We start from the raw sequence: 57,671 nt of genomic DNA, 5'->3' as shown, positions 1-57,671 counted from the left end.
AAGGGTCATGTAGGTCAGCGATTGCAGGCCGTCGTGAATCACGTCGGGCATCTCCGATGTAGGCCAGTCGAGAAAGCGCACGCCGGTCATCTGCTCCTCTCCGTTCGCATCCACACATTCGTCAAGCTGCTTGACAAGTCCGAGGATATAGTCACGGTTATCCTTCAGGTAGGCCATGTCGCCGTGATGGAGATAATAATCGCGGTGAATGAGCAACCACCACATTGAATATGAGCTGAAACCGTTCATCCACCCCGGCAGAGGTGTATCGGCCTTTGCGAAATCGAGCGTACGGCGCACCACATCATGCTTGCCCCACACATTGCTGACGGTCATCACTTCGGGATGGAGGTCACCGAGCCACACGAGACGGTCACGCTTGATACCGTCCCAGAGATAGTCCTGCATATTGAGTTTGACAGTGTAGGCTCCTGTTTCCCAGATTTTATTAAGACGCTCGTCGCTGCACTTGAACGAACCGATTTCAGGATCGTCAATCATGACACTGATGGCCTGGACATTGCGCAGCAGATAGTCCACATCCTTGTCAAGCAGGTCGATTCTTACGAAGCGGAAACCGCTGTTGCCACATTCGAGCGAACCCAACCAGGGCACCTGGATGTCGAAGTCGCGCATGGCATGTTCGTTGGTGGCGTTGTTGGGATTATGATAGGGGGCCACATCGCTCATGGCTTCCGAAACCGATTCGCCGAGACGCACTCTCAGCCGCAGCGGACGCGAGGAGTTGCGCATACCCGATGAAATCTTGATTCCGCCGTGAAGTTCCTTTCCGAAATCAAGGAGGACGGCTGCCTGATGACTTCCGTTGCTGCGTAGCACGGTGCAGTTGTTGTCGGCCACCGATACCTGACCCTTGAAATCATTCATCAGTATCTCCGGATTCTTGATGTATTCACCCGTCGTGTCTGACATCCATACTATGCGTGTCGGTGCCACCGGCGTTCGCTTGAGCTCGCCGTTGGCAATGTTAGGCAGAAGTGCCGCTCCCAGTAGAGCGAGCAGACATAGTTTTTTGCTGTTCATGAAAAAATGATGATAATGTGGTTGCTCGGTTTGAGATTGATTATTCATTTGCAAAGTTAGCTCCTGCACAAGCTTCCCCTTTGTGCATCTTATCCCATTTTTCTGTCCATACGCACACAAGCCTTTTGATATGTTCCAAATATTATCGTACTTGTTTAAACACCCGTGAAAACCACGGATTCAAGCTACCGGAAGCGCGAAAACAACCCTTCCAAGGGACTTATTGTACTAAATGGACATACTGTCCCCATTATGGCTACAACTTCTCTTGCTTTTAATAAAATTTATTGTCTATCTTTGTGGCGACATGGAAACACTTTCACCTAAATCATGAAAACACTATTGCCATTCTTCATTTCATTTCTGTGTCTTGCAGGTTGCCTCGACATGAGTGCTTACGTCCCTGTGAGACGCTCTGAGCTGTCGAATCTATGCGTGCGCGCGGTCTGCCAGGACTCCTACGGCTATATATGGATCGCGACTGCCAACGGCCTCTGCAAAAGTTTCGGTGATGAATATGAAATCTATTTCGGCGATGCGAACGATACGCAGACTGTCCCCTCCAATTCCGTCACCGGTCTGATGACAGATAAGGACGGATGGCTTCTGGTGGCTACCAACATGGGCATCTGCGCTCTTGAGAAGGATACCAAACTGTTTCACCGCTTCATCGTGGACGGAAACGAGAACTATGACTTCAACGGTTACGGTTTCGTTGAATACGCCGGTCGTCTGCTCTGCTACGGAGCCGAGGGACTCTATGAGATGGACAAAAGTTCTCGACGAATCGTATCAAGGCTGAGAATCAACGGGGATGCTATCACTTCCGCTGTCAAAGGTCCCGACGGACACCTTTGGTTCTCAAACGGGACTTGCATGATGGCAGTCGATTCCACGCTCAAACCGCTCCTGCGCCTCAACTTCGAATCCTCAGACCGCGTAAACACCATGGCCGCTGCCGGCGACCGCCTGCTCCTCGGAACTCCGAACGGAGTGATGAGCTTCAACCCATCCGACCAGACCCTCTCGCCGACCCCGATAGGCAGTGATACGGAGGTCAACCACATCCTGTCGCTGACGGACGGCATCCACCTTGTGGCAACCGGCAACCGTGGTGTGCTTGTCTATGACTCAAAAACCGGAACCGTCGGAAACAGATACAACAACATCGACTTCAAGGAACTACGGACAGCCGAAATCAACAATGTCTACCTTGACAGGGATAAAAATGTATGGGTCTCGACATTTGACCGTGGCGAGGTATTGCTGGTCGACCGTCCGAAACTCTTCAACGTGGACCGCAAACTCATCCGCGCCTTCCGCAATGAATTCGTGACGCGCACCACCACTGACTCCCACGGCAACCTCTGGGTCGGAACCCGCTACCAAGGCTTCGCCGTATTCAACCCTTCAACAAACAGCAAACAATACTTCAACAGCCGCACTGCCCCTGCGCTCAGCTCATTCACCCACGACTTCGTGCAGGAAATGACCTTCGATTCACGGGGTCGCCTGTGGGCCGGCTACAACAACAGCCTCATCGTCTGCAATCCCGGCGCATCATCCGACCCGGAAAAATATCATCTATCGGTCATAAAGAAGTTTCCTAACTTCGTGAACGCTGTCAGCATAGCCGAGGACAGCCGCGGACGTATGTGGGTCGGAACCGACAACTGCGGTCTCTTCATCATCGACAGCGACCTGAATATCGTGAAGACCATCTCCACTCCCCTCCTCCGCTCCAACAATATAACCAAAATCATTCCTTACGACGACAATCACCTCCTCATATCCGCCTACACTGACAATCTCTATCTGATTGACATCGACAACATGACTGTCCGCAACTTCGACGCAAGCGGCCAACGCGCATGGAACAGCGCAGTCGACATCATGCTCGACCGCGACAGAAATCTCTGGATAGGCACCTACCATCACGGTCTCCTGCGCCTTGATGCCAAAAGCCGTGAACTGAAATCCTGCCTCGGTGACCAGACGGAAGACATCGTGGGACTCTCGCAGGATACCAACGGCGACATCTGGGCGAGCAGCAGCTACGGAATCTACCGCTTCGACACTTCCGGCAAGCTCATCAGCTCCTATCTGCGTCCCGACGGACTCGGGGGCAACCAGTTCCATGAAAAGTGTGTCGCATCGGTGGCCGGAGGCAAAATACTTTTCGGAGGCAACGCCGGACTTGAAGAAATCGTCCCGACGACTAATCTGAAAAAATCACCCCCCCCCAATTACTATTCCTTTGATTTTAAGAGGATTATGGTCATTACCTGACTATAAGCCACTACTCACCGGGGATATGGACGATGTGGCGGAAGCCTCTGTCAGTCACCTGACACTCAACCATAAAAACAACTCCATCAACATCGAATACTTCGCCTCCTGCTATGACAGGCCGGGCGAAATCGAGTATGCCTACATGCTTAAAGGCCGTGACAAGGACTTCATCAACGTCGGCAACTATGACCGCGTATCCTACTCCGACCTCTCGGCAGGTGACTATGAATTCTATGTCCGCGCACGTCTTAAAGGGCGTGAATGGCAGGAGCCTGTGAAACTCCTCGACCTGAACGTGAAACCGAGTCCGTGGCTCGCAACACCGGCCCTCATCCTTTACCTGCTCTTCCTCATAACTGTCATCGTCACAATCAACCGCATCTACCTGCGCTTCCGCCTCATCAAACAGAAATATGCACTCTCCGAGGAACGCATCGAACAGGAAAAGCGCATCACTGCCAACCGCATCAACTTTTTCACCAATATATCCCACGAACTCCGCACCCCGCTCACACTCATCTGCGGTCCGGCGAAATATCTGCGTGACAACCACCAGTCGATGACCGACAAGCAGATAAAGGAATCATTTGACTTCATCGACAGCAACGTCGACCGTCTGATGACCCTCATCAACCAGCTCCTCAGCTTCCGCCGTGTCAACAACGAGACCCTTCCCCTCCAGGTGGCCAGAGGCGACATCTCAAAGCAACTTGAATCGCTTGCCAAACTTTACAATATATATGCCACCGAAAACCGTGTGACCATACATCTTGAAAAACCTGCTGCCGACAGCATCATGCTCACCTACGACAGCGATAAGGTCGAGAAAATCGTCAGCAACCTCATCGTCAACGCCATAAAATATTCAAACGACAACGGCTCCGTCACCCTCAAACTCGAACTTGTCCGTCATCCCGAGGAATTCGAGGCAACCGACGACTTCACCTACGCACAAATCTCAGTCACCGACAATGGACGGGGAATGAACGAGGAGGACATTCCCAAGATTTTCCAGCCCTTCAAGCGTCTTTTGGGTTTGAAGGAGGGTAAGAAAACCGAAGGATTCGGAATCGGTCTCAACTTTGTGGCGCATCTCGTCAAGGAACACAAAGGCATCATCCGGACCAAGAAGAACCCCGAAGGAGGCATGACATTCACAGTCGTCTTCCCGGCCTCCGACGAAGCCTTCTCCTCATCGGAATTCCGTCCCGCGCTTTCCGACATCAAACCTGACTCCCCGCTGCCGTCAGCAACGACTGAGGAGAACTGCAGTAATCAATCCCCAGAACAGACTCCGGAACTGCAAGCCGCCGATTCTTCGGAAAAAATCGTGGAGACAGAGGGCGAGACGACCGAAAAAGACGAATCGCATCCCAAGATTCTCGTCGTTGAGGACAATGTGTCGCTCAACACCTTTGTCGCCAACCTCTTCAGCGAAAATTTCACCGTCCTGCAGGCCTTCGACAGCACCGACGGACTTCTGAAGGCCACAATGGAGTGTCCCGACATCATCATCAGCGATGTGCTGATGCCGGGCGAGATGGACGGTCTCGGTCTCTGCCGACGCATAAAATCCGACAGCTCCACAAGCCATATACCCGTGATACTCCTCACCGCAAAGATTCTCGACGAGCACAAGATCGAGGGCTACCGTTGCGGCGCGGATGCCTACCTCTGCAAGCCTTTCAGTCCCGAAGTCCTTATCGCGCGCGTCAACAATCTCTATGCCAAACGCAAGCAGCAGGCTTCGATGATTCTCGCCTCGACAGGGCTGAGCGAACAGCCGATGGAACAGCCGCCGAGCACTGCCGAACTCTCACCGCTCGACAAGAAATTCCTCGAAAAGCTCTATGCCTACATTGACAACAGCCTCGACAATTGCGAACTGAACGTCAACATGCTCGGACGCGAACTCGGCTTCTCGCGCACCAACTTCTACCGCAAGGTGAAAGCACTCACAGGCATATCGCCCAACGACCTTCTGCGCGTCTACCGACTCAACCGCGCCGCCGAACTTCTCCTGACCCGCGAATACACCGTCGGCGAGGTCGGCGAACAGACCGGTTTCGGAAACCAGAGCCACTTCTCGTCACTGTTCAAGAAACATTTCGGAGTATCACCCCGCGCCTACGTCACAAACCGCTTCTCGCAATACACCGTGACGGCGGACTGATTCAATCTTGCCCCATGCAACTGTCTGAGGGGCTGTGATTGTTGCAACTTGATTTTATTTTAGGTCACTGAAACAAAACGCACAATAATTGAAACGTAGAGGGAAGCCCGTTAAAACCCCTTGCGCTAATTTTGCGACAAGTCTCAACAACCTATCATAATTATCATGAAGCACCAATTCCTTGCCGTTGACCTCGGCGCAACCAGTGGACGCACCGTACTTGGCACCGTCACCGACGATGTCGTCACGATGAAAGAACTCACCCGTTTCGGGCATGACATTGTCAGTATGGGCAACCATCGGTACTGGGATTTTCCTCATCTCTACAATGAGATTGAGAATGCCCTCTCGCTGCTCGCATCTCAAGGAATCACGCCGACTTCAATAGGTATAGACACATGGGGGGTAGACATCGTCTGCTTCGGCGACGACGGTTTGCCCCTCGCAAATCCCTTCAGCTACCGCGACCCGCACACCGCCGACGAACCGGCCCGCTTCTTCCGCGACTGCCTCCCGAGCGAGCATGTCTATGACCTCACCGGAATCCAGGTGATGAACTTCAACACCCTCTTCCAGCTCTCGGCCATGAAACGCGACGGCAATTCGGCCCTCAACGCCGCGCGCCGCATCATGTTTCTGCCCGATGCCCTCAGCTATCTGCTCTGTGGCATAGAGGTCACCGAATACACCATCGCCTCAACCTCCCAACTGCTCAATCCGACCACCCGCCGCATCGAACCGGCCCTCCTCAGCGCCCTCGGTCTGCAACCCGACATATTTCCGCCGCTCATCATGCCCGCGACCGTTATCGGACGGCTCACCCCCGCCGTCAGCCACCGCACAGGCATGGCACAGATACCCGTCATTTCTGTGGCCGGCCATGACACCGCCTCAGCCGTGGCAGCCATCCCTGCCACTGATGAGAGTTTCGCCTACCTCAGCAGCGGCACATGGAGCCTCATGGGCATCGAAGTCCCCCAACCTATCATCAACGATGACAGTTGTGTGGCCAACTTCACCAACGAAGGGGGTGTCGACGGCACTACCCGCTTCCTTAAAAACATCTGTGGCATGTGGCTGCTCGAATCCTGCCGCAACGAATGGGAGAAGGAGGGTTTGCCGACAGATTTCGACACACTCTTCACCCTCTCCGACCGGGTCACCGATCCGATGCGCTCGATAATCTTCCCCGACGCAGCCGAATTTGGAAGCCCCGTGTCAATGCTTGACGCAATCAGGACCTATTGCCGCGAATCCGGACAACCGGTGCCCGAGACTCAGGGCGAAATCACACGCTGCATCCTCGTCAGCCTTGCCCTGCGCTACCGTCAGGTCATGGAGATGCTCAAACGCTTCGCTCCCTTCCCCATCAAGCGCCTCCACATCATCGGCGGAGGTTCCCGCAACGAACGTCTCAACCGGATGACCGCCGATGTCCTCCGTATGCCGGTCGTAGCCGGTCCGGTGGAATGTACCGCACTCGGCAACGTAATGCTGCAGGCAAAAGCCGCCGGAGTGGTCAGCAATCTCGAACGGATGCGCGCCGTAATCCGCAAATCCGTGGAACTTAAGGAATTCCAGCCATCAGGGGAGAACAATGAATTGTGGGATGAAGCCTACGCTCGCTTCCTCACCCTCCCAAAATGACACAATACAATATAAATTAACCTCATAAAGACACCGATATTTCATGAAAACAGAGACTATCCGCCAAGCCTACGAACTTGCCCGCGAACGCTACGCAGAAATAGGCATCGACACCGACAAGGTGCTTGACAAGATGGACAACTTCCACCTGTCGCTCCACTGCTGGCAGGCTGACGATGTGGTCGGCTTCGAACCCAAAGCCGGCGCACTTTCCGGCGGTATCCAGACAACAGGCAACTATCCCGGACGCGCACGCAACATCAACGAACTCCGTGCCGACATCCTCAAAGCCCTCTCACTCATTCCCGGCACACACCGCCTCAATCTCCATGCCATCTACGGCGACTTCAAGGGTGAGGCCGTGGACCGCGACCAGATTACAATCGAACACTTCCAAAGCTGGATCGACTGGGCTCTCGCCAACAACATAAAACTCGACTTCAACTCCTCATCCTTCTCCCATCCCAAGAGCGGCGACCTCAGCCTCTCGAATCCCGACGATGAAATCCGCCGCTTCTGGATTGAACACACCAAGCGCTGCCGCGCCATCGCCGAGGAAATCGGCAAGGCTCAGGGCGATCCCTGCATCATGAATCTCTGGGTTCACGACGGTTCGAAGGACATCACCGTCAACCGCTATCTCTACCGCAAGCTCTTCAAAGAGAGCCTCGACGAGATTTTCGCCACCAAATACGAGAACATGAAGGACTGCCTCGAATCAAAGACCTTCGGCATAGGTCTTGAAAGCTTCACATCAGGCTCTCTTGAATTTGTGGTCGGCTACTGCGTGGAGAACAAGAAAATCTACACCATCGACACCGGTCACTACCATCCCCTCGAAGATGCCGCCGACAAGGTCTCGTCAATGCTCCTCTACGTTCCCGAGCTCATGCTCCACGTGACCCGCGGAGTGCGCTGGGACTCTGACCATGTGACCATCATGGAGGACCCGACAATGAATCTCTGCAAGGAAATTGTCCGTGCCGACGCTCTCGACCGCGTACACTTCGGCCTTGACTACTTCGACGCATCAATCAACCGCCTCGGTGCCTACGTCATCGGTGCCCGCGCCGCACAGCAGTCAATGCTCTGCGCTCTGCTCGAACCCATCGACACCCTGCGCACCCATGAGGACAACGGCCGTGGTTTCCAGCGTCTGGCAATGCTCGAAATCGAGAAGTCACTCCCCTGGTCTGCCGTATGGGACATGTATTGCCTCCGCTCGGGTGTTCCCGTCGGCGAAGCCTATATTCCCGTCATCGAGCAATACGAGACTGAGGTCACTTCAAAACGCTGATTTCAACCACCATGCATAGAAATTCCAATTATTCCATAGACACCGCTATTTCATAAAATTTAAGGATAAATCACTCTAAGGATAATAAAAGGTTAGGTTTCAAACGGATTGAAAAGAATTGCCTACATAAAAACAATCCAATCCTTTTACTGACTGAAATGCTGACAGGGCATTACACAATGTAAAAAGCAATAGCCGGAGATGATGTGAGTCAGCTCCGGCTATATGCTTGTTATATGAACAGATTACAAGTAATGGTTCTTATTTTACCATAATATCATTCCTTGAGATTATCCGTGCGGAAGGGCATGGCGGGCATTCCGTATGAATTCCTGAGTGTCCCGGGGCAGAAATTCTTGAAGCAGTAGCGGACATCCTTGATGTCGGCCACATCCGGACAACTGAGAATGACCTCGGCGGTATTCCAATCGACCTTTGCATCGGCCTTATGGAATTTTCCGTCGGCAGCGGCAACCTCGAAGCCCTCGACATTACCTACATTGGGAGTGAGACCGCAGGCAACATTGTCAAAGGCCACACGCACCGTTCCATCCTCCCCCTTGCTGAGAGACCTGAATTCGGGACAGCGCCACGGCATACCCTTGATTCCATATTGACGTTCGGCCACCTGCCAGGCCATACGCTCCCCAATCTCACGTTTACGCGTGCCGTGGATGACGTCAACCTCGTAGGGATAGGTCAGGTCGTTGGTGCATGTTATTCCACAGTTCGGTATCACCTTCGCTGCTTTCTGCTGCTGTTCCCTGACAAGTGCTGCCGGGATTGCATCCGGTTGCCACCATCCGAAGCCGGGATTCTCTGTCTGATAGAAGGGCAGACTGTTGTCACTGTCACCCCAGTCACTGCGCCAGCGGGCCACCATCTCGGTCAGCAACTCGCAATAGCGGTCAGGATTGATGACATTGGATTCTCCCTGATTCCAGAGGAAACCCTTGATACCGTAGCCAATCAGCGGACAGACCATTGAACTGTATTTGGTGCTGTAGCGAAAGGCAGGCAGACGATCCTTCTCGGCCATCATAGCCTCGAAGTCATAACCGAAACGGTCAAGGATGTCGCGTGGAAGCCAACCCTCAATCTGTGTACCTCCGTAGGAGACACAGAGAATACCTACCGGAACATCTATGATGTCGTTCAACTCACGGGCGAAATAGAAGCCCTGCGCACTGAACGCCGGTGTGTTCTCCGGCGAAGCCACTTTCCACTCACCTCCGATGCGCTCCTGCGGTTCATACTCATCACCCCTCACGATATATGCCATGCGCACGCGGTCACGCAGCCGGCCCGAACGTGCGATGTCCGGCCCTGCGCCCTCGACGGGCTGCGCATTGAACCCCATCATCGGCATCTCCATATTGGACTGTCCGGCGGCCAGCCACACTTCACCAATGAGGATGTCGGAGATTGTGATTTCCTCCCGACCCTCCTTGAAACTGATGCTGTAGGGCTGATAGGAGGCTGCGGGAGTCGCCACCTTGACACTCCACCGTCCTTCGCTGTCGGCCTTCGTGCTGACCTTCTTCTTGTTCCATGAAGGAGTGACCGTTACGGTCGCACCCGGGGCTGCCCATCCCCAAAGCTTTGCATCGCATTGCTGCTGCAGGACAGCATGGTCGCCGAGCTGTGCCGGCAGTTCCAATGCCGACAGCCCTTCCCCTGAAAGGGCAAGGACTGTCAGAAAGAATGATATACGTTTCAGATTTACTGTCATCATGTCGGATTGAGGAATTTATTCAAGTTTGAAAAGTCCTTCGAGGCAGGAGACGTGATGCTCCTTGATACCAATCTCATCCATCCATCGGCGCGTCTCGAAAGTTTCGAGATTACCGGTGTTGTAACCGCCCCCTTGGTCATTTGTCCAGATCCAGTAAGCTGTCGGCCACAGGCAAGCACGGAAATCAATTGACTTGTAGAAATCCTCCTTGCAACCGTGCTGACCGTGGTGGGCTACTTGCAGATAGTCACATGAAAGGTCATCACGGTAGGGACCGTTGAGAAGTTTGTCGCCTGATTCCGCCCCGGTATCGGCAAGGAAAAGTATTGACTTCTTGTCGTCCCATACTTTCATTACCATAGACGAGTTGTTGAATGGATTCGTATGAAATTCCTCGTTAACCACTCCGAGAATCTTGAAGTTGAAATCGTCTATCTTACCCGTGTAGCCCGGTTCGCGGAAATCAGTGACGGGTATGCTGACAGTGTCAAGCACAGCATAGAAATCTTTCGCATACTCTCCGTAAGGCTGCTCCAGCTCCACAAGTTCGGGAGAGAAACGCGAATGGTAGATATGGTTGATTTTCATGCCCTGGCGGTCTTTGAGAATCTGCCATAGTACACCCATGTGGTCATCGTGGGGATGGGAAATGAACCAGGCTTCAACTTCGTTTCCGAGACCGGCGATGAATCCGCGCAGATAAAGCTGTTCCGCAGGCCATCCGCCGTCAAACACGATAACCTTGCCCCCCGATGTACGGAAAACGTATGAATTACCGATATTACCCACCTGCATGGGGAGTTGCCACATCGTGAAGCCTGACTGCTTCTTACTTTTGTTTGATTTGGCCGAAACCATGACACCGGTGCTCATCAGAAGCACAAGTGCCAGCATAATTTTTTTAAGCATTGCTGTTTTTATGTTGTATTTTTAAGGTTAGAGGGTGTTTAATCAGAATGTTGCAAGCCATGCCGACAGATCGTCGAGCATCTGTGTGTGATGCTGGAACGACTGTAGGCATCCCCAGCCATGTTCTCCGGTTGGATAGACATGGAGTGCGGCCGGTACGCCCGCGGCTTTCAGTGCCGAATAGTAGGCCACGGAATTGTATGCGGCATTTATACCGTCGTCGTCCGAGGTGAGTATGATCGCGCGCGGAGTCTGCGGGGTGCATTGCCTCTCGTTCGAGTAGAGGTCAATCAGCTCCGGCGTGGCGTTCTTGCCGAGAAAGCTCTCGTGTGAAAGCTGATGGCCACGGGCAGAATCCATCGAGATTACCGGATAGAAAAGTATCTGGAAATCGGGGCGGACTTCCGGCGAGGAAAAATGGGTGGAGATGGTCGATGCAAGATGTCCACCCGCCGACGATCCCATTATACCGACCTCGGCAGGATTGATGTTCCACACCTTGGCACTGTCACGCACAAGTTTTATAGCCGCCTCAGCATCGCCGATAGGCTTCGTGCGGTCACCGGCCGGAAGAGTGTACTGAAGGACAATGAATGCAATGCCCTGACGGTTGAAGAAGGGTGCCCAGTCCCAACCCTCATGTCCCATCGCATGGCCTAAATATGACCCGCCGGGACAGGCTACGATCGCACGGCCGGTGTTGAGTTCATCTTTCGGCAGGAATACTTTCATCCGGGGATTTTCAATGTCAAACTGCGCTTTTGTCGGTGTCCACTGGGCCGAAAGACCAAGAGCCGACACCAGAGCAAGAAGAGCGGTGATTAAACGTAAGGTTTTCATGTCAGATATATTTTTTGATGATTTATTTTATCTTTTTCAGAGCAATGGAAGTGACGACGGCATCAACACCTTTCACTCCGAGCAGGAGTGTGGCTGCTTGGGGGACATCGAAGACGCCATCCTCACCGACATCAAGGGTGCGTCCCTCAATGTTAGCAATATACGGACTAATCTCTCCCTCTCCTGTCCACGACAGCGAGTAGCATCCGCCCGGAAGATAAAGACCCTGATATATCATACCGTCGGCAAGCCGGACTCTTCCTTGCTCGCGTCCGTCTGCTACACCTGTAGTTGACCAATAGGCGAGACGATCGGCAAAAGCGGGATTTTTGAACTGACTGCTGCCCTTCAGACCGCAGTCAGTGAGCAGTGTCACCGGAACCACACCGTTCAGTTCAAGGGGCGAGAGATATTCGTTGTCAAAGATGCGGAGATTCTTCACCGGCGCGTAGTCATCCGGCTCAGAGTTGTCAAACGGCTTTCCGTCAAATGGATTGTCGGGCCATGAGCCGACGGAATGACCGCCGCGCAACACACAGTCCCTCACCTCTATGTCGTCAATTTCATTATAATCCTGACGAGGATTGGTGGAGCCCCACGGAATAAGGGCTATAGCCTTTCCACCACCCCCACGGGCGCAATCTATATAGCTTCCGAACACCTCTATGTGTCTGACCGACGAGTCAATCGAGTCGACCCGCTCCCGCCATACACCTCCACGCGGATCCTTGTAGCTGCTGCACAGGACTATACCGTCGTCGTTCGATTCGAACACGCAACGCGCCACACGGACATTGGTCACCGCATTGCCGAAACTGAGACCGTCACCGCTCAGACAGGCCACCTCCTGCATTTTCAGATTACCGATGAAAACACTGTCCGCACGATAGAAAATCGTGTGATAGTTGCTGCAGCGGACAATGTCAATATCCGAAATCTCGACATGGCGGGTATTGCAGACCGCTATCGGTACAATATGGATGCGGTCGCTGCATGTGCGAGCATAGTGGGTCCAAGCCGGGTTCTCGCTATAGGTGTCATCCATGCGGATTTTGCCTCCGCCGGTGATTTTCACATTCTCAGTGTCCTTCGCGAGTATGAGCGGACGGTTGGTATACATGCAGTGGGTCCAGGGAACACCGGGAATCACATTGTCATGTCCATATTCAGGCGGATATTCCGAATAGTGAGCAAATTTCGGCGACTGCCTTAACACAGCCCCTTGCTGTATGACGAGATTCACACCCTTGCGCAGTTCAAGATTCGTCGCTATATATGTCCGCTCATCTGCGTTGCCGGCATTCCCGCGAAGCAATACTCTGCCTCCACCTGCCGATGATGCCTTGTCGATGGCTCGCTGTATGGCGGCATTGTCATTGGTGACACCGTCACCTTTCGCGCCGAAGTCCTCAACGGGATATTCCTTCTCCGATGTTTCAAATCTATATGGATTCTCTATGAAGTCCTGCCAGTTGGTGATGAAAAACGGCTCTCCGATTGCAAGCATCCGCCCGTCCTTCATCCTCAGTGCCGCACGGAAACGGCTGCTGAGATGCGTCATCCGTCCTCCAAGCCTTTTGTTGGGAATGTCGGAAATCTCGAATTCACTTCCTGCAGGACATTCCCCGACCGGTTCGAGGCTGTCGAACGGCACGTCCGATTTCCAATGTGGTGCGTGGCGCACCTCTATCCGCACACCCTCGCTAAGATATTCCTCCTTGACAATACCCTTGACTGTCAGATTGCCATCCTCACTCGCAGTGCAGACGATTATCTCACCGGCATTGATTCCGATGGGAGCCTCGCGCTCAAAGGATATGCGGTCAATCATGATGATACCCTCACCGCCGACAGGCTCTATTCGCAGACCTTCCAACCTTCCTTCAGCCCCGGGGATGTCGGAAAGATTGAATTCCACATATTGCCAACCCTCATCCTTTGAAATTACGGTCTTTTTTGACTTTCCGGGTGTGAATGTGCTGTCACGATCAGTCACGAAGCTCAGACACAGATTATCGGCACCGCTTCTGTTTTCAATCGCCAACGCCACCGTGTTGCGCCATTCAAGATCGGGATTGTAGATAGCATTGCGGCTTCCGGAAGTCGACAGCTCCACTGCACCCCCATTTTTGAAATCAATAATCGCCATGCCCTCATCCTGCTTCACCTCTGCATCTCCGTGGGCGACAAACCTGTCGGCCGAGCCCTCTATATCGAAATCAAGGTCAAGTGGCTTTCCTGCCGTCAGACCGTCGACCATGAACCTTGGATTTTCCCACGGTTCACTGCTGTCGTTGCTGACAGAGATTTCGATAGAGGCAACATCATCAGTAAATGGACAGGTCTGTATGTCGAAAATCACCCCCTGCCAAAGCGTAGGGATGATGTGTGCTGTCGATATGAATTCTTCACCTTCCGACGAGCGCAAGGTGAGCGTTGTCGTGAAATCGCGGCCCGGCCCTTCCGAGACGAGAAGACCGTATTCCACCAATCCTTTTCCGCTCAGATTCAAGGGCGGATTGAAACTTTTGCCGACAGAGCGGGGGCAAGATGCCTCCCGGCCTCCCGGGAAAATCACTTCCAGACAGCCTGTCCCCTCGTAAGGAACAGTCAGGGAGTCAGCCAAAGCAATGACCGCTGAATCAGCTCCGGCAGTGAACCCATCCGCACCCGCCTCCCAGGAAGCAATAGTCATCCGGTCGGTCAGCGAACAACGGTTGGACACATCCTTGCCACCGGGCATCGCAACGATGCTGCTGCAGGCTGTGGCGATAAGACCCGCAAGTGTGATTGCGAGAGCCATTGCCGGCAGCGGGTGTTTCTGTTTTTTCTGCATGTCAGGTATGTGGAAGTGGTGTGATAATGATATATGCAAATTTATGAATTTCCCCTCCCCCGCGATTTCTCCACATGTATCAAAAATATTGTCATCTGTTTTTATTATGCCCTCCACAGCCCACGGATGCACATATCCGACAAAAGTTGGTACAGAAAACAAACACCACCTTATATATATATCATATCTTTGCTTCAAACATCCCAAGCGGGTCTGCCTGCCATGACCCATGAACCTAATCCAATCACATTTTTCACTTCAATTATGCGGTTAAAACATCTGATCACTTCCGCTGCTGTGCTGACCGGCCTGTCGCTCGCGTCAAGTTCCTGCAGCCCGCAACCTGAATCTGCATCCATCACCACGGTTGAGGAGAATTTCATGTCGCCTCCCGACAGCGTGCGCATCGCCGTCTACTGGTACTGGCTCAACGACAATCTCTCGCCCGAAGGAGCCGTCAAGGATCTCCAAGCCATGAAAAAAGCCGGAATCACCCGCGCTCAAATCGGCATGATAGGTATTGAAGACCTCCCCTACGGCGAGGCAACCTACAACAGCGAACTATGGTGGAAAACTCTACGTCAGGCGCTGAAGACTGCCGGAGAACTCGACATCGAAATCGGTATCTTCAACTGCCCCGGATGGAGCCAGTCGGGTGGTCCGTGGATCAAGCCCGAAGAATCCATGCGCCACATCGTTTCGGCACAGACCGTCGTGGAAGGACCGGGCGAACAGACCATCACGCTTCCCGTAATCGAGGGTGCATGTCAGGATGAGGCTGTCATCGCCTATCCGGCTTTCGGCAAAGAAGCATTCACCCAATCATGGACACTATCTAAAAATGAAGGTCAAGCCCTCAACACCCAACTCCGTCTCGACAAACCGGCCACGGTCCGCAGTCTGGAGGTACGCGTCAGCTCCCCCATCCGCACCACAGCCGTGTTGAAGTCAAAGACCGGCAATGACTGGAAAGAGGTCAAGAGTTTCGACATAGACCGCTTCAATCCTCAGAACATCGTAGGCTTCGACCCCTACGCTCCCATCATCGTCTCACTCCCCGAAGAGGAGGTCAGCGAAATGATGCTTGAAATCGCTCCTGCAGGAGCGGGCAAGATTGAACTGACCCTTTCCGAGCAACCCAAAATCGAACGCAACGCTGAAAAGCAGCTTGCCAAGATGTGTCAGGAACCCCTCCCGATGTGGGACTACTATATGTGGGATGACCAACCTGCCTATTCCACCTCCGACTGGACGGTGGATCCCGCCAAGGTCATAGTCCTCACCTCTGATGTCAAGGACGGCAAACTGACATGGAATGTACCGGAAGGCAAGTGGGTCATCTCACGCATCGGCATGGCCTCCACCGGTGTCACCAATTCCCCCGCCAGCCCCGAGGCCACAGGTCTTGAAGTGGACAAGCTCAACAAAGAGCATCTCCAGAGTCATTTCGACGCATATATCGGCGAAATCATGCGCCGTATTCCCGCCGAGGAACGGAAAACATTCCGCATTGTGGTCGAGGACAGCTACGAGACCGGTGGCCAGAACTGGACCGACGGTCTCACCGAAAAATTCACCGAACGCTATGGCTATTCACCTCTCCCCTATCTCCCCGTCCTCCAAGGGGTTCCCGTCGGGAGCAACGAGATGTCGGACCGCTTCCTCTGGGACCTCCGCCGTCTGGTCGCCGACCTCATCGCCACGGAGTATGTCGGCGGTCTGAAGGAGATTTCCAACAAACATGGCTTGACCACATGGCTTGAGAACTACGGTCACTGGGGTTTCCCGAGCGAATTCCTCCTCTACGGAGGCCAGAGCGATGAAATCGCAGGCGAGTACTGGAGCGAGGGCACACTCGGCGACATTGAAAACCGCGCGGCCTCATCGTGTGGACACATCTACGGCAAAAACAAAATATGGGCAGAGTCATGCACAGCCGCGGGCAATCCGTTCGGACGCTACCCCAACGTGATGAAACAGCGTGTGGACCGCTTCTTCACCGAAGGCATAAACGCATCGCTCCTACACCTCTTCATCCATCAGCTCGACACTCCCGAAGAGCCCGGTCTGGCAGCATGGTTCGGCAACGAGTTCAACCGCAAGAACGTGTGGTTCGAGCAGCTCGACCTTTTCACGGACTATCTGCGCCGTTGCAACTATGTGTTGCAGCAGGGTCGCTATGTGGCCGACGTTGCATATTTCATCGGCGAGGATGCACCGAAGATGACAGGCGAATGTAATCCTCCCCTCCCCGAAGGCTACTCATTCGACTATATCAATGCCGATATTCTCAAGAACCATGCCCGCGTGAAGGACGGACACCTCATCCTCGACAGCGGTATGGAATACAGCGTACTCGTGCTCCCCAAGCAGGACACCATGCGTCCGGAAATGCTCGAATGTATCGAGAAACTTGTGTCCGATGGCCTCACGGTAGTCGGTCCCGAACCCAAGCGTTCGCCGAGCCTCGCCGGGTATCCCGATGCCGACAAGGCTGTCAGCGAACGTGCGGCCAAAATGTGGGCATCCGGTACGAAGTTCAACACCTTCGGAAAAGGCAAGGTATGGGCCGACGGAACCGGACTGGCCGAAGTATTCGCCAATCTCAACCTCATCCCCGACCTCTCTGTAGCGCAGGGCGAGAAGATGCCCCTCTTCATCCACCGCACCCTCCGCGATGCTGAAATCTATTTCGTGGCCAATCCCTACGAAGCTCCGCTCAACATCTCTGCGACTTTCCGCACCGACACCGATCTCGTCCCGCAGCTCTGGAATCCCGCGACAGGCACAGTCCGCACTCTTCCCCAGTTTGAGACAGCCGCTTCTGGCGAGGGTATAACCGTTCCCCTGCAGTTCGAGGCTCTTGAAAGTGCGTTCATCGTGTTCCGCAAGGGTATCAAGGCTCCGGAATCAGGACTCAACTATCCGGAACTCGCAACCGTCGCCGACATCACAGGCAACGAGTGGACCATCAGTTTCGATCCTGCACGCCGTGGCCCGAAAGAACCTGTGAAAGTGAATTCACTCTTCGATTGGAGCCAACATGCCGACAAAGCCATTGCCAATTATTCCGGCAAGGCCATCTATACGACAACCTTCAATCTCCCCGCCGCTCCTTCCGGCGAATACTATGTTGATCTCGGCAAGGTAATGGTAATGGCACGCGTGAAGATCAACGGTCAGGATGCCGGTGGTGTGTGGACCGATCCTTATCGCGTCAACATCACTCCCTTTGTCAAGGAGGGCGACAATACTCTTGAAGTGGAGGTTGTCAACACCTGGCGTAACCGCCTCGTAGGCGACGCGGCCCTTGCACCCGAAGAGCGTCTGACAAAAGTCAACCTTGAGGTAGCAACCGCTTCGGAACCTTTACAGGCCGCCGGTCTCCTCGGACCGGTGCGCATCCTGCACGCGGAGTAGCCACGCAGACCTCAACAATCTGAATTCCAAAAAAGCCATGACAGTGTCTGAATCCATTGACACTGTCATGGCTTTTTTGGTCCGAACCCAACAAAAAGGGCTCTTACATTATTATATATAATATACTTACATTAAATCCGATTATACATATATATAATCCTAAATCCCCCGCTCATGCGTTTCCTCTATTTATTACCCCTCCTCATTTCCGCACCGGCACTTGCTCAGGACGGTTTCCACCTGATTGAAGTGCCCGAGAACTATCGCCTCGTATGGCATGACGAATTTGACGGCAATCAGCTCGACTCCGCTGCGTGGTCCTATGAAGTCCACCCGAAGGGCTGGGCAAACAATGAATTGCAGACCTACGTCGACGGCTTCCGCGACGATGTCAATGTCACCGAAGTGGCCGACGGTGTCCTGACCATCCGTGCCTACAAGGAGGGCGATGATGTCTATTCCGCACGGCTCAACGCAAAGGTGAAGGAGGGGTGGCAATACGGAATTTTCGAAGCCCGCATAAAGCTCCCGAAAGGACGCGGCACATGGCCTGCCTTCTGGATGAAACCTGTCCGTGGACTCTATTCATGGCCCAAATGCGGGGAGATAGATATAATGGAAGAGGTGGGCTATCGGCCTGACTACACGACCTCGGCTATCCACTGCGGAGCCTACAACCACACGAAAAGCAATCAGAAAGCAGCCGAAATCCACACCGAGGGGGTCGAAGATGATTTCCATGTCTACCGTCTCGAATGGACACCGGATTCAATAACTACCTCGGTGGATGGAAGACGGGTGTTTAAATACGACAACGACGGAAAGTCGGACTACATGACATGGCCTTTTGAACGCCCCTTCTACATAATTCTCAACCTCGCGTGGGGCGGCTCATGGGGCGGTATGGAGGGAACCGACGACTCTGCCCTCCCCGCCGAGATGAAAGTCGACTACGTCCGCGTCTTCCAAAAAACCAATCCCTAATTGCCGGAAGGGTACATAAGCCGGAAGGGTACATAAGGACAAAAGGATTGCATAAGAAACAGAAGATTATAGGTTTTAATTTAATCTAAGCCCCTATAATTATATTAAACACCCTCTAATATTTTTAGCTAATACTCTCAGCTATAATATATTCTTCTGTTCCTTATGCAATCCTTTTGTCCTTATGTACCCTTCCGGCCTGTCCTTATGTACCCTTCCAACAATTACCCTTCCTGCCTTAGCATTTCCGGCAGAAGGTTTCCTCGATGATGCGGGGGAAGTGGAGGCGTTCGAGCGCATGTATTTTCTCCTCTACGTTCTCCGGAGTGTCATCAGGAGTCAGTGCTACGCTTATTTGCGAGATAACCCTCCCCTCATCACACTTGTCACTCACGAAATGGACGGTGATACCGCTCTCCCTCTCCCCGGCGGCGACGACAGCCTCATGGACATGCCGGCCATACATTCCCTTGCCGCCGAACTTAGGAAGCAGCGAGGGATGGATGTTGACTATACGCTCATTGTAACGCTCTATGAGAAACGACGGTATCATCAGGAGGAACCCTGCAAGGACAATGACATCGACACCATATCGCTCCAGAACCGGAAGCATCCGCTCAGGGTCGCGGATTTCCGCTCCCGTCAGAACCTCGACAGGCACATTCAAGCGTGAGGCGCGGCCAATCACACCGGCTTCAGGCTTGTTGCAGACCACAAGCGCCACCTCACCCCCACGCGGGGCATCCTGAAAATGGCGTATGATGTTCTCGGCATTCGAGCCGTTGCCTGAGGCAAAGATTGCTATACGTTTCATATTCATTATCGGTCTATCAAACAGTGAATAAGCCCAAAAATAACAGAAATGACAGATTGTATATTAAGTCCGTTTCAACTTAAAACAAATCTGTCATTTCTGTTATTTTTAAATGTATCTGTCAATCACCTTTACAGGCAATTGAAAATTATTTTATCGGCGACCCTGACGCTTCTGCTGTTCGCGGAGCATCTGCTGCTGTTTGCGCTGAGCCTCCTCAAGACGGGCCATGAAGCCTGATTTCTTTTTGGGCTTCTTGGCAGCCTCGGCCATCTTGGCACGCATCTTTTCCTCCGACACAACCTTGCGGAAGATGTAGGTCTGGACGATGGTGATAAGAAGCGAGAGGAAGTAGTAGTAGCTGAGGCCGGCGGCATAGTTGTTGAAGATGAAGAGGAACATCACCGGCATGAGATACATCATCCACTTCATGCCCGGCATACCGGCTGAGTTCTGCGTCTGCATGGTCACACGGGTGTAGATGATATTGGTGACGGTCATCAGGAGGCAGAAGAGGCTGATATGGTTGCCGAAGGTGCTCGATATGAAGGGGATGTTGGCAGTCCACGAGATGATGGCGTCAGGAGCCGAAAGGTCCTTGGCCCAGAGGAAGGGTTCGCCGCGAAGCTCGATGGCCGACGGGAAGAACCAGAACATGGCCACAAGGATAGGCATCTGCAGGAGCATGGGCAGACAGCCTGAGAGGGGATTGGCCCCTGCACGGGAGTAGAGGGCCATTGTCTCCTGCTGACGCTTCATGGCATTCTCGTTGCCGGGATACTTCTCATTAATCGCCTTGATTTCAGGAGCAAGCAGACGCATACGGGCCTGCGACATGAGGCTCTTGTAGGTGAAGGGGAAGAGGATAAGCTTGATGAAGATTGTGAGCAGCAGGATGATGATACCGTAGTTGGAGATGAAGCTGCCGAGAAGGGTGAACACCGGAATGATGATAAGGGTGTTGATCCAGCGGAAGATAGGCCAACCGAGAGGGATGAGCTTGGTGAGGTGCATGTTCTCGTCGGGGAAAATCTCCTTTTCGAGCGAGCTCATGACGGGATATGAGTTGGGACCGAGATACATCACGAACGAGGCCGGATTGGCGGCCGAAGCGGTGTATTCGAGAGTCATGTCGAGCTGCATCTCCTTGATGAAGTCGGGATTGTCCTTCAGTTCGGTGCTCTTGAGCATACCGCTGCTGAAGTTGGTGCGGGCCATAAGGACAGCCGAGAAGAACTGGTTCTTGCAGCTTATCCATTTGAGACGCTGGTTAATCTCCTCATCGTCGTCGCCACCCTCGCTGAGATGGTCCACGTCACCATCGGGATACATGTAGTAGAGCGCCGAGTTTCTCTCCTCGAACACTCGTCCGGCCTCGTTGCGGCGCATCTTCTGATGCCAGTTGAAGTCCATTGACGCTACAGAAGAGGGGATGATCGACTGCATACCTTCCTGGACAATGTCGATGTCGACAAGATAGCCGTCCTCGGGAAGAGTGTACTTGATACCCCATGTGGCACCGTCGCCAAGGTCGAGCTTCATGAGCACCGAAGAGTCGTTGAGCTGCACGGGTGTGAAGTAGAACTCGCGGGTCTCGAAGCGCTGATTGGCAGAAGTGAGCGTGAAGCTATACATATCGGTCTCCGGCGAGAGGAGCATGACCTTGGTTGAGTCATAGCTGTTGTAATCGCGGAGGGTTGCGCGGGAGATGACACCACCCTTGTTTGAGATTTCAAGGCTGAGAAGTTTGTTTTCGAGTTTGACAGTGGTGCTGTCGCCGGTGATGTGACGGGCGAATCCACGGTAGCGGGCCACTGTGGCGAGTGCCTTGCGCAGATTGGTTGTGGCGGGCCCACCGACAGTGACAGGGAGTGCTGATGAGTTGCTGAGGATATCGGCCACAGGAACCACACGGCCATCGGCATCGACGGTGCCCTCAAGCTGATTGTCGGCGGTCAGACGGAGATCGACCTTGTCGACACGGAGAGTCGACACACCGGTGAGCGTGTCGGTGACACCGAGCTCACGGATGGTGCTCTTTATGGTGGCTACTTCGGCCGATGTGATAGAGTCGAATTTCAAGGCTCCGGGGTCGGCGGCCTTGGCGGCTTCCTGAGCCTGCATCTGCTCGCGCTCTATGCGCTGGCGTTCAAGCTCCTCAGCCGACGGGCGGTTGATGTAGGTGAAACCAAAAATGATTAGGCCCATCAATATGAGCCCGATGATGGAGTTTTTGTCCATGAGTCGGTTTTACGGAATGGGTTTTAAGAGGTTGTTGATGTTTTTTCTTATTTCTTCTCACGTTCCTCACCGTAGGCGATGGCTGCCTTGATGAAGTCCATGAACAGTGGCGAGGGGGAGAGGACTGTCGAGGAGTATTCGGGATGATACTGAGTGCCGATGAACCAGCGGTGGTCAGGAAGCTCGACAACCTCCACAAGATGGGTTGCGGGATTCTCGCCGACACACTTCATACCGGCAGCCTCGAAGCTGGCACGGTAATCGTTGTTGAACTCGAAGCGGTGGCGGTGACGCTCGCTCACTTCAGTGGCGCCGTAGGCTGCGGCTGCGCGTGAGCCGGGGGTCAGACGGCAGTCGTAAGCTCCGAGACGCATTGTTCCTCCCATGTTGGAGATGGATTTCTGCTCCTCCATGAGATCAATCACATTGTCGGGCGTGTGGGGCTGCATCTCTGTCGAGTTGGCTTCGGCGAGTCCGAGGACATTGCGGGCAAACTCGATGACCATGCACTGCATACCCAGACAGATTCCGAAGGTCGGGACATCGTGCTCACGACACCATTTCAGCGCCACGAATTTTCCCTCGATGCCGCGTTGGCCGAATCCGGGAGCTATAATCACGCCGTCGAGGTCGCGGAGCTGGGCTTCGACATTCTCGGGTGTGACGCGCTCGGAATGGATGTAAACCAAATCAAGCACTCGGTCAGAATATGTCGCGCACTGGAAGAGGGCTTCGGAGATGGACTTGTAGGCATCCTGAAGCTCCACATATTTCCCGACGAGACCTATGCGCACCTTCTTTTCAGCCGTGCGCATCTTGGTGAGGAACTCTTTCCACGGCCCCATGTCGGGCTGTCCCTTTGGATCCATGTCGAGCTTGCGCATCACGATCTCGTCGAGATGCTCCTCGTGCATCTGCACCGGCACATCGTAGATGCTCTTTGCGTCGCGGCTCTCGATAACGGCATCGGGAGCGACGTTGCAGAACTGCGCGATTTTCTTTCGCATCGAAGCGGGAATCTCATGCTCCGTGCGCAACACGAGCACATCGGGCTGGATGCCGAGCTGCTGAAGCTGCTTGACGGAGTGTTGGGTGGGTTTGGTCTTCAGCTCCTTGGCGGCTGCGATGAAGGGGACGTAGGTCAGATGGACGCAGATGCAGTCATCTTCAAGCTCCCAACGGAGCTGACGGACAGCCTCAAGGAAGGGAAGCGATTCAATATCGCCGACCACGCCTCCGATTTCCGTGATGACGAATTCAAAGTTGCCTGTCTTGCCGAGGGCCATGACGTTGCGCTTGATTTCGTCGGTGATGTGAGGGATAATCTGGACGGTCTTGCCGAGATAGTCGCCACGGCGCTCCTTCTCGATGACGCTCTTATAGATGCGGCCTGTGGTGACATTGTTGGCGCGGGTGGTCTGGATATTGGTGAAACGTTCGTAGTGACCGAGGTCAAGGTCAGCTTCATGGCCGTCGACTGTCACATAACACTCGCCATGCTCGTAGGGGTTGAGGGTTCCGGGGTCGATGTTGATGTAGGGGTCAAACTTCTGTATGGTGACCCTGAAACCGCGTGCCTTAAGCAGACATGCCAACGATGAAGAGATGATTCCTTTGCCGAGCGACGACACAACGCCGCCGGTCACAAAAATGTATTTAGTTTCCACGCTTTATGATGTGATTGAGATACTTCAATGACGTGTCAATGATAATTAAGGCGCAAATTTACAAAAAAATCGGGGATATTTTCTTAATTTTGCTCTCAGTTATAGAATTTTTGACACAATTCACGCTCTTACCGCCAAATGATAAAAAATCTGCTTTTTGACCTCGGAGGAGTAATCATGGACCTTGACCGCGACCGCTGCGTCAGGGCCTTCGAGCGACTCGGCATGAAGGATGCCGACGATTTTCTCGGTGTCTATGGCCAGAAGGGTGCATTCCTCGCACTCGAATCCGGCGAGATTGATGCCGATGAGTTCCACGCGCAGGTGCGTCCGATGATTGACCGCGAGAATGTCAGCGACGAGGAAATCGACGCTGCTTTCAATGAATTCCTCATCGGTATCCCCGTCCACCGTCTCGAATCGCTCCGCGAACTCCGTCGCGACTACAAGGTGTATCTCCTCTCAAATACCAACCCCATCATGGTCAACGGCAAGATTGCCGAGGAATTCCGCAAGGAGGGCCGCGAGATGGCCGACTATTTCGACGGAATTTTCACCTCCTACGAGGCCAAATGCTGCAAGCCCGGAAAGGCGATTTTCGACTATACGGAAAAGGTTGGCGGACTGAATCCCTCCGAGACCCTTTTCTTCGATGACTCGCAGTCGAACGTCGATGCCGCCCGCTCCTACGGTTTCAACTCTGTCCTCGTGCGCCCCGGCGACGAATTCACCACCCTCCTCGAAGAGTTCAAAAAAAGCCTGTAGCCCGAATATCGGCCACCCCTGGAAAAGACACCACTCTCAGAAGGAATCCAATGACCGCACGGACATCCATCTAACAGCTATATAGTGTCCATAGCCTATGTGATGTCCGTCAAGGATATAAGCTCACTGGACACCGATGCGATGTGGTGTCCGATAAGGACACCGATTTACTCGTAACCCCGTACATCGAGCGCAGCGATGATGTGCGGGGAAAAGATGAGATCTATCATGATTGATGTCCGTAGGACATCGATTTACGGTTTTGACATACAAGGATGGTAAATCAGTGTCCTGACGGACACTTAGTTTTATTATCCGGCTATTCAGCCCCGCACATCATCGCTTCGCTCGATGTACGGGGTTACGCAGAAATCAGTGTCCTACGGACACGTCCCCCCTTCCCTCCTCATTCATCATCCCAATTAAACTCCACCGCCCCGCCGGGTGTTAAATCAATAAATTATCCAACCAAGCACTCATGAGAATAATCACCAAGAGCGACACGTCGCGGCGGCGCATAGCTGCCGTGGGGATGTATGACGGTGTCCACGCCGGTCATAAATTCCTTATTGACTATCTGCGCCTCGAAGCCGGAAGCCGTGGGCTGACTCCGGCGGTCATCACCTTCTCCCACCATCCCCTCTCGGTGGTGCGTCCGCTCGAAGCTCCCGGACTGCTGACAACACTCGAAGACCGTATGCGCCGCCTCGGAGCGGCAGGGGCGGAGGATATTATCATCCTGTCGTTCAATGACCGACTGCGCAACAAAAGCGCCCGTGAATTCCTCTCGATGCTCCGCAAATCGTATGGCATCGACACCCTTGTCCTCGGTTTCAACAACCGCTTCGGCCACGACCGCCCGCAGACCACCGAGGAATATCGCAAGATAGGTGAGGAGGTCGGTGTAGAGGTAATTCCGGCACCCGAATACCGCGGACCGGGCGCTCCCGTCAGCTCGTCGCTCATCCGTCGCCATCTTCTTTCGGGTGAACCCGAAAAGGCAGCGGAAGCTCTCGGCTACAACTATAACCTGCGCGGCATGGTGGTCAGCGGACAGAGACTTGGCCGCACACTCGGCTTCCCGACAGCTAATCTCAAACCCTCCGACAAGGAGGCGCTCATCCCCAAACCGGGAGCCTACGCGGCTTTCGTCGTCACCCCCGACGGTGAGCGCCGTCCCTCAATGGTCAACATTGGCTTCCGCCCGACTGTCACCGACGGCGAGGGACAGGCAATACTCTCAATCGAAGCTCATATTTTCGACTACACAGGCTATCTCTACGACGAAGAAGTCGTTGTCGAGTTCGTGAAATACCTCCGCCCGGAGCGCCGCTTTGCCTCTACCGACAAACTCCGCGAACAACTCGAACGCGACGCCGCTAGCATTCGTCGCTCCTTTACAGTATAGAGATTAAAGTATAGAGTATAGATAATTGTTATGCTGTCCGGACGGCTGTTTTCCGGATGGCCGCATGGCGGCATGGCTGTTTCCGGATGACTGCATGGCTGTTTCCGGATGGTTGCATGGCTGTTTCCGGATGGTTGTAGGGACGCGCTGTAGCGCGTATGCCCAGTGAAAATCAATCAGCTATGAAATAATCCTCTATGGCATAATCAACTATCAGAATTATTGGTACATAAATTCAAAAATTACAAAAATAACAGATTTTAAATCACAAAAATAACAGATTTTTCAGCCCTACCACAACCCGACACACACGGTGTCGGTGGATTATGACTGAAAAATCTGTTATTTTTGTGATTTCTGAATTTATGTACCGTTGATTTTCGGGATAGGGAGATATAAAGTGGCATTCAGGTGCGTTGTGTGCCATCCGGACGATATGTGCCTGTCATCCGAATACGTCATTCGGCATACGCGCTACAGCGCGTCCCTACAACCATCCGGAAACAGCCATGCAACCATCCGGAAACAGCCATGCAGATAGCATAACACTTATCTATACTCTATACTTTAATCTCTATACTGTAGAGAATCGACAAGTGCTCTCTATACTTTAACCTCTATACTGTAGAGGATTAGCCAGGAAATCACCTGTCCACTCTGACAAATCGTTCGCTTGAGTCGAAGTGGAGGTCGTGGTTGTTGGTGAGTTCGACTTCATAACCCCTGCGGTTTTTGAGAATCTTGGTGACTGACTCTCCGGGATAAGTCTTGGCAAGATAGGCGGCAATCTTTTCGGGAATGAAGTTGTCGGCAAGAGTCTGACCGGGAGCAGCTGAGATTTTTCGCCATGTACCGTTGTCGTTGAAATCGAGCTCCATACCGCTTGCAAGCTCCACCTCATACTCAGTGCCTCGCATACGGTTGTCCTTTTCAATCGACGATACGGGGTCACCGGCAAAACATGATGAAATCAGGCTGCGGGCTCTCTGAGGAAGTTCTGACTCTGAAATCTGATCACCTGCAAATACTGTGGCTGTCGATGCCATCATAAATACTAACGCTGATAGTACAATCTTTTTCATACCTAAAACAATTTTATCATGACGGTTGCAAAATGTCATGAATGATTAATGTAAATGTGTCGTATAATTGAACGTGTGTGTGTTTCAATATATGTTTTATAACATTGTTTTACGGCAAAGAGTTCAAATCTCGGTCCATCCGGATTGACTGGGATTGGCCGGTATGTGCCGGTAGGGACGCTTTTCAAAGCGTCCGCATCAGCAAAATGTATTATAAAAAACATCCTCATAAACATCCCCATAAACACCAATGGCACTTGCTGAGCCATCGGGGATATGCTTCGCAAGTGCCATTGATTTCAATATGTTTGTATTGTTCGCGTTTAATGGAGTTTAACCAATGTTTTCCGCGTTTTTTTGCAAGAAGTTACCGGGGTTGTTTGCAAGAAGTTACCGGGGTTGTTGCGGACGCTTTGAAAAGCGTCCCTACTGACCGGCCATACTGCCGCCCCTACAGCGCGCCCTCCTGCAATTTACCGTTTCTTCGGTTGGATGTTGAGGCGGTATTGGACGGAGAACATGACGTAGCGGGGGAGGGCGTTGGTGTAGCTGACGGTGCGGCCGGAGGCGTTGACGGCATAGTTGACGTTGGAGAGCTGATGGAGCATATCGAAACCGTCGACCATAAACACCCAGTGACCACCGCGCGGCGTGTAGGTCAAACGCAGATTCCAGATGGCATCGGTGGTGTCGAGCTCCTTCACTCCATAGCCGCGTCGGGCATAGAAGGTGAAGTCAGTGTTCACGCCGAAACCACCAGGCAGGCGGAACTGGCCGAGGAGACCATAGCTGAAATGCCGTGCATCAATGGTCTGGAAATCCTCACGGGTGGAGGTCGTGTGGCGGTTGGTGAAACTTCCGTTCAACCCTATCTGCTGCTTACCTATCTGCCAGTCGAGCTTTAGTTTCTCAGTCATACTTGTGGTCTTGGCAGTGGACTTCCGCGGCTCCTCAAGATTGACACCAATCATGTCGGCATAGTTTGTGAACGATACATGGGTGATTGAACTGAGTGTGAACTGCTGCTTATTGCCAAACTGAAGATTGAACACATTATTAGCATTGACGAAATGGTTGCCGTCGACATTATAAGTCTTGTTGCGGCGGATACCTGTCGACGTGTCGTAGGTGTAGCCTCTCACCAATGCATCTGTCGTGTACTCATACCAGAGAGACAGGAGGTTGTTGAGCTGTCTTTCAGCCGGCTTGAAGGTCCACTCAATGGTGTGTCGGTGGATACGGGCATTCTTAAGGTCAGGGTTTCCGAGAGCGATGTTGAGGGGGTCGGAATCATTGACAATATCAATCAGATGGGTCAGATCGGGGGTCTTGACATCAAGTGAATACTTGTATTCCAAGTCATGACGGTAGACAATACGTCGCGGATCCTCTCCTTGCGCACCCATGTTAAACGTGATACGGCCACCGTACTTATTTACTACCGTCAGGAATGAATTGCGGCTGACGAGATATGAACGGTTGTCGCGCCAATAGTCAAAATGCTGGTGAAGCAGCGAAAATTCCGGATTAAGATATACGATTAACCTATTTTTGTTCGGGAGGCTTTTGAACCATATAAAAAACGGAGTGATTTCATGCTTGTTCTCAATCAGGCGCGAGGTGTAGCTGTTGGAAGGGTCGAATGAGTCGAGGTAACCGGCAGGAAGAGTTCCGTAGTTACCCATGTCGGCCATGCGGTCCAGAGCATACATATATGAATCCCTGTCGCGGTTCAGGAAGCGATAGGAATATGTAACGTCGAAATGCACACCATTCATATTTATCCGGTAGCCGACGGTACCATCAAGGGTGAGGGTATGGTTTGGTGAATTGTCGAAATACTGTCTCTTCTTGACCGCCGGTGTCGGATCAGAGCCATAGTTGATATTATAGTCGCGCCAGCGCTCCTCCTTCTCGTCCTTATACTTCATTCCGATTTGAAAGGTCAGACGGTCGTTAGTCCGGGGTATCTTGTATTCGAAATGAGGATACACCTGAACCTCGCCCTCATGGCGGCTACCGTCGCTGCGGGTGATGGAGCGGTTTATCACAGCGTCGAGTTGCTCAGGCGAACCGTCGCTATAGAGAGCCTCAAGAGCCTTGGCGGTAATCTCCTCCTGCTCCTTGTCGAAGGTGGCCGACAGCGATGTCGAACTGTTGTCGCGCTTTATGTAGCGGCCGAGAAGCATACCGCCCCAATAGGTCTTTTCACCAAAATTGTTGACATAGTTGCGGGTCTCCAGCTTGAGCTGCTTGTTCTTGCTGCGGGCAAAGACATAGTCGTAAGTATTGCCCCCGCTGAGGAAGTTGGTGCGGTCGGTGGTGGAGAGATTATTGTTGGAATTCTCCTCGACTGTCACATAACCCCGGTAGCGCTTTGTCTCATCCAAATCCTCATAGTCATAGTTGAATGTGGCCATCTTGTAGGTGCGTGTGCCCGACGGCATCATCTCCGGAGTCCATGTGTCGCTCTTGCCCGGCTTACGGTTATCGTTGAGATTGTTGACGTTGGCAATGAGTGTCAGTTTTGTGGTCGGGGTGAAAAAAGAGGAGAACAGGCGTCCGCTGTAACGGTCCTTGGTTCCAAGACCACCCTGCGCGTTGACAATCCATCCACGGTTATATTCGCGTTTGAGCTTGACATCCATTGTGAGATGCTTCTCCCCGTTCGGTTCGCCACGCCACTTCTCCAGTTTGGTCTGACCCTCGTAGACCTGCACATTCTTCACCGTGTAGGCCGCGATGTTGTCGAGCATCAGCTGATTGTTGCCGTCAAGAAACTCCTTGCCGTTGAGCAGAAGTGATTCGACGTATTGGCCGTTGACCTTTATCTGGCCATCCTCGTTAAGCTCCACACCCGGAAGCTGACTGATGAGCGCGTCGAGCATCGAGCCTTCGGCAAGCTGAAAGGCATCGGCATTGTAGACAATGGTGTCACCCTTGTTATAGAATTTGATTTTCGAGGCTGTCACCGTCACTTCGCCAAGCTGACGCGGAGCTTTTTCAAGAAGGGTCACGGGAAGGTTACGGTAGCTCTCCCTCTTGCCGATTTTTTCAAGACGGTATGTGACAGTCTGTGTTTTGTAGCCCGGACAGCCGACGTCGAATATAATTGTAGAATCCTTGCGTAAAACGGGGAAATTATACACTGCAAGTTCTATGCGTTCACCGTTCTTAAAAGCTATACCCTTGTTTGCCGGAAGGGAATCAATGAGTTTTCCGGCCTCGTCATAGCGGTAGACAAAGGCTCCGGTCAAATCGGTTTTGGTAATGGCATCCCTGACGCGGCCTGAAAGCCAAATGCTGTCGTTTTCGTTAGCTGAAAAAGCTGTGAAAGGCATGAAAAAGGAGAGAGTGAGCAATAGCAACATGCTCCGGAGAAAGTTTTTCATGAAGTTCTGTTCTGAAGATTATTGATAATTGAACGTGATGATTGGTAGAAATCTCGATAGATAACGCTGCAAATTTAATACATAGTTTAAACAAATCCAAATTAGTCCCCCAAATTAATTATCAGATTAGCACCATAATCCAATAAACCGCGTCCCTACAGGCGCCGACGGGACGCGGTTGTAGGGACGCTTTTCAAAGCGTCCGCATCAGCAATGAAAAATATCCTCGCAATAATACCCCGAAAATACCCGAACAGTGGTACACAAATTCATAAATAACAGAAATTACAGATTATGTAATCGACTGATATTAATGCCAATACTATAATCTGTAATTTCTGTTATTTATGAATTTGTGTACCACTGTTTACCCCCGAAATAACTATTTCATCGGGTAATATACATCCTCACATTTATCTATCAATTAAATAGTTAGAACTTCAATATAATGCCTGCATTAGCAACAAAACCGTCCAATGGAGCATAAATATCACGGAATTCAGGATTTGTCACACTTCCCGTATAGATTGTATCAAAACGTGTCTGCCGACGGTCAGTAAAGTTCTCAAAGTTCGCATATACGGATATATGTTCCCATATTTTCTGAATCATAAAGCCCATCGTGACATAGTCTTTACCCATCAGCCCATCGGTGAGATGCTGCTTTCCGACGTAGTAGAGCTCATAACCGACTCTCCAACTGTCTTCAATCTCATACATCAACATTGAATTGACCCGATGCTGAGGTGTAAGTGTCTTTTTGTGCGAAATGCCATTTTCCTTTACGCGGGCATCCGTAAAGGTATATCCCACAAAGAGACTGAAGTCCGAATACTTGACTTTTACGTTAGTTTCAGCACCTTTACTGTGCATATTGCCGGCGATATTGTAGAAACGATAAAGCCCGTTATCTTCCCGTTTCAATTCAAGAGGATGGCGCAGGTAGGTATAGAAAAACAGTTGATTGACTGTGAATATCACCTTCCCGTCGGCAAACGCTGTACGGTAATTGAAATCGATATTACCTCCATAGCTTCGCTCAAGCTTATTGAACTTGCTATCTATAGGCAATACGTTTTCAAATTGCAATCTTTCACTTTCCTCGGTAAAAATGGATGGTGGTTTATAACCGAATCCGCCACCGATACGGGTTGAGAATTTTTCATTAACCCGATACAATGCAGAAACTCGTGGCAAAAAGGCAAACCCATAGTCATGGACATAGTCGCCTCGCAGACCTGACTCAAGAACCACTCTCTCTCCTATATTGGTTGTATTCTGAACGAAAGCACCAAAAGTATTAAGTGAAAAATCCCTGGCCGGAACGGAAGTCAGTTTCTTTTCAGAAAATTTTTCAGTCCATACGTTAGCTCCAAAAATCCATTCCGTGCGTTCATGAGACTGCAGATAGGACACTTCGCTGAATGTCGACCACTGGTCTCCATCAAAGCGATAGTCAGGAATATCTATCTTACGCTTGAATAAGGTCACACTGTTTTTCACATTGAACTTTCTACTGTCATCCAATCTATGCTCAAAAAGCAGTTTTGTGGAGTAGCGCTGAGAGCGGTTCCGCTCGAAATAAGGGTGGTCCTCCGTGTGGCCGTGAGAAATATAGTGCATGTCACCGCCCAGACGGTCCTCCACCATTGACTCGATGCCGAAACTTGCCGTGGTCTTTTCATCCGGATAAAGGAAAAGAGTCGGATTAAACGTAAATCTGTCAAACTCAGGAATGGCAGTGAAGCCTACGTCGGATGGATCATAAGCCCAGTTCCTGTTGTATGAAGCGAAAACCGTAGTTCCAACTTTACCAAAACGCTGCCCGAAGAATCCATTGGCATCCAGACCCTTCGCCGTAGTTCCATTGAGCTGGAACTGAAGGTCGCGTTTCTCTTCCGGAGTTTTCGACACAAGGTTCACAAGACCGGCTATCGCACCGCCGCCATAGAGTGTACTTGAAGAACCTTTTATGATTTCCACCTGCTTCAAGTCAAGCGGAGGGGTCTGAAGAAGACCTAAACCTGCAGCCGCACCTGCAAAAGCCGGGAAACCATCCTTAAGAATCTGCGTGTAACGACCGTCAAGACCCTGGATTTTTATAAGCGCATTGCCTGAGATGGCAGATGTCTGCTGCGTTTGGATGCCGGTGCTTTCACTCAGGAGCATACGGATGTCGCCCGGTTTCATGAGATTTTTCTCTTCTAGCTCCTCTGACCCGATAAATTCAACACGGGTAGGGAGATCCTTGAATGTACGCGTGCCACGGGTGGCTGTCACTACCACTTCCTCAAGTTCATTTTCCTCCTCTTCAAGTGAAATCACCACCGGTGTTTCCGCATTGGCCATAGGGAAGGTAAATTTCTTATCCTCAGTCTCATATCCGATGCAAGAGAATACAATGGTGAACTCTCCGTCAGGAATACCGGTAATGACAACAATTCCTTCACCATCGGCGACAGCACCCATAGATGTACCCTTTATCTGTGCGGTCGCCCCGACGAGGGCCTCTCCGCAATCTCCGTCAATTATTTTTGCCTTGAATATATTTTGGGCATGACTGTAAAGCGGCGATAATAATACCGCCATTATTATAAATAAATTTTTCATTGCTTGTTTTTGATGATTATACGAACTTCAGGGGTCATACACAAATACTTTGTGCATAACCTATAAGGCCATGACTTTATTGTCCCCGTCAACAGGGGGGAACTGAAACATGGTCTGATATAACTTGAACCGTCAATAGGCATTACTGTCTGCTCGTAACAATTACAAGATTACTGGACAGACTAAAGTAGAGCCATTAAACAATGAAAATGGGAGGGGGTGTGTTTATCAGAATGAAAGCATCGGGAATGGAAGGCAATGGCGGGAATTGAAATACAGGTCGTTTGCTGATCATTAAAACGGAAGTCCTGACCTGTGGTGACGGGATGAAACCCGAACATGTGGCACAGGATATGAAAGGTGAGCATGTCTCACAATCACAATCCTCATCAGCCGTACCATCTGCCTGACATGAGCAATGCGCATCTCTCAGCATACAATCATCTTGTTCAAATGCAGGCGCAGTGCACATGAACATCACAAAGATTGTCAATAGAATTGAGAGATAACGCATCTATACTTATTGTAGATTTCTATCGTTTTATTCGGCAAATTTACGCATTTATAACGACAATTAAAAACCACAATAATTTATTTTCCCTTTTAGACCAATTTATTAGACAATAATACCACCAACTTTCTTCTGAAAGGTGACAATTACGCCCAGTCGGTGCCGGTAGGGACGCTTTTCAAAGCGTCCGCATCAGCAATGAAAAATATCCTCGCAATAATACCCCGAAAATACCTCTCCAACACCACAACAGTGGTACAGAAATTCATAAATAACAGAAATTACAGATTATCGTATTGGCATTAACATCGGCCGATTACATAATCTGTAATTTCTGTTATTTATGAATTTGTGTACCTTTTTTCAGCAGGCATACGCGTTTTTGGCTTTGCTGATGCGGAGGCGTTTTGGCATTGCTGATGCGGACGCTTTGAAAAGCGTCCCTACAAGAGCCTAATGAGGGTCAGGCCGTCGCGGAGGGGGAGGATTACGGTTTCGAGGTCTGGGCGGGAGGCGACGTAGGTGTTGAAACGGTCGAGTGCTACAGTCTGGGCATCATGATTTTTCACCGTGTCGGTCACTTTGCCGTCCCATAGGGTGTTGTCGGCGATGATGAACCCTCCCGGACGGATGCGGGGTAGCACGAGGTCGAGATATTCGACATAGCGGCGCTTGTTCGCGTCAATGTAGACCAGGTCCCACACCTCGTCAATCTGTCCGATAAGCTCCTCGGCATCACCGATATGCAGCGTGATGCGGTCGCCCCCGGGAGCGGTGGCGAAAAGTTCGAGAAGTTCATCCTCCATCTCATCGTCAACCTCGATGGTATGCAGCTGTCCGTCGGGGGCAAGCCCTTCGGCCAGACAGAGGGCTGAATAGCCGGTGTAGGCACCAAGTTCAAGCACACGCCGCGGCGAAATCATGGAGGAGAGCATCGAGAGCATACGGCCCTGCAGATGACCCGAACACATGCGTGGATAGAGATGGCGCAGATGCGTGCGGCGGTAAAGCCGACGCAGATGCTCCGGCTCGGCACTGATGTGGGAAAGGATGTAGTCGTCGAGACTGCTGTTATCTGACATGGCCCATGATGAAAGCCTGAGCGGCAAGGAAATACGAATTCAGACCGAAACCGGTGATGGTGCCGCGACACACGGGTGCGATAAGCGACGTATGGCGGATGGGCTCGCGCGAGGCCGTGTTGGAGATATGCACCTCAATCACCGGTGTGGTTATGCCGGAAATCGCATCGGCGATGGCGAGGGATGTGTGTGTATAGGCCCCGGCATTGAGGATAACACCGTCGGCATCTGTATTGTGGAGGAAGTCGATGATGTCACCTTCGTGGTTGGACTGGAGATACTCAATCTCGTCACCGTCAATCATCTCACGGAGTTCCTGAAGATAGGATTCAAATGTGCGCGAGCCGTAAATCTCGGGTTCGCGTGTGCCGAGGAGGTTAAGATTCGGCCCGTTGATAATCAGAAGCTTCACTGTTGAATCGGATATTTATAATGTTAAGTAAAATGTTGTGTCTCTTACATCACCACATCCATCGGATGCAGCACAAGGGTCCAGACAGCGGCCGTCGACAGCCCCATCAGTATGAGCAGAATCCAACTGATGTAGGAGCGGCGGGGGAAAGCGCTCCACGCAAGCCACGCGGAGAGAATCATGTAGAAGGGATAGATCCACACGAAGAGCTTCGCGCCGTCGTCCCCGGCAGGGATGTTGCCCAAGAGGAGGGGGAAGGAAAAGACGGGTAGGAGAAAAATGAGGATGATTATCGTCATCCACAGCGGTGTCTTGCTTTCCATATCTGTATCAGCCTTTCTGTTTGGATTCGTTACGGTAGGCACGGACCGTGCGCTTTATGCCCTCGGCCAAATCAATCTGCGGATTGAAACCGAAGTCGCGCTGCGCGTCGGAAATGTCGCAGTTCCAGTTGCGCTGTGCCATGATTTTATACTTGTCGGTGTTGAGCGTGACGGCCTGCATCTTGGCTGCACCGTATTTCTCCGACACCACGCAGGCCACCTTCAAGGCCCAGAGGGGAAGGCGGACAGGAATCACGAGCTTGCGCCCCAGCTCCTTGGCCACAATCTTGCGGAATTCGCTCTGGGAGTAGCCACGGGGTTCGGAAATGATATATTTCCTGTGGACGGGTGCCTTTTCGAGAGCGTCGAATATGGCGCGCGCAAGGTCCTCGACATAGATGAAGGTGAGCATCTGTCGGCGGAAACCGACACCGAAATCAAAGTGGGAGTCAATGCTCTTTATCATCATCAGATAGTCCTGCTCGTGAGGACCGTAGACCCCTGTTGGGCGCAGTATGATCCACGGAAACGAGGCCGGGAGTGTCTGCAGGAAGGTCTCAGCCTTGATTTTCGATACACCGTAGCGGGTATTGGGGTTGGGAATCATCGAGCCGTTGAGAGGGGCGTAGGTCTTTTCGTCACCCGGACCGATTGCTGAGAGCGAGGATATATAGAGGAAGCGCTTCGGTATCTGATTGTTGGCCGTCAGCGCCTCGCAGAAGTTGCGGAGATAGTTGAAGTTTATATGGTTGAAGTCAAGGAAATTGACACATTTCGTTGCTCCAAGGTTATAGACAATATAGTCCCATTCGTGTCCTTCCAGTCCCTTGCGGAGCTTTTCGGAATCGTCGTAGTCGAGTGTTATGAATTTGAGCGCAGGATCGGTAAGATAGCGGCGAGATGTCGATTCGCGTACCGCACACCAGGTCTCATAGCCTCTCGAAAGGGCCTCGCGGGCGATGAAACCGCCGATGAATCCTCCTGCTCCTACTATCAGTACTTTCATGTTGGGGGTTGTGAGTTGTCAGTTGTGAGTTTTTAGTTTTTAGTGGAGTCTTCTGCGAGGATTTCGGAGAAGAGCTCGGCATAGCGACGGGCTATGACGGGGGCCGAGAAGCGGTCGGCAACGGACTGATGAAGCTCCTCGCGGGTGATGTCGGACTTCAAGGCCCACAGTATGCCTTCGGCAAGGTCACGCGAATCCTTGTAGCGCGCCACATAGCCGTTCTGCAGATGTTTCACCACGTCGGCTCTGCCATCAGGAGCGAATGTCACAGGAATCGCACCTCCGGCCTGACCTTCGATGAGGGTGCCTCCGAGGGTTTCGTAGAGCGACGATGAGACCATCACCTTGGAAATCGAACAGAGGTAGCGGATGATCTTGAAATCATTGATGAGACCGAAACAGCGGTGGGAGAAACGGAGTTGGTCGAGCGCCTGCGGATTCTTCATGGCACCGAAGAAATAGACGGCCGTCTTGCTCGCCAGGACAGGATAGTTGTCGAAAATATAGTTGAGCGCGTCAATCATATAGTCCAGACCCTTGATGGGATCATCGAGACGGGCTGCGCCGAAGAGGATGATGTTTGGTTTCTCGGGGGTCAGGAAAGAGTAGAGATTGCGCGGGGGTGCAGTATAGAACTGGTCGACAGGGAAGGCATTGTGGATTGTGCGCACGTCGGCATCCCTCAGAAGCGAGGATTTGCGGGCAAGTTTCTCAAGCCAGTTGCTGACGGTGACATATTTTATGGGCACCTCCTGATAGAGTTTGTGTTTCTTCTTCCAGTAGCGGTGGGAGAGGTCGTTGGAATAGGGACTTGCGAGGAAGGGACAGTGGCCACATTCAAGCACATAGTTCTCACACTCGTAGGCATGATGACAGATACCTGTCATGGCCCACATGTCGTGGAGGGTCCACACGATTTTCTTGCCCATGCGGTGGAGCTTGCGTATGCCGCCGAGGCTCATCAGTCCTTGGTTTATCCAGTTGAGACACACGATGTCGGCCTCCTTGACCCAAGGATGGCGATGAATGTTGAGCGCGAAATCACCGGTCGATACCTTGTAGAGATTGACATACTTGAAACCCACAGCCGGAAGAATACAGAGACGCTCCATTATAAATGCCAGACCACGGAAGAAACGGGTTCCGGTGTCGGCCACATTCGCTTCATCTGAAGTCTTGGTATACACGACCATCCGGGCATCCACACCTATCTTCCTGAGAGCCTGCAGCAACCTGAAGCTCACCACCGCCGCTCCCCCGAGGGAATCGGAGTGGTTGACAAGCACGACCTTCCGGCCTTTCAGATTGGCGGGAAGGGAGCTGACAGGCGAAGATGAGGTTGAGGAGACAGGATCACCGGATTGTAGATTCATTTCTTGCTTTCTTGTGATATTGTGTTCTTACTGAATTTGACCTGATTACCGACGTTGATAAGCTGCAAGTGTTTCTTCTGCAGACGGGCTTCAAGGAAGCGGATGAATTCCTCCTCTTTGGCGCGCGGAAGCGGCGAAGCGTATTTGACAAGGACTGTGTTGACCGTGTCAAGGGTCTGGGTGTTGATATTACCGAAGATAGCACGGCTGACAGCTATCTCCTGGACCTGCGGGAAGAGAACCTTGAGCTCAGGAGCAATGCGCCCTGCAATGGTATCGTTGATTTGAGCGATGGCTATCATGCTCTTGAGCGAGTCAATTGTCACCTGCTGGGCTGATATTGACGTACGGGCAAGCTCATAGATATCGTTCATGGTCGGCAGACCGTTTTTCAGCTCGGAAAGGTCGGGCGAATCACCCTGGATGATGTGGAGTTTCGCGCCCTGCAGTCCGTAGTGGTCTAATTGGGCCGACATGGCAAGTTGCAGGGAATCGGCGGGGAGGACTTTGCCGATAAGTGTCACCGTGATTATCTTCTGCCCGTGTTCGATGACCGCGCTGCGGTTCAGCACCTGGGTGGAGGGGAAATTGAACTGCTGGGAGATGAAGCGGTCAGCGTTGGCCGAGAATCGCGACTGGCGCAGCATGTTGTAGGTGAGATAGAGGGAGGGTAGGAGAGTGAGGATGGAGACTGTGTAGACGATGCGGCGGACACGGCGCGCACGCTCGGGGTTGACCGACACGGACACGTCAGGCTTGTAGTGCATGAACTTGACGCCGATGAAGGTCGAGAGCGCGATGAAGATGGAATTGATGATGAAGAGATAGGTCGCACCGAGGAAATAGTTCATCTGGAGGGTTGCGAGACCGTAGCCCGCCGTACAGAGCGGGGGCATGAGGGCTGTGGCGATTGCCACACCGGGAATCACATTGCCCTTGGACTTTGAGCCGATGGCCACGATTCCGGCACCGCCACCGAAGAAGCCGATGAGAACGTCGTAGATGGTAGGCGACGTGCGAGCGAGCAACTCACTGTGGCCTTCACTGACCGGGGAGATGAGGAAGTAGATGGTGGAGGTGAGCATACTGAATCCGGCAGCCATGAGCAGGTTGCGCAGACAGCGTTTCAACAGTTCAAAATCCTGCACACCCACACCGAGCCCGAGCCCGATAATCGGGCCCATCAGCGGCGATATGAGCATCGCACCGATGATGACGGCGGTCGAGTTGGTATTCAGTCCGAGCGATGCGATGAAAATCGCAAGCACGAGAATCAACAGATTCGTACCCTTGAACGACACCCCCTCGCGTATGGCAGCTTCCGCCTCAGCCTGCGGCAGCAGGTCGTCGGTCATTGAAAAATATTGTACCAGATAGGTCTTCAGGGAAGCCATGTTTCAGTTGTGAGTTGTGAGTTGGGGGTTGTGAGTTGTGAGTTGGGGGGATGAGTTGTGAGTTTTGAGTTTTGAGTTGGCAGTTGTGAGTTGTGAGTTGTGAGTTGGCAGTTGTGAGTTGTGAGTTGACAGTTGTGAGTTGACAGTTGTGAGTTAATAAGCTGAAAACTCAAAACTAACAACTATATACTAAAAACTCAAAACTAACAACTAAAAACTAACAACTAAAAACCGACAACTCCTCACCCTACAGCCTTCTGGCGGTACTGCTCTTTGACCTCATCGACAACATTGATGATGTAGTCGCCCACTTTTTCGAGCGAACCGATGATGTCCATGTAGTAGATACCGGCCTGATATTCGTAGTGGTGCTCATTGATGTTCTCAACGTTGGCCACACGGAGCTGGTTGCGTTTGTTGTTGATTTCGCGTTCCTGATTGTAGGATGTGATGATCTCAGCCTGATCGACTGTCTCGAAGTTGCGGAGAAGAAGGAGCATATTGGTCATCGCAGCCTCAACGGCAATGAACATGGAATCGATATTATCGGAAATCTCGTCGTTGAAGTCGACATGACTCTCCTGCTTGCGGATAAGTATCTTGGCCACACCGTAGCAGCAGTCGGCAATGCTCTCGATTTCGCTGACGATGCGGAGCATGGCCGCGATGCGGTGCTTACCTTCATTCGACAGACGACCTTCCGAACAGCGGTTGAGATAGTTGGCAATCTCAATCTCCATGCGGTCGGAAATCTCCTCATATTTCTCAAGACGCGAGAATTGCTTGGTGAAATCGTCGCCCTGCTTGGTATGGACGATGTTTTGCGCCATAGCTATCATGCGCTGCACCCTTTCGGCGTAGACCACGATTTCCTTCTCGGCCTGGGCGATGTTGAGTTCGGATGCGCTCATAAGACCGCCGGAGATAAATTTGAGCTGGAATTCCTCGTCGCCTGTGTGCTTGGCGGGAACAAGTTTCTCAACGACCTTCACATAGAAGCCTGTCAGACCTATCATGAGGACAACGTTGATGAGATTGAAGACCGTGTGGAACATCGACAGACCGAATGACACGCTGAACTGCATCTGTGCAATCTTCATCAACACCGGATGACCGGCGGGGAGACTGTTGTCGAATATACTGTTGTAGAGCTGCGGGTCGGATGCCTCAAGCTCATTGACATAACCGAAGATGCTGTTTGGATTGCCCTGACCGAGCCACTCGGTGATGTTGACGTTCAGACGGACAAAAGGATAGAAGACAGCGAGAGTCCAGACAATACCGAAGAGGTTGAAAAGGAGGTGGCCCATAGCGGTTCGCTTTGCCGCGACATTTCCGCTCATTGATGCGAGAAGCGGGGTGACGGTGGTACCGATATTGCTGCCGAGCACGACCGCACAGGCAAGGTCAAACGAAATCCATCCCTTCGTACACATTATAAGCACGATGGCAAACGTTGCCGCCGATGACTGGATAATGGCTGTGAGGACAATACCGACAAGGACAAAGAGAAGAACTGAGACAAAGCCCATGGATGCATAACGCTCAAGGAAGGCAAACATCTCGGGATTGCTCTGGAGGTCAGGAACATAGTCGCTGATAAGGTCAAGACCCATGAACATGAGCGCGAAGCCTATGAGGAACTCGCCTATCGACTTCTTTCGGCTCGAATTTGCGAAAAGTAGCGGGACGGCGCAGGCTATGACCGGAAGGATGAATGCCGACGTGTCGACCTTGAAGCCGAATAGCGCGATGATCCACGCAGTGAACGTCGTGCCGACATTCGCACCGAAGATGACTGCCATTGACTGCGCGAGAGTCATGAGACCCGCGTTGACGAAGCTGACCACCATCACGGTGGAAGCCGATGAACTCTGGATGAGTGCCGTGATGACTATACCGGTGAGCATACCGGTGAAGCGGTTGCGGGTCATGGCCGAGAGAATGTTGCGCAGACGGTCGCCGGCAGCCTTCTGTAGGCCCTCACTCATTACTTTCATTCCGTAAAGGAACATAGCTACTGAACCCAGTAGACAAAGTAGGTCAAGGAAGCTGTAAGTCATCTTGATATGTATAAACGTGAAAATTCGGAGAAAGGCGGGGAGTTTATCAGCAGATAGCCCCGTTTTTCTCCGATGCAAATATACAGAGAATTTTTTGAATTTTCTCTGTGAGTTTGTCTAAAAATAAAAGCCGGTCCGACGGTTTTTCCGCCGAGGCTCCGCAGGGAGCTTTATTCCCCGAGGGCGGCCTTCATTTTTTCAATCATGTCGGCATACTCGGCGTCGCTCAGGTAGACTTCACCCGGGTTCATGCGGAAAGTGCCGCCGTAGTCGGGTCCGTCGACATATTTCGGTGCGAGATGGAAATGGAGATGCGAGAGTTTGTCGCTGTAAGCACCGTAGTTGATCTTTTCGGGATGGAACACCGCATCCATTGCGCGGGTCACACGGGTCACGTCCTTCATGAAGGCATTGCGCTCCTCATCGCTGAGTTCGAAAAGGTCATTGACATGACCGTTGTAGGCAACGAGGCAACGGCCTCGGTAGGTCTGCTCCTTGAACAGGAACACACGCGAAACATCAAGCTTCGCAATTTCAATCATCAGATTGTGAAGAGTCTCATTGTTGGTGCAATAGAGACAGTCTTTGGGATCACTTTTCATTTTTTTCTACAAGTATTTTCTTGGTTAATAGATTGTCACTGATACGATGACTCGACATCCGAGTCTCCTGCATCAATTTGATTTAACATTCGCAAAAATAACAAATAAACCAATCGCAACCAAACCTATTTTCTCATCATGGCAGAATTTACTTCCTAACGTTATGTTTTAACTCCGTAAATCGGTGTTCTTACGAACACCAAATCTGATGGAAGGACTGCAAGCCCTGCACATCTACGCTGCGCTCCGATGTACAGGGTTACGAAAAAATCGATGTCCTACCGGACATCCCATGCCACTTCCGCTCAAATCCCCATCCTCCCGCCAAATCCCCTATCCCTTCCGGTCAAATTCCTTGAAAAGTCATTGTCGGGTGAAATAAACTTAATACCTTTGTCCGGCCAATCCGAGGGGTTGGCTGAGGCTTTTTATCCTCAGGACTTAATATTTAATACATTAACAAGGAAAATATGTCAACTTATACCGTTGAGGATCCCCGTAAGGTGACCACCCGCCGCCTGATGGAGATGAAAACAAAGGGCGAGAAAATCGCCATGCTCACCGCCTACGATTATTCGATGGCCAAACTCATCGACGAGGCCGGAATGGATGCCATACTTGTCGGCGACTCAGCTGCAAACGTCATGGCCGGACACGCCACCACCCTCCCGATGACTCTTGACCACATGATTTACCACGCACAGTGTGTCACCCGTGGTGTGAAACGTGCCCTCGTGGTCTGCGACATGCCCTTCGGAACCTATCAGGGCAACTCCAAGGAAGCCCTTGCATCGGCTATCCGCATCATGAAGGAGAGCAATGCCGAGGCTGTCAAGATGGAAGGTGGAGCGGAAATCATCGAGTCGATAGAGCGCATAATCTCCGCAGGTATTCCGGTGATGGGACATCTCGGCCTCACACCGCAGAGCATCAACAAGTTCGGCACCTACAATGTCCGTGCCCGCGAAGAGGCCGAGGCTGCAAAGCTCCTTGAGGATGCAAAATTGCTTGAAAAAGCCGGTTGTTTCGCCATCGTACTTGAAAAAATCCCCGCCGAACTCGCTACCAAGGTTTCCGAAAGCCTCTCAATCCCGACCATCGGTATCGGAGCAGGCAACGGTTGCGACGGACAGGTGCTCGTCATGCAGGACATGCTCGGTGTCAACAAAGGCTTCTCACCGCGTTTCCTCCGCCGCTACGCCGACCTCGGCACCATCATCGAGGATGCCGTCGGTAACTACATCAAGGATGTCAAAAGCTCCGACTTCCCCAACGAGAAAGAGCAGTATTAAAATCAGAAGATACAGAAGAACATAAGCCCAAAAGAAACAGAAGTTTATAATCGAGTTTGGTCGTGATTGACCTGCTGAATTATAAACTTCTGTTTCTTTTGGACTTATGTTCTTCTGTATCTATATTTCAAGTGCTTATCTTGCGATAAGTTTGATGGGTGTGCGGTGTTCGGCGGTCACAATCATGTAGATACCGTAGGGGAGGGTGATTTCAAGACCGTCAGTGATTTCGGGAAGGAGCATCACAAGTCGGCCTGTAGTGTCAAAGATGCGACCATCGGTCTGGGTGGCACCGCAGCGGAAACGTATGATGCCGGGATAGCTTTCGGCGCTGAGAGGTGCATCCTCATTGATTCCGCTTATGCCTGAATGGCTGATGGAAATGACATTGGACGGTTCTGAGAGATAGCCGAGGCGGCTGCTCTGAACGAAATAGTTCTCATTATCGCTCGCATTGAAGTCGTCAATGACGACATAGTTCTCGTCACACTCGATAGTCTCCTCGACCATGTTGCCACCGACAAAACGCTGACGGGTGAAGAGATAGTAGTCAACGACCTCGGGAGCCTCGGACCATGTGGCCTTGTAGGACGACGCGGTGATGTCGGAAGCACCGTAGGCAGTCAGGCGGCTGAGAGTCGGCACTTCAAGCGCCTCACCGATAAGATTGACTGTAGTGGTGCCCACGAGGTTAGCGTCATAGATTGTAATCTTGGCCTTATGCTCGCCGAGCGATGTGGGTCTATATGTCACCTGAAGCTGATAGCCGTTTCTCGAATTAATGAGAGCTCCTGAAACTGTTGTGGTGAGAGTCGGCGAAGAGGCAGCAGGATCAAGAGTGAACATATTGCGGTCAGTGCCACTGATGCGGATAGAAGCCGTTCCGGAGATATTCTCACCCTTGAGATAGAGAAGGGAAGTAATCTTGTTGCCGACGGCCACCTCACCGAAATCGAGCGAGGTATTGTTGACGGGATTGATCAGTATAGGGTCACCGGCAGGAGGATTCACTGTTCCGGGGGAGAAGCTCTCCCCTACTTTGTTACCCCAGATATACTCGGCAAGATCGGGAAAATCGATGAAGGGGTTGCGGTTGTTCTGATAACCGTAGACCACCTCGTTGCGGTCAACCTCCTTCTGGCTCACGGGGTCATCGCGGTGCCATTGCAGGAGCAGGTTGACAGCCCAGGAATTCAAGGTCGGATAGTCGTTCTGCTGAAGCATCCATGTGCTGTTCCAAGTGAGGTTCTGGTAGCAGGTGACCATATAGAAATATGTACGCGCGAAGTCGCCCTTATATTCATCGGCAGGCTCATAGACATACTGCGCACCGCCGCCTTGTCCCGACACGGGATAACCTATCTTGCTGACACCGTTGTCAAACTTTGGATTAGCAGCGGTCATGCCAAGGGGATAGTTGCTTTTGGCCTGGTTAGCCGGGCCGTCCGAAGGATAAAGATGGTTAAGGTCGACGTAGGCCGGGGTGTATTCGACACTGCCGTTGAGCTTCCACCAGCTTTTCGGGAAAGCATGTTCACGGTTAAGGCCGCTGAATGACGGGGCGAAACGCTGAACGTTGGAATACATGTCCCACCACTGGCGCGAGGAGGGATAGACGTCGGTCTGCTCGAAGTAGCGGGGCAGATTACTGTAGCTCGACACCTGCGTGTGGGGATTGATGACCTCGAAGACGGCAGTCTTAAGCGCCGCACCCGATTTGCCTTCAAGACGCGAATAGTAGCCCGCAGGAACCTCCGCCAGCATAGCGGGGACGGTCATGGCCACTGTCGCCGCAAAAGAAAAGAAGCGTAGTGAAACTCTCATGCAAAAATAGTTGAGTGGGTGGTGAGATGAAGATGTAGTCGTTATGGAACTGTATCAAATCGACACAAGAGATACAAAAGCACAAAATAGCATAAGAGACAAAAGAATTTTATAATAAAGGATATGAAGTTAACTCTCAATCTTACAGAAAAAAATATATATCTTTTGTTTCTTATGCACTTTTTTACTTCTGTTTCTTGAATTCTGATACAGCTCCCATTATGGATATGAGTGTACTCGTTATGATCAGTGCTTCAGTTCGACTTTGTGAGTCGGAGGGAGTTCGCGGTTACGCTCTGCCACCGCATCGATCACTTCGTGGGCGAGATGGGCAAAGGCATGACCGGTCACTGTGTTGGTCAGGGCTACCGGAGTTCCGGCATCGCCACCGTCGGCGATTGAACCGACGAGTGGTATCTGGGCGAGAAGTCGCACACCAAGTTTTTCGGCAAGACGCACACCACCCTCTTTTCCGAAGATATAGTAGCGCTCGTCGGGATGTTCAGCCGGAGTGAAGTAGGCCATGTTCTCAACAAGACCGAGGATGGGGACATTGACCTTGTCCTCCTGGAACATGGCGATACCCTTGCGGGCATCGGCGAGAGCAACTTCCTGCGGGGTGGTCACGACGACAACTCCGGTGATGGGAAGAGTCTGGACGAGAGTGAGATGGATGTCGCTCGTGCCCGGAGGCATGTCGATGACAAAGTAGTCAAGCTCGCCCCAGTCGGCATCGACAATGAGCTGCTTGAGAGCGTTTGAGGCCATTGAACCGCGCCAGAGGACGGCTTTCTCCTTATCGACAACGAAACCGATCGAAAGGAGCTTCACTCCATAGCGCTCGATCGGGAGAATGAGCTGACGGCCGTCAACCTCATGAATGTAGAGCTGCTCGTCCTCTATGCCGAACATTTTGGGCATTGACGGGCCGAAGATGTCGGCATCGAGAAGACCGACCTTATAGCCCTCGGCTGCAAGCGACACGGCAAGATTGGAAGCCACGGTCGACTTGCCGACTCCACCCTTGCCTGAAGAGACACCTATGATGTTCTTGACTCCGGGAAGCACGGGGGCGTTCTTAGGGGTGACAGTCTGACGGGAGGCCACGTTGACTGTAACCTTCACATCCGGTGAGATGTAGGTATGGATAGCCGTCTCGGCCGCGCGCACCATTGATTTGATGAATGGATCGGTGGGCTTGTCGAAAATCAGCGAGAAACTTACGCTGTCGCCGTCAATGCGGATGTCGTCCTCGACCATATTTGCTTCGACGAGAGTCTTGCCGTTGCCGGGATAGCGGACGGTCTGGAGAGCGTCGGTGATAAGTGCGGGATATAGCTGCATGAATGTGTGAATTGTAATGGGGGTGGAGAAATTCTAAATAAATTAACAATATTTCACTTCCTTTGGTTCAACATAACGGCTGCGGAAGTCTGAAAAATATCATTTTTGAAATTCAGGGGTTGACTGGAGGACGCCACGGCCAAACGAGCGGTAGGTGTCAGGCTCGATGTCGATTTCCGGTTCCGTCAGCACAGTTCCGGCCGGAGGCAGTTGCCAGACAATATATTTGCTCGGTATTCCACGGCCAAGCCACTGCTGCTCATAGTAGGTGCGGATCGGCGGGACGATTTCGTTTTCAGGCGAGTTATAGAGGTCGGCGGTAGCGTGGAGCGGAGTGATGGAATTATGCTCAAGCATGGCCGTCGTGTAGGCATAGAGGAATGGGCTGTCGGTCTTCAGATGGATTTTTCCTTCGGGCGCGAGCACCTGACGGTAGATGTCGAGGAAATGGGTTCCGGTCAGGCGTTTGTTGACCTTCTTCATCTGAGGGTCCGGGAAAGTAATCCATATCTCAGCCACCTCTCCGGGAGCGAAGAAGCGCGGAAGAAGATGGATGGAGGTGCGCAGGAAGGCCACATTGGTCAATCCGAGCTCATCGACCTCCTTGGCACCGGTCCACATACGCGCACCCTTGATGTCGATGCCGATGAAATTCCGGTCGGGATAGAGTTTGCCCATCCCGACGGCATACTCACCCTTGCCGCAACCGAGTTCGAGGATGATGGGATTCGCGTTGCCAAACACCTTCTCACCCCACTGACCGCGCAGAGGACACTCCCCTTCGCTTTCAAGGACAGACTGCGGATACTGGTGGACACAGCCGAGAGTCTCCATCTCGGCAAATTTTTTCAGTTTGTTCTTTCCCATAGATTACTTCTGTTGGGCCTTCTGCTGAGCCTGGAAGGCGAGGGCATAGAGGCGCATCTGCTTCACCATGGCGAGCAGACCGTTTGAACGGGTGGGTGAGAGATGTTCCGAAAGGCCGATGTCGTCGATGAAATGGAGATCGGCTTTGAGGATGTCGTCGGGTGTCTGATTGTCAAGCACCTGGATGAGAAGCGATATGATTCCCTTGACGATGATGGCATCGGAGTCGGCGGTGTAATGCACCTTGCCTTCGGGCGTAAGCTCCGCGTTGAGCCAAACACGGCTCTGGCAACCCTCGATGAGATGGTCGGGGGTCTTGTATTTCTCTTCGATTTCAGGAAGGTTGTTTCCAAGGTCAATAATCATGGCATAGCGGTCCATCCAGTCATCCACCTCGGAGAATTCTTCGACAATGTCGTTCTGTATCTGGTCAATAGTCATAGTTGGAATGTTTTTTAATTCAAATCAGCTTTTTTAAGACAACGGCAACCTGATGCCGCCACCTCCACAGCTTGAAAGACGCAAAGATACAAAATTCCCCCGTTATTCCACAAAATTCATACCCCTGGTGAGGCTCTTACTTCTTGAATACTTCCGAATGAGTCCCGAAACGCACAAGTTTAATTTCATCCGTCTTGGGATCAAGCCAAATCAACAACAACTGACTTGTGAGTCTGAGAATTTTCATAAAGAATCCACAAACTTCCGAAAATTCCTCATATCCAGAGCCTCAAGCTCACGCCCGCTTTCAGCCTCCTCCATAGCTGCAAGCGTCAGATTGTTAGGCTGTTCGGAGACAAAGGCCATAAGGATGCTTTCAACATAGTTGTTGAGGCTGCGGTTGTGTCGACGCGCTTCAACTCTTAGCTTGTCAACAAGTTCGGTGTTCAATCTGAACGAGGTCTGTTTTCTTCCTGCCGTTTCCATAAATCAATGACAAAGTGTTATACAATATATCGCAAAAATAATACATTTCTATAACATAAACAATATGCCACCCCTCATTGCTCATTTCAAGCTGGAATCCACGGTCTGGAAGCTGAACTGCAACAATACATACGAGAGTTTCAGACCAATAAAAATGAGTTTTAGTAAAATTTTTCTGTTAAAAAGTGTGATTTAATTTGGGTATGTCGGGGCTTAGGGCTACCTTTGCGCTCGATTTTTTCTTATATAAAGATTCTCACCCGACAAAGACCTTGCGCTGACGCAACTGCCTTTGTCACCAATCATTAACATTTCTATCTATGAAGAAATTCCTTATCTCGGCCATGACGGTAGCTGCCGTCTGCGGCACATCAATGGCCGAAGGTTATCAAATCAACTCGTTATCGGCTAAGCAAATCGGCATGGGACACACAGGCATCGCCCTCAAGCTCGGAGCTGAAAGCATGTTCTTCAACCCCGCCGGCATGGCCTACATGGACAAGACCCTCGACCTTTCCGGATCTGTGACAGGCATCATGCCCACATGCACCGCAACCGTCGATGGAGTTGACTATACAACCGACAACGGTGTCTCTACCCCCATCGGCGTACACGCCGCATTCTCTATCTATGACAACTTGAAGGGTGGTATCTCCTTCTATACTCCCTACGGCTCATCAATCAACTGGACCGACAACTGGCCCGGTGCTGTCCTCAACCAGAACGTCAACCTGAAGGTTTTCACCATCCAGCCGACACTCGTCTGGGCCATCACCCCGAAATTCTCCATCGGAGCCGGTGCCATGATCTCGTGGGGCACCGTAGACCTCAACAAGGGTCTTGTGACAGCAGCGACATTTGACCGCGCTCTCCCATTCTTTAAAATGCTTAACCCTAACTTAGCCAACGCGCAACCGTTCGGAACAACTACTCCCGCATCAGTAAACCTCAACGGTAAAGCTGACATGGTAGTAGGGTTCAATATCGGCGCAATGTATAATATAACCGATCAACTGACCATCGGTGCCAGCTACCGCTCACAAATGAAGATGAAAGTCAAGGCAGGGGATGCAAGCGTTACATACGCAAATGAAACCTCACAGACTGCATTGGGCGAGACCCTTGACCTTATAAATGCCGCTAACTTTAAAGCCGAAATGCCCGCACCGTGGGTATTGGGTCTCGGTGTATCATATAAACCTGTTGACAGGCTAACACTTGCATTCGATGCCAGACTGACTGGGTGGCACGCGTACAAACAACTTGATGTTGAATTCCTTGCCGAACAGCTCCGTGACTACGATCAGCACATAAAGAAAAGCTACAAAAACTCTTGGTGCTACTCTATTGGCGCACAATATGCAATCACCAACCGTTTTGATGCTCGTCTTGGACTCATGGTAGACACATCGCCCGTCAACGACAAATACTACAATCCCGAGACTCCTGGCATGACAAAGGTTGAACCGACTATCGGTTTGTCATTCCGTCCAATTCCAAACATGTCTATTGATTTAGCGTTCATGTATGTTGCCGGACTTGGTGTAGATGGCGTATCATGCGAATATGACGACCTTCTCGGCAAAACGATGCTCGGTAAAGCTGCCCAGATTGATGCGCTCGGAGCAAATGCACCTGCATCCATGCAAGCAGTATCGGCTGCAATCAAACAAGCAGGCTTCAAACCCACCGGCACATTCACAGCCGACTATAAGCTCCATGCCTTCATCCCCTCGATAGGCATCAGCTACAGCTTCTGATAAACACTGTCATAATCAGCTCTAAATCATAATCTAAGGGAATAAGACAAACCAATATCCCCACACAGTAAGATAGGTACAATTTCTTTCCTTACCAAACCTGACCACCAAGGCCGCAGTCAACCCCTGACTGCGGCCTTGCTTGTCAATGGCCACTTCAAACCTTGAATCTTACCCCTTTGCAGGAAAAAGCGACGAAAGTTTGGACATTATTTTTGTTGCTAAGGGATTTTTTGTGTAATTTTGCACATTATAACAATTTGGGTTTTCAGGCCCTTTCCGTTGGCCGTTTATTAATTCATTTTCAGGATTCACCACCAATTCATTATGTTCAGGACATTTCTATCAGGTTTATTTCTTACTGTTTTAGGACTCGCTCAAAGCCTCGGACAGACAAGTTCCCTTTTCGGAACCTCCTCGACACGGGCTGACATCTATAACTACAAGATGGAGCTGACCGATTCGGCTGTCGTTGCCAAACTGCTCCGCTATCTGCCTGCCAACGATGGAGAAACCAAGGATACAATCATCGCTCTTTCGACCGACAGCCTCCTGAGAACAAAATATGTCCCGACCACCCCTCTCCAGCCCTACTACTTCCGTCCGGTGGTTTTCGACTCCTTCCAGCTTCTCGATTCCATCCGTCTCCCCAAGGCCGGAGAATCGAGGTCGCTCAACGACCCCATCTATGGCTGGCTTGTCACTGATGACTACCACAACAACCTCATGCGCCGTGCGAAGCAGTCGTTCATCGTGAATTGTCCCGAATCGGTCCGCTTCGACGAGGCACGTCTCCCCGAACCTCCGCGTAAATTCGAAGCTACGGTCGACCCCGAGACCGCAAAAATCGTGATAGCCGAACTCCCCGTGAAGGAGGCTCCGAAACAGCAGATGGAAGTGACTTTCAACCGTCGCCACTGGCTGCGCACCTTCAACAGCTCAGTCCAGTTCTCGCAAGCCTACGTCTCGCCAAACTGGTATCAGGGCGGTAACAACAACATCAACGTCCTCGTCAACCTCTTCTATAATGTCAAGCTCAACCCGGCTTTCCACAAGAAGTTCCTCTTCGAGACAACATTCCAGTACAAGCTCGGCATGAACGACGCCCCCAACGATTCGCTCCGCAACTACTCGATTTCGGAAGACCTCTTCCAGTGGAACCTTCTTGCAGGTTACAAGGCTTCGAAATACTGGTACTATTCGACCAACGTATCGTTCAAGACACAGTTCCTCCGCAACTTCAAGTCCAACACCCACGACCTCAAGGGTGCCTTCCTCTCTCCCGGTGAACTCAACGTCGGTGTCGGTATGACCTACAACTATGCCAACGCCAAAAAGACCTTCACCATGGATGCCTCAATCTCCCCCTTCTCATGGAACATGAAGACATGTATAGACCGGAAGATGAACGAGACGTCCTACGGAATCAAGGAGGGCCACAAGACCGTCAGCCAATACGGTTCCAATGCCGAGGGCAAGCTCTATTGGGCAATCTCCGACAACATCAACCTCCGTTCGCGTCTATTTGTCTTCACCAACTACGACTACGCTTATGGCGACTGGGAAAACACGCTGTCGTTCAACATCAACCGTTTCCTCTCGACCCAGATCTACGTCCACATGCGCTACGACACCACAACTCCGGCATGTGACGACGAAGACTGGCATAAATTCCAGCTCAAGGAAATCCTTTCGTTCGGATTTGCCTATAAATTCTCATCCATCTAACCCTTATTCCGACCTCTCTCCCACTCCTCTCCCGTCATGACGCGTAATCTCCTCAGCCTCACCATACTGCTCATACTCACCCTCAGTCTTCCGGCGGAATCCGCGCAAGCGGCTCCGAAGGGGATAGAGGCTAAAGCTCTCGACAATGTGCCTGCAATGTCACTGACACTTACTGGTTATGACAATGCTGCTGTGGTCACGGAGCGCATGGAGGCAATGCCGCTCCACTCAATCGAAGGACTGTGGCGTTTTGCAGCAGAAGGGACACTGATGGCAATCGAGCGCGACGACAGCCGTGAGCTATCGCCCGACGAGGCAGGAACAATGGTCTACCGCATGGTCATCGTCAATGCCGCCGACCTGTCACTGCGTCCGGGAACCGTCATGGGCTACCTCTCCCCTACGGCCAAACGCGGTGTCTACGATGCTCGGATATACACAGGGCGCACGGATGCCGCCACGACACTCCACTCCCCGAAAACCTGTACACTGACACTCAGCGACAGCGACAGCCGCTTGGTCATCGCGCGCTACGGGTCATCGCTTCGCTTCAACTGGTGGAGACTCCTACCCTACATGTACAGCCGACTCATCAGCCGACGGGAAAAGAGCCCGGGCAACATCGACGGCTGTCTGAGAGTGTTTCCTGCTCCTGCAATCCCTGCAGAACCGCGCTACCTCTGATTATTTTCGTACTTAACGACAAAAAAATATTGCAACGATGCAAAACTTTCGTCCGCATTTGCTCATTATTCTCTTAGCCTCACTCCTGCTGACGGCACCGGAGAGCCACGCCGAGAAAACTCTGCGCGGAAAATTGCGGACAAAAACCGGACTCAACACGGGTCAACAACAGATGAAACCACAGATGGATACCATCGTTATGTTCGACACCATCCGGCCCTCATCGCAGTCCGACATCCGCCTCTCCGGCTATGACAAGCCTCTGAATTCACGCAAGGAGAGCCTCTTTGTCGACAACAGGCTTCCCCACGAGATAACTGCGCTCGAAATCCGTCTGACCTACTCCGACATGACCGGGCGTATGCTCCACGAGACTGTCCGTGAAATCCGCGCCGACATCCCGGCCGGAACCACACGCCGGATAGAGTTTCCGTCGTGGGACAGGCAGAACTCCTTTTATTACCACAAGGGACGAAAGCCAAGAGTGGACAATGTCACACCCTATAAAGTGAGCTGTACAGTCATCTCCTACGTCACACCATCAAACGATTCCAAACAAAAGTAATTCTACAACGCAATCCGACATATCCGAAACTATGAGCGAAATCCTCTCACAACATCATCTTCTCGGCCTCGCAATAGGCATCTGCACCTTTCTCATCATTGGTATCTTCCATCCTGTCACCATAAAATGTGAATACTACTTCGGGACACGCTGCTGGTGGTGGTTCCTCATCCTGGGGCTCCTCGGGATAGGTGGCACCCTCATGGTCGACGACGTTTTCTGGTCGTCGCTCCTCGGCGTATTCTCCTTCTCATCGTTCTGGACCATAGGCGAGATATTCGAGCAGGAAAAGCGTGTGGCACGCGGATGGTTCCCTGCCAATCCCAACCGCAAGCGCAAGACCGGAACGAACATCATCGAGGACTGACCTCCTCCCATCATAATTCCGCCCACAAATGCAACCAGCCATGATTACCGGACTCCTGAAATCAATAGCCGCAATCTCAATCGCCGTCACAGCTCCGCTTGCAACGCTCGCATCCGACAAGGAGGTGAGAATACGCAACCATAACGACGGCATCACTCTCGCAGGCACCCTCACCGTTCCCGACAGCATTACGCCCAAAGCTGCCTTGGTGATGGCCACCGGAAGCGGGAAGCAGAACCGCGACGAGGAAATCATGGGTCACAAACCATTCAAGACCATCGCGGACCATCTGACAGCCAACGGCTATGCCGTCCTGCGCATGGACGACCGCGGAGCAGGGGAGAGCGAAGGAGATTTCGCCTTGGCAACCACAACTGATTTCGTCCGTGACATCGCGGCAGGACTCACCTACATGGACTCCTGCTTCTCCAAAATCCCGGTCGGAGTCATAGGCCATTCCGAAGGAGGCACAATAGCCATCCGGCTGGCCGCCCACAATCCGAAATGCGAATTCATTGTCACTCTCGGCGCTCCCGCATGGGAAGGCGACTCAATCATCATGTCGCAGGCACGCGCAATGGCAACCAAGATGACAGGCCGATGGGACGGTGAGAACCTTCAGCGTTCAATCCTCGACATTGCGAAATCCCAGTTACCTGAGTCCCAAGCCTATACTGCCATCTACATGACAATGGCCCAAAGCCTTGGCGAGACGGCCAACCTGCCCGCTGTCCAAGAGCAGTTACAGACACAGATAAAGATTGTCACCTCACCGTGGTACCGCGAGATGCTCCGCTACAACCCCGCGGCCGACATCACTGCCGTCAACAAACCCTGGCTTGCCCTCAACGGCGACATGGACACTCAGGTACTGCCCGAAAATCTCACCACCATCTCCGAACTCAACCCCGGAGTTTTCACAAAACTCATGAGTGGCCACAATCATCTCTTCCAGCGCTGCAAGACAGGGCTTGTGCAGGAATACGCCACTATTGCGGAAGACATCTCCCCCGAAACCCTCACAGCCATCACCAAATGGCTCGACGGAATGTTCAAAAAGAAATAAGCTCTAAAGAAGAGACAAAATAACGGAAGGAACGGCAAATCTATAGGACAGATTTGCCGTTCCCTCTGTTATTTTACTATCCAAAAGCTGTTATTTCATTACACTTCTGTTGCTTTTGTCTATTTTTGTTCTTTTGTATCTATTTTTATCGCACAAGAACCTGATTTTCGGATTGATCCGTTATTTCAGCTTTGCCCCGACCTGACGGGCGATTTCGGCCATGCCTTTGACTGAGGGATGGTTGGACTGCTTGTCGATATTCTCAAGCATTACGGTCTCGATACCGTGACGGCCGCAGAGAGTCACAATCGACTCCGTGATTTCCGGACGAAGTTCCGAATTGACAATGAAATAGATGTCGGCACCCGGATAATAGTCCTTCATGGTCGAGAGCATGATGTCGAGAGCCGGACGGAAGGTGTAGAGGTCAGGAGCGGAACCGTCGGCAGTCTTGCCGTTTTCATCAAGGTACTCCCCTACTTCAACTCCTGCCCAAGAGTCGTTGGTGCCACCGAAAACCAATATTATCTCAGGCGAACCAAGTTCCTTGACACGGGTAAGGAACGAACGATCCGAGTAGTCATCCCCCCTGTAGCCACGGTTGCAGATTGTCGCACCGGAAAATGAATTGTTGACCACAAGGCGCAGCCCCTTGTCGCGAATCAGTTGATGCCACCATGTCTGACTGACCTTGTCGACATCCGTGCGGCCGGGCTTCGCAGCCTTGAAATACCACACATAGTTCGTGTCGGGCGTAACATGTCCCTCGAAAGTGGAATAGGAATCACCGAGAATTGAAACGCCTGCTTTCGGAGCCACAGCCGTAGCCGAGAAAGTCAGAATTGAGATAAATGCAATGAATAAAACAAGCGTTTTGCGCATGGTCTGTCAGATTTTTTAGTTATTGTCAAGCATACCGTAAGGATAGGTCCGGAAAAACATGGACATCCCTACATATAATTGGAAAACGCGGGTGCGTGAAAGATTATTACACATCTGATTGGCATTTTTTTGTAATTTTTCACGCATTTTTCCCACCACATACCATGATTTTCAATCAGTTCATTTTGAATTAAATGGAATTTATACTACTTTTGTGCGTTAATTCCGCGTAGCCTCAGCTATATGTGGGCATTTCGACGGCTATTGACATTACTTAACCCTTAAAATCAAAATCATCTAAACATAAATGGCAACATTAGAAAAAATCCGTAGCAAGTCTGCCCTCTTGCTCATCATCGTGGGAGCCGGTCTGCTGGCTTTTATCATCGGTGACTTCTTTACTTCCGGTCGCACCCTTTTCGGCACCGGCACTACCATTGCAAAAGTCGACGGTAACAAAATCGACATTCAGGAATTCCAACGCCGCGTGCAGGACGCCTCTCAGCAGGCTCAGGCCCAGAACCAGCGCATGGACAACGCCGTGCTCCAGCAGCAGGTGCTCAATGCCATGATTGCTGAGAAGCTCTTTGATCAGGAAGTCAAGGACCTCGGCCTCACAGTCACTGACCAGGAACTCACCGACATGATGGTCGGAAAGAACTCCCAGTATGTCGACCGCATGGTGCAGCAGCAACTTGGTGTACCCGACGCAAAGACTGCCCACGATATGGCTTTCAACCCCACAAAATACGGTATGCAGCAGGCTCAGGCCCAGCAGCTCCAGGCCTACTGGATTGACCTTGAAAAGAACGTTGAGCGTATGCTCCTCCAGCAGAAGTTCCAGAATCTTTTCGCCGGAACTCTCGTAGCCAACGAGCTTGATGCAAAGGCTCTCTACGACGACAATGCTGCAACCGCCCACATCATCTACGCCAAGAAGGACTTCTCTTCACTTAAGGACGATGAGTTTGAAGTCAGCGAAAACGACATCAACGCTCTCTACAACAAGGAGAAGAACCGCTACATCCTCGACGAACCCACCCGCACTGTCAACTATATCGCTGTCAACATCGTGCCCTCCGAGGCTGATGTGCTTGCAGGACAGAAGAAAGTTGAGGACGCTCTCGTGGCTCTCAACGCCAATCCCGAAATGCAGGGTATCGCAACAATGCCTGAATTCGTTTCTGACCGCCGCAAGGTGACTCAGACCGACATCGACAAGCAGGCTCGTCTCAAGGCAACCCTCGATTCTCTCTCTGTTGGCCGTGCAGCCCTCGTCAGCAAAGCCGGTAACGACTACACCATCGCCAAGCTCCTCGGCAAAGATCAGGAAGTGGCCAACGTGAAGCTCGACTTCATGGCTGTGCAGGGTACACGCGCTCAGATTGACTCGCTCGTCGCAAAACTCAACTCAGGCGCTTCTTTCGACAGCATCGCCGCTTCGCCCCTCGTGGCTCAGTTACAGAAGGCAATGGAAGTTTCTCTTCTCGATGCCAACGCAGCCACTATCAAGGATCTTATCGCAGACCGTGCGACAGGCGTTTACTTCACTCCCGACACCATCTCGGAAGGTGGCCGCATCTTCCGCATCGCCGAGCGTGAGGCTCCCGTCACTGTCTACGACCTCGCTACCGTGACATTCACCACCGAACCCTCCAACGCTACAATCAACGAACTCGATGCAGCTCTCCGCAAGTATGTCGACGAGAACAAGGATGCCAAGTCGTTCGCTGAGAACGCTCAGGAAGCAGGCTATACAACCTTCCCCGCTACCGTAAGCGCATCTTCACCCATGATTGGCAACCTCAACGACTCACACGCAGCAGTGGCATGGGTTATGGATGCAAGCAAGGGTAATGTTTCTCCCGTGTTCGGCGACATCCAGACCGGTCGTTTCCTCGCAGTAGCTGTCAACGACATCTACGACGGTGGCTTTGTTCCCGCAAGAGATTCTCAAATCCACAGCATCCTCGCAGCCCAGGCCCGCAACGACAAAAAGGCTGCCAAACTTCTCGCTGACTATGAAGGCAAGGCTAAGGACGTGGCAGGCTATGCACAGCTCATGAGCGTATCTGTCGACACTACTACCGTCAACTTCGGTCAGTATATGGTTCCCGGCCTCGGTATGAGCGAAAGCGCTGTGCAGGGCAAGGTTGCCAATGCTCAGAAGGGTGCTCTCGTAGGTCCCATGCAGGCCAACAACTCCGTGATTGTTCTTCAGGTTACAGAAGTTGACAACGAAGGTCGTCCCTACGACTTCGAGGAAAACTCAATCCGCTACAACCAGCAGCGCGGTGCAGCCCGAATGATGAACTCACTCGACCGCATCCTCCTCGGCAACAAGAAAGTGACCAACAACATCAATACTTTCTACAAGTAATTGACCCGACTATAACACCTACACAACAGGCCGGATGACGACATCATCCGGCCTGTTGTGTAT

At 51.8% G+C, this 57,671-nt stretch carries 41 protein-coding genes (1 of these 41 running past the window's edge); 16 read left to right on the top strand and 25 right to left on the bottom strand.

Translation table 11 applies throughout. The features are described from left to right. Positions 1-1,044 carry the 5' portion of an alpha-L-rhamnosidase C-terminal domain-containing protein gene (locus QZ310_RS04905; protein ID WP_297070985.1) on the bottom strand. 684 nt of this gene lie to the left of the window's left edge, so only the first 1,044 of its 1,728 coding nucleotides appear in the window; the start codon lies at positions 1,042-1,044; its stop codon lies beyond the left edge, outside the window. 330 nt (positions 1,045-1,374) lie between these two features. Here QZ310_RS04905 and QZ310_RS04900 point away from each other — a divergent pair, with 330 nt between their 5' ends. From QZ310_RS04900 to QZ310_RS04885, 4 genes are all read left to right on the top strand, one after another. Then, entirely contained in the window at positions 1,375-3,333 is a 1,959-nt protein-coding gene (locus QZ310_RS04900; RefSeq protein ID WP_297070983.1) for a two-component regulator propeller domain-containing protein, read from the top strand. Between the two features lie 25 nt (positions 3,334-3,358). Then, positions 3,359-5,509: an ATP-binding protein gene (locus QZ310_RS04895; protein ID WP_297070981.1), complete on the top strand. Its 2,151-nt coding sequence runs from the start codon at positions 3,359-3,361 to the stop codon at positions 5,507-5,509. Positions 5,510-5,674: 165 nt separating this feature from the next. Continuing rightward, positions 5,675-7,156 (top strand): rhamnulokinase family protein, encoded by a 1,482-nt coding sequence (locus QZ310_RS04890; protein ID WP_297070979.1) that lies wholly within the window; start codon positions 5,675-5,677, stop codon positions 7,154-7,156. 43 nt (positions 7,157-7,199) lie between these two features. Further along, positions 7,200-8,453, top strand: coding sequence for an L-rhamnose isomerase (locus tag QZ310_RS04885; protein ID WP_297070977.1), 1,254 nt, complete (start codon positions 7,200-7,202; stop codon positions 8,451-8,453). A 277-nt stretch (positions 8,454-8,730) separates the two neighbouring features. Here the strand turns inward: QZ310_RS04885 and QZ310_RS04880 are convergent, their stop codons facing one another. The 4 genes from QZ310_RS04880 to QZ310_RS04865 are packed head-to-tail and all read right to left on the bottom strand — an operon-like array spanning position 8,731 to position 14,773. Further along, complete coding sequence (locus QZ310_RS04880; protein WP_297070975.1) at positions 8,731-10,188, bottom strand: sialate O-acetylesterase; 1,458 nt, start codon at positions 10,186-10,188, stop codon at positions 8,731-8,733. 15 nt (positions 10,189-10,203) lie between these two features. Then, positions 10,204-11,097: an MBL fold metallo-hydrolase gene (locus QZ310_RS04875; RefSeq protein ID WP_297070973.1), complete on the bottom strand. Its 894-nt coding sequence runs from the start codon at positions 11,095-11,097 to the stop codon at positions 10,204-10,206. 42 nt (positions 11,098-11,139) lie between these two features. After that, positions 11,140-11,937: an alpha/beta hydrolase gene (locus tag QZ310_RS04870; RefSeq protein ID WP_297070971.1), complete on the bottom strand. Its 798-nt coding sequence runs from the start codon at positions 11,935-11,937 to the stop codon at positions 11,140-11,142. Between the two features lie 22 nt (positions 11,938-11,959). Then, entirely contained in the window at positions 11,960-14,773 is a 2,814-nt protein-coding gene (locus tag QZ310_RS04865) for a glycosyl hydrolase family 28-related protein (protein WP_297070970.1), read from the bottom strand. Positions 14,774-15,037: 264 nt separating this feature from the next. On the opposite strand from QZ310_RS04865, the gene QZ310_RS04860 reads away from it, so the two are divergent. Beyond that, positions 15,038-18,193, top strand: coding sequence for a glycosyl hydrolase (locus QZ310_RS04860; protein ID WP_297070968.1), 3,156 nt, complete (start codon positions 15,038-15,040; stop codon positions 18,191-18,193). Positions 18,194-18,367: 174 nt separating this feature from the next. Then, positions 18,368-19,177 carry a glycoside hydrolase family 16 protein gene (locus QZ310_RS04855; protein ID WP_297070966.1) on the top strand — a complete coding sequence of 270 codons (810 nt, stop codon included), beginning with the start codon at positions 18,368-18,370 and terminating at the stop codon, positions 19,175-19,177. Between the two features lie 238 nt (positions 19,178-19,415). On the opposite strand, the gene purN is transcribed toward QZ310_RS04855, so the two are convergent. The 3 genes from purN to QZ310_RS04840 all read right to left on the bottom strand — a co-directional run bounded on the left by purN (position 19,416) and on the right by QZ310_RS04840 (position 23,899). Next, positions 19,416-19,991: a phosphoribosylglycinamide formyltransferase gene (purN, locus tag QZ310_RS04850; protein WP_297070964.1), complete on the bottom strand. Its 576-nt coding sequence runs from the start codon at positions 19,989-19,991 to the stop codon at positions 19,416-19,418. A 153-nt stretch (positions 19,992-20,144) separates the two neighbouring features. Then, a complete protein-coding gene (gene yidC, locus QZ310_RS04845) occupies positions 20,145-22,232 on the bottom strand; it encodes a membrane protein insertase YidC (RefSeq protein ID WP_297070962.1) in 2,088 nt (695 codons plus the stop codon). 47 nt (positions 22,233-22,279) lie between these two features. After that, on the bottom strand, positions 22,280-23,899 hold the full coding sequence (locus tag QZ310_RS04840; RefSeq protein WP_297070960.1) for a CTP synthase: 1,620 nt from the start codon (positions 23,897-23,899) through the stop codon (positions 22,280-22,282). A gap of 138 nt (positions 23,900-24,037) precedes the next feature. Here QZ310_RS04840 and QZ310_RS04835 point away from each other — a divergent pair, with 138 nt between their 5' ends. Both QZ310_RS04835 and ribF read left to right on the top strand, forming a co-directional pair. Continuing rightward, positions 24,038-24,664, top strand: coding sequence for an HAD family phosphatase (locus QZ310_RS04835; protein ID WP_297070958.1), 627 nt, complete (start codon positions 24,038-24,040; stop codon positions 24,662-24,664). 478 nt (positions 24,665-25,142) lie between these two features. Further along, positions 25,143-26,072 carry a riboflavin biosynthesis protein RibF gene (ribF, locus tag QZ310_RS04830; protein WP_297070957.1) on the top strand — a complete coding sequence of 310 codons (930 nt, stop codon included), beginning with the start codon at positions 25,143-25,145 and terminating at the stop codon, positions 26,070-26,072. Between the two features lie 644 nt (positions 26,073-26,716). On the opposite strand, the gene QZ310_RS04825 is transcribed toward ribF, so the two are convergent. The 11 genes from QZ310_RS04825 to QZ310_RS04775 form a co-directional block, all read right to left on the bottom strand. Then, a complete protein-coding gene (locus QZ310_RS04825) occupies positions 26,717-27,154 on the bottom strand; it encodes a PepSY-like domain-containing protein (RefSeq protein WP_297070955.1) in 438 nt (145 codons plus the stop codon). A gap of 473 nt (positions 27,155-27,627) precedes the next feature. Next, positions 27,628-30,546, bottom strand: coding sequence for an outer membrane beta-barrel protein (locus tag QZ310_RS04820; RefSeq protein ID WP_297070953.1), 2,919 nt, complete (start codon positions 30,544-30,546; stop codon positions 27,628-27,630). A gap of 432 nt (positions 30,547-30,978) precedes the next feature. Beyond that, the gene (locus QZ310_RS04815) at positions 30,979-33,156 is read right to left on the bottom strand and encodes a TonB-dependent receptor (protein ID WP_297070951.1); all 2,178 of its coding nucleotides are present in this window, start codon (positions 33,154-33,156) and stop codon (positions 30,979-30,981) included. Positions 33,157-34,110: 954 nt separating this feature from the next. Beyond that, positions 34,111-34,749 (bottom strand): O-methyltransferase, encoded by a 639-nt coding sequence (locus tag QZ310_RS04810; protein ID WP_297070949.1) that lies wholly within the window; start codon positions 34,747-34,749, stop codon positions 34,111-34,113. After that, on the bottom strand, positions 34,739-35,161 hold the full coding sequence (locus QZ310_RS04805; RefSeq protein ID WP_297070947.1) for a type II 3-dehydroquinate dehydratase: 423 nt from the start codon (positions 35,159-35,161) through the stop codon (positions 34,739-34,741). The genes QZ310_RS04810 and QZ310_RS04805 overlap by 11 nt, the downstream gene beginning before the upstream one ends. Before the next feature lie 44 nt (positions 35,162-35,205). Further along, positions 35,206-35,484, bottom strand: a complete 279-nt coding sequence (locus tag QZ310_RS04800; protein ID WP_297070945.1) for a hypothetical protein — start codon at positions 35,482-35,484, stop codon at positions 35,206-35,208. Positions 35,485-35,491: 7 nt separating this feature from the next. Then, a complete protein-coding gene (locus QZ310_RS04795) occupies positions 35,492-36,490 on the bottom strand; it encodes an NAD(P)-dependent oxidoreductase (protein WP_297070943.1) in 999 nt (332 codons plus the stop codon). A gap of 32 nt (positions 36,491-36,522) precedes the next feature. After that, positions 36,523-37,863, bottom strand: coding sequence for a glycosyltransferase (locus QZ310_RS04790; RefSeq protein WP_297070941.1), 1,341 nt, complete (start codon positions 37,861-37,863; stop codon positions 36,523-36,525). Next, positions 37,860-39,257 carry a TIGR00341 family protein gene (locus tag QZ310_RS04785; protein ID WP_297070939.1) on the bottom strand — a complete coding sequence of 466 codons (1,398 nt, stop codon included), beginning with the start codon at positions 39,255-39,257 and terminating at the stop codon, positions 37,860-37,862. Before QZ310_RS04785 ends, QZ310_RS04790 begins: the two co-directional genes overlap by 4 nt. A gap of 242 nt (positions 39,258-39,499) precedes the next feature. Continuing rightward, on the bottom strand, positions 39,500-41,320 hold the full coding sequence (locus QZ310_RS04780) for a Na/Pi cotransporter family protein (RefSeq protein ID WP_297070937.1): 1,821 nt from the start codon (positions 41,318-41,320) through the stop codon (positions 39,500-39,502). 170 nt (positions 41,321-41,490) lie between these two features. Further along, a complete protein-coding gene (locus QZ310_RS04775) occupies positions 41,491-41,922 on the bottom strand; it encodes an HIT family protein (RefSeq protein ID WP_297070935.1) in 432 nt (143 codons plus the stop codon). Positions 41,923-42,392: 470 nt separating this feature from the next. On the opposite strand from QZ310_RS04775, the gene panB reads away from it, so the two are divergent. Continuing rightward, complete coding sequence (gene panB, locus QZ310_RS04770) at positions 42,393-43,214, top strand: 3-methyl-2-oxobutanoate hydroxymethyltransferase (RefSeq protein WP_297070933.1); 822 nt, start codon at positions 42,393-42,395, stop codon at positions 43,212-43,214. A 135-nt stretch (positions 43,215-43,349) separates the two neighbouring features. Here the strand turns inward: panB and QZ310_RS04765 are convergent, their stop codons facing one another. The 5 genes from QZ310_RS04765 to QZ310_RS04745 form a co-directional block, all read right to left on the bottom strand. Further along, complete coding sequence (locus QZ310_RS04765) at positions 43,350-45,038, bottom strand: endonuclease (RefSeq protein WP_297070931.1); 1,689 nt, start codon at positions 45,036-45,038, stop codon at positions 43,350-43,352. Positions 45,039-45,284: 246 nt separating this feature from the next. Continuing rightward, positions 45,285-46,382, bottom strand: a complete 1,098-nt coding sequence (locus QZ310_RS04760; protein WP_297070929.1) for an Mrp/NBP35 family ATP-binding protein — start codon at positions 46,380-46,382, stop codon at positions 45,285-45,287. Positions 46,383-46,481: 99 nt separating this feature from the next. Next, the gene (gene trmB, locus QZ310_RS04755) at positions 46,482-47,249 is read right to left on the bottom strand and encodes a tRNA (guanosine(46)-N7)-methyltransferase TrmB (protein WP_297070927.1); all 768 of its coding nucleotides are present in this window, start codon (positions 47,247-47,249) and stop codon (positions 46,482-46,484) included. A gap of 3 nt (positions 47,250-47,252) precedes the next feature. Beyond that, positions 47,253-47,690 carry a SufE family protein gene (locus tag QZ310_RS04750; protein ID WP_297070925.1) on the bottom strand — a complete coding sequence of 146 codons (438 nt, stop codon included), beginning with the start codon at positions 47,688-47,690 and terminating at the stop codon, positions 47,253-47,255. Between the two features lie 243 nt (positions 47,691-47,933). Next, positions 47,934-48,176 carry a toxin-antitoxin system protein gene (locus tag QZ310_RS04745; RefSeq protein ID WP_297070922.1) on the bottom strand — a complete coding sequence of 81 codons (243 nt, stop codon included), beginning with the start codon at positions 48,174-48,176 and terminating at the stop codon, positions 47,934-47,936. A gap of 320 nt (positions 48,177-48,496) precedes the next feature. Between QZ310_RS04745 and QZ310_RS04740 the strand changes: the two genes are divergently transcribed. From QZ310_RS04740 to QZ310_RS04715, 6 genes are all read left to right on the top strand, one after another. Then, positions 48,497-49,936: an outer membrane protein transport protein gene (locus QZ310_RS04740; protein WP_297070920.1), complete on the top strand. Its 1,440-nt coding sequence runs from the start codon at positions 48,497-48,499 to the stop codon at positions 49,934-49,936. 327 nt (positions 49,937-50,263) lie between these two features. Then, positions 50,264-51,664 carry a DUF3078 domain-containing protein gene (locus QZ310_RS04735; protein ID WP_297070918.1) on the top strand — a complete coding sequence of 467 codons (1,401 nt, stop codon included), beginning with the start codon at positions 50,264-50,266 and terminating at the stop codon, positions 51,662-51,664. Positions 51,665-51,700: 36 nt separating this feature from the next. Beyond that, positions 51,701-52,348 (top strand): hypothetical protein, encoded by a 648-nt coding sequence (locus QZ310_RS04730; protein WP_297070916.1) that lies wholly within the window; start codon positions 51,701-51,703, stop codon positions 52,346-52,348. Positions 52,349-52,532: 184 nt separating this feature from the next. Then, entirely contained in the window at positions 52,533-52,913 is a 381-nt protein-coding gene (locus QZ310_RS04725) for a hypothetical protein (RefSeq protein ID WP_297070914.1), read from the top strand. Positions 52,914-52,944: 31 nt separating this feature from the next. Continuing rightward, the gene (locus QZ310_RS04720) at positions 52,945-53,280 is read left to right on the top strand and encodes a DUF4491 family protein (protein WP_297070912.1); all 336 of its coding nucleotides are present in this window, start codon (positions 52,945-52,947) and stop codon (positions 53,278-53,280) included. Positions 53,281-53,320: 40 nt separating this feature from the next. Then, complete coding sequence (locus QZ310_RS04715; RefSeq protein ID WP_297070910.1) at positions 53,321-54,346, top strand: alpha/beta fold hydrolase; 1,026 nt, start codon at positions 53,321-53,323, stop codon at positions 54,344-54,346. Between the two features lie 180 nt (positions 54,347-54,526). On the opposite strand, the gene QZ310_RS04710 is transcribed toward QZ310_RS04715, so the two are convergent. Beyond that, entirely contained in the window at positions 54,527-55,228 is a 702-nt protein-coding gene (locus QZ310_RS04710; protein WP_297070908.1) for an SGNH/GDSL hydrolase family protein, read from the bottom strand. 307 nt (positions 55,229-55,535) lie between these two features. Here QZ310_RS04710 and QZ310_RS04705 point away from each other — a divergent pair, with 307 nt between their 5' ends. Beyond that, a complete protein-coding gene (locus tag QZ310_RS04705) occupies positions 55,536-57,608 on the top strand; it encodes a SurA N-terminal domain-containing protein (RefSeq protein ID WP_297070906.1) in 2,073 nt (690 codons plus the stop codon). Positions 57,609-57,671 lie beyond the last annotated feature (63 nt).

The sequence above is a fragment of the uncultured Duncaniella sp. genome (genome assembly GCF_910577345.1).
In the GTDB taxonomy this organism is placed as follows: Bacteria; Bacteroidota; Bacteroidia; order Bacteroidales; family Muribaculaceae; genus Duncaniella.
This window is presented reverse-complemented; position numbering and strand designations above follow the sequence as displayed.

What these genes read in the sequence shown, in the direction of transcription:
- QZ310_RS04725 (WP_297070914.1), top strand. Translation starts at nt 52,533, where the DNA reads ATGGATACCATCGTTATGTTCGACACCATCCGGCCCTCATCGCAGTCC.
- QZ310_RS04745 (WP_297070922.1), bottom strand. Translation starts at nt 48,176, where the DNA reads ATGGAAACGGCAGGAAGAAAACAGACCTCGTTCAGATTGAACACCGAA.
- QZ310_RS04815 (WP_297070951.1), bottom strand. Translation starts at nt 33,156, where the DNA reads ATGAAAAATTTATTTATAATAATGGCGGTATTATTATCGCCGCTTTAC.
- QZ310_RS04705 (WP_297070906.1), top strand. Translation starts at nt 55,536, where the DNA reads ATGGCAACATTAGAAAAAATCCGTAGCAAGTCTGCCCTCTTGCTCATC.
- QZ310_RS04890 (WP_297070979.1), top strand. Translation starts at nt 5,675, where the DNA reads ATGAAGCACCAATTCCTTGCCGTTGACCTCGGCGCAACCAGTGGACGC.
- QZ310_RS04740 (WP_297070920.1), top strand. Translation starts at nt 48,497, where the DNA reads ATGAAGAAATTCCTTATCTCGGCCATGACGGTAGCTGCCGTCTGCGGC.
- QZ310_RS04835 (WP_297070958.1), top strand. Translation starts at nt 24,038, where the DNA reads ATGATAAAAAATCTGCTTTTTGACCTCGGAGGAGTAATCATGGACCTT.
- QZ310_RS04900 (WP_297070983.1), top strand. Translation starts at nt 1,375, where the DNA reads ATGAAAACACTATTGCCATTCTTCATTTCATTTCTGTGTCTTGCAGGT.
- QZ310_RS04730 (WP_297070916.1), top strand. Translation starts at nt 51,701, where the DNA reads ATGACGCGTAATCTCCTCAGCCTCACCATACTGCTCATACTCACCCTC.
- QZ310_RS04780 (WP_297070937.1), bottom strand. Translation starts at nt 41,320, where the DNA reads ATGACTTACAGCTTCCTTGACCTACTTTGTCTACTGGGTTCAGTAGCT.
- QZ310_RS04855 (WP_297070966.1), top strand. Translation starts at nt 18,368, where the DNA reads ATGCGTTTCCTCTATTTATTACCCCTCCTCATTTCCGCACCGGCACTT.
- QZ310_RS04885 (WP_297070977.1), top strand. Translation starts at nt 7,200, where the DNA reads ATGAAAACAGAGACTATCCGCCAAGCCTACGAACTTGCCCGCGAACGC.
- QZ310_RS04715 (WP_297070910.1), top strand. Translation starts at nt 53,321, where the DNA reads ATGATTACCGGACTCCTGAAATCAATAGCCGCAATCTCAATCGCCGTC.
- QZ310_RS04795 (WP_297070943.1), bottom strand. Translation starts at nt 36,490, where the DNA reads ATGAAAGTACTGATAGTAGGAGCAGGAGGATTCATCGGCGGTTTCATC.
- QZ310_RS04765 (WP_297070931.1), bottom strand. Translation starts at nt 45,038, where the DNA reads ATGAGAGTTTCACTACGCTTCTTTTCTTTTGCGGCGACAGTGGCCATG.
- QZ310_RS04710 (WP_297070908.1), bottom strand. Translation starts at nt 55,228, where the DNA reads ATGCGCAAAACGCTTGTTTTATTCATTGCATTTATCTCAATTCTGACT.
- QZ310_RS04825 (WP_297070955.1), bottom strand. Translation starts at nt 27,154, where the DNA reads ATGAAAAAGATTGTACTATCAGCGTTAGTATTTATGATGGCATCGACA.
- QZ310_RS04860 (WP_297070968.1), top strand. Translation starts at nt 15,038, where the DNA reads ATGCGGTTAAAACATCTGATCACTTCCGCTGCTGTGCTGACCGGCCTG.
- QZ310_RS04870 (WP_297070971.1), bottom strand. Translation starts at nt 11,937, where the DNA reads ATGAAAACCTTACGTTTAATCACCGCTCTTCTTGCTCTGGTGTCGGCT.
- purN (WP_297070964.1), bottom strand. Translation starts at nt 19,991, where the DNA reads ATGAAACGTATAGCAATCTTTGCCTCAGGCAACGGCTCGAATGCCGAG.
- yidC (WP_297070962.1), bottom strand. Translation starts at nt 22,232, where the DNA reads ATGGACAAAAACTCCATCATCGGGCTCATATTGATGGGCCTAATCATT.
- QZ310_RS04760 (WP_297070929.1), bottom strand. Translation starts at nt 46,382, where the DNA reads ATGCAGCTATATCCCGCACTTATCACCGACGCTCTCCAGACCGTCCGC.
- QZ310_RS04875 (WP_297070973.1), bottom strand. Translation starts at nt 11,097, where the DNA reads ATGCTTAAAAAAATTATGCTGGCACTTGTGCTTCTGATGAGCACCGGT.
- QZ310_RS04800 (WP_297070945.1), bottom strand. Translation starts at nt 35,484, where the DNA reads ATGGAAAGCAAGACACCGCTGTGGATGACGATAATCATCCTCATTTTT.
- QZ310_RS04775 (WP_297070935.1), bottom strand. Translation starts at nt 41,922, where the DNA reads ATGAAAAGTGATCCCAAAGACTGTCTCTATTGCACCAACAATGAGACT.
- QZ310_RS04810 (WP_297070949.1), bottom strand. Translation starts at nt 34,749, where the DNA reads ATGTCAGATAACAGCAGTCTCGACGACTACATCCTTTCCCACATCAGT.
- QZ310_RS04790 (WP_297070941.1), bottom strand. Translation starts at nt 37,863, where the DNA reads ATGAATCTACAATCCGGTGATCCTGTCTCCTCAACCTCATCTTCGCCT.
- trmB (WP_297070927.1), bottom strand. Translation starts at nt 47,249, where the DNA reads ATGGGAAAGAACAAACTGAAAAAATTTGCCGAGATGGAGACTCTCGGC.
- QZ310_RS04820 (WP_297070953.1), bottom strand. Translation starts at nt 30,546, where the DNA reads ATGAAAAACTTTCTCCGGAGCATGTTGCTATTGCTCACTCTCTCCTTT.
- QZ310_RS04895 (WP_297070981.1), top strand. Translation starts at nt 3,359, where the DNA reads ATGGACGATGTGGCGGAAGCCTCTGTCAGTCACCTGACACTCAACCAT.
- QZ310_RS04720 (WP_297070912.1), top strand. Translation starts at nt 52,945, where the DNA reads ATGAGCGAAATCCTCTCACAACATCATCTTCTCGGCCTCGCAATAGGC.
- panB (WP_297070933.1), top strand. Translation starts at nt 42,393, where the DNA reads ATGTCAACTTATACCGTTGAGGATCCCCGTAAGGTGACCACCCGCCGC.
- ribF (WP_297070957.1), top strand. Translation starts at nt 25,143, where the DNA reads ATGAGAATAATCACCAAGAGCGACACGTCGCGGCGGCGCATAGCTGCC.
- QZ310_RS04750 (WP_297070925.1), bottom strand. Translation starts at nt 47,690, where the DNA reads ATGACTATTGACCAGATACAGAACGACATTGTCGAAGAATTCTCCGAG.
- QZ310_RS04735 (WP_297070918.1), top strand. Translation starts at nt 50,264, where the DNA reads ATGTTCAGGACATTTCTATCAGGTTTATTTCTTACTGTTTTAGGACTC.
- QZ310_RS04880 (WP_297070975.1), bottom strand. Translation starts at nt 10,188, where the DNA reads ATGATGACAGTAAATCTGAAACGTATATCATTCTTTCTGACAGTCCTT.
- QZ310_RS04785 (WP_297070939.1), bottom strand. Translation starts at nt 39,257, where the DNA reads ATGGCTTCCCTGAAGACCTATCTGGTACAATATTTTTCAATGACCGAC.
- QZ310_RS04865 (WP_297070970.1), bottom strand. Translation starts at nt 14,773, where the DNA reads ATGCAGAAAAAACAGAAACACCCGCTGCCGGCAATGGCTCTCGCAATC.